Raw genomic sequence first — 43,826 nt, forward strand, 5'->3', positions numbered from 1 at the left:
GCCTCAACCCAACCTACCATATAATAACTTTTGAGCCTTAACCGAGCAGTATTGACTCCCCACCATATAGAGCAAAAAATTCCGTCGCGTTTTTTTAGCAGATGGAATTTTGCTATTACCAGGATTCGTTTCTTCCATATTTTTCGCGTTGCTTCCTTAGCGGTTAACAGTACTCATATCAGGGTAGCGATTCCTGCGGAGCGCTTCTCTCCGAGACGCTACGCGAACGTTATCGCCTGCCGCTACTCCTTTGGGTGCAACAATCTCCAGGCGATTCAATTCATCTGGTGTGAGAATAATCTCCACTGCGGCAATGTTTTCTTCTAAATAAGAGAACTCCACAAAAAAGATGATCCAATAACTATACTGGTTTAGTAAAATTTAGGTTTTCCGTGAGTTGAATGATAAATTTTGGACGCATCAGGTTGGCTGCACACTGAGATTATCTTCTCTCATTATAGGATCAATCATTCTGTGGAGTTCTCTAATGGCTGGTATTTTATTTCTCCGTCCCTTACTGAAAAATAAAATATAAACAGATAAGAGCGATCGCTCTTTGCTTTCGTTCATTTGTTAATTTTCACCTTCGTTGCTCAGAATTTCTATAGAATTCCTGGCTATCAACTGGCTGTAAGATATGGGTGTCTGTACCAAGACAAGCGTCCACAACGGAATTGTTTATAAATCTATTATCGTCAAATGCGATTAATTCTCTACAGTAAACCCGGTTGTCATCTCTGTGAAGGCTTACAAGAAAAGCTAGAACAAATCCAAACTCTCAGTTTAGAGTTAGAAATTCGGGATATTAGCACCCGTGAAGATTGGTTTGCGGCTTATCAGTATGAAGTACCAGTTTTATTTTTATCGAACCGCAGAGGCGCAGAGGACGCAGAGGTTACACAACCTTTACCCCGTCCCTCTCCCCGTGCAAGTGTCAAGCAATTGGAACAAATGCTTTTAAAATATATTCCCAATCCAGAAAAAAATAATGCAGAATAATTGCAAGATAAGGTTGTATTGAGGTTCACTTGATGAAAATACGGGAATTATTAGCGGTTCTTAATCACTTAGAATATACCAAAATTGCCGACGTGGAAGTTACAGGAATTAAAACTAACTCCCATGCTTGCACAAAAGGGGATTTATTCATCGGAATGCCAGGAACAAGAGTTGATGGGGGAGAGTTTTGGCAAAGTGCCATAAATGCCGGTGCAGTGGCAGCTTTGATATCTCCAGAAGCGGCGTTAAAACATCCTCCCAAGTCCTCTGATCCAGTAATTGTCATTGAAAACATCAATAGATTATGTGCTTTAGTTTCTACGGCATTTTATGGGTATCCTGGCCGCACATTAAAAATGGTTGGGGTGACGGGTACAAATGGCAAAACTACTACAACTCATTTAATTGAGTATTTTCTTAATCAAGCAAGTTTATCTACTGCTTTATTTGGTACACTTTACACTCGCTGGCCTGGTTTCTCCCAAGTGGCAGCTTATACTACTCCTTTCGCTGTAGATTTACAACAACGTTTATCAGAAGCGGTTAATGCTGGTTGTGAGTTTGGAGTGATGGAAGTAAGTTCTCACTCTTTAGCCCAGGATAGGGTTTTTGGTTGTGCTTTTGATGTGGCAGTATTTACTAATCTTACCCAAGATCATCTTGATTATCACAAAGATATGGAAGATTATTTTGAGGCTAAAGCATTATTATTTAGTTCTGATTATTTGCAAGAACGCGCTATTATTAATGCTGATGATAAATATGGACAAAGATTAATTGCTAGTTTCAATAAATTGCAATGTTGGACTTACAGCGTTAACGACAATAACGCCGATTTTTGGATGAGTGGTTTAAGTTATCAACCTCATGGTGTGAGTGGAATGTTGCATACACCAAAGGGTGATGTGGCTTTTAATTCGCCTTTAGTCGGTCAATATAATTTAGAAAATCTTTTGGCTGCGGTGGGTGCGGTTTTACATTTGGGGTTAGATTTGCAATTGGTAGCAAATGCCATTTCTGATTTCCCTGGTGTTCCTGGACGTATGGAACGGGTGCAAATTAGTGATAACCAAGATGTGAGTGTAATTGTCGATTATGCCCACACTCCCGATAGTTTGGAGAATTTGCTCAAAGCTGCACGGCCGTTTATCCCTGGTAAAATGATTTGTGTGTTTGGTTGTGGGGGAGATCGCGATCGCACTAAACGTCCTAAAATGGGAAAAATTGCCGCCCAGTTAGCTGATGTGGCTGTGGTGACTTCAGATAATCCTCGCACTGAAGACCCAGAAAAGATTCTCCAAGATGTGTTGGCAGGGATTCCTGATACTGTCCAACCAATGGTAATTTGCGATCGTGCGACAGCAATTCACACCGCTATTTTACAAGCTCAACCCGGTGATGGCATATTGTTGGCAGGTAAAGGCCACGAAGATTACCAAATTCTCGGTACTGAAAAAATCCACTTTGACGACCGAGAACAAGCACGGGAAGCTTTACAAGAGAGAGCAGGTGACAGGTGACGGGAAGAAGCAGGGAGCAGGGGGAGAATTTTCTATAGCTTCTTTCTTCCCAGTACCCAATCCCCAGTACCCAATCCCCAATCCCCAGTTCAATCTAATAATCGAGCGTCGGAAAGGTGAGAAGTTGCCATAAATCAGTTAAATTAACTATGGAGTTGCTGATTGTAAAATACCAGTCGCCGAGAATTAGTTCCTAAATCTGCTTTATTTGAGCCACCATAGAGGCCAATATGCCAAGAACACAGAAAAACGATAACTTTGTTGACAAATCCTTCACAGTCATGGCAGACCTGATCCTCAAACTGCTGCCAGCTAACAGAAAAGCTAAAGAAGCATTTGTTTATTACCGAGATGGAATGTCCGCTCAGGCAGAAGGGGAATATGCCGAAGCACTGGATTATTATGAGGAAGCTCTCACCCTAGAAGAAGACTCCAATGATCAGAGTTATATTCTCTACAATATGGGGCTGATTTACGCTAGTAATGGCGACCACACCAAGGCTTTAGAATATTATCACCAGGCTGTTGAGTTAAATCCTCGTCTACCCCAAGCTTTGAATAATATCGCGGTTATTTATCACTTCCAAGGTGAAAAAGCCAAAGAAGAAGGTGATAACGATGCTGGAGAAGCACTGTTTGACCAGGCCGCAGATTATTGGATTAGAGCAGTTCGCATGGCTCCTAATAACTACATTGAAGCCCAAAACTGGTTAAAGACCACAGGGCGATCGCAAATTGACGTATTCTTTTAGCTAAATTGGTAATAGGTAATTGGTAAGTTTTTATCCTACCTATTCCCTGTTCCCTATTCCTTATTCCCACTAACAATGATTGATCGTGAACAAGTTCGCAAAGTTGCTAATCTCGCTCGTTTAGAATTGACACCAGACGAAGAAGAGCAATTTACCACCCAACTGGGCAGCATTCTGGAGTATATCGAACAACTGAGTGAACTTGATGTCACCGATGTTCCCCCAACAACTAGAGCTATTGATGTCAGCAATGTGACGCGAGAAGATCGCCTACAGCCCTACCCTGACAGAGAAGCCATCCTCCGCAGCGCCCCTGAGCAGGAAGGTGACTTTTTCAGAGTACCAAAAATCCTGAATGCTGATTAGAACTGCCAGAGATTCTGTCGTAAAAAATCAAAAATGGGCATTTTGATCATCCCTTGGCTTGAGCCAGGGGATTATTTGTAAGCATTTTTAGAAAAATCTGGTGTCCTCTCAGCAATTTCCAATATTTCTCTTCATACTCTTGGTAAACTTCTTACTCTGCTTGATTGGTTGCCAACCAGTTAAACAAATCCTCAATAGCTGTAAAATCTAACAACGCTTCACCCAGTGCTTCCAACTGATTTAGAGAAAGAGTTTGGATTTGCTTCCTAATTTCTTCAGGTAATTCTCCAAAGCGTTTTTTTAGTAGTCGCACCACAAGATTTTGCTCACCTTCTGCTATTCCTCGCTCGTAGCCAATGCGCTCGCCTGTAGTAATGTAGGTCATAGTTCGCTCCTGTTCAAATTGTTTAAAATCTTGCCAAAACTCTTCTTCCAATGCTTTTGGTAACATCATAACCCAGTCGATAAAGCGGTAAAGATTACGAATATCTTTTTCTTGCAAACCTTGTTCATACAATCGTCGAATTAAGCTAAATTTCCAGGTTTTGCGTTCTTGTGGTTTTTTACTTGTTTGTTGGGTTTTTAAATGTGCCATTACCACCGTTGCAAAAGGATTATCGCTGGCTTCTAATTCTGCCCAACGGTTTTGGTAATCTAGTAGTTTGACTGTGCCAAATTCAAAATTTAACCTGGTATCAGGATAATTATAACTGTATTGGTGTGGTCGCCAGTTGGGATCTACATCGCATAAAATAGCCAGACTAATAGCAGGTTTGCCAAAATAGTCAAAAATTCGTAAGTTGTAGGAGAACATTCTTTTGGGGAAGAGTTCTTCTGGTTTTGCTTGAATTTCTATATGTATCAACAGCCAAATTTCTTGTCCTTGGTGTTGCCAAGCCTTGACTAATTTATCTGCATATCTTCTTCCTTGTTCAGCATCACGGGCGATTTTTTGAAATTCTTTATCGAGAAATTCGTGGGGACGTTCCCAGTTAATTAATGCGGCTGTTTGTGGGAAGAAAAATTGCATTGCTTGAGGAAAGTAGGCTTCTAATATTTCTTTCCACGGGCTGTCTTGGTCGGCTCTTTCGCGTTCTTTGGTCATGTGTTATTTGGTAGATGCTACAATTAGTTTATATTATCTGTGATGAGTTAATAAAGGCTGTTTACAGGGATTTTTAGGTAAATAAATTACATTTTTTATCTCACGCAAAGGCGCAAAGGCGCAAAGGAAGAGAGAAAAAAAGTGTGGTTGAAATAAATAAAAAATTCTGTCGCAAGTAAATTCACTATTCAAATCGCATTACTTCTTCAATATGAGCAGGTAATTTAGTATCTTGATCGATATTTGCTGATTCAATCTGGTGTAATTCTAGATTTTTAGCTTTAGAAAGGTCTACTTTTTGAAGGTTTGTTTGAAACAAGGTTGCTAAATGCAGGTTCGTTGAGTCTAAAGGAAATGAATCTTTTAGGGTTGCTTTATTAAATTTTGCCTGACACAATTTAGCTCCAGCAAAGTTCATTTTTTCCAAAACGGCTTCTGAAAAATTTACCCATTGGAGACTCGAATTCCAAAGAGATACATCTTGCAAACTAGCTTCTTGGAACGACGCACCGTCCAAGTTGCTGCAATAGATATCAATCCTCTTTAAGTTTTTTGCTCTATCAAGATTTGCGGCTCTGATATCAATAAAAGTTAAATCCAACCTCTGATTTTCCTTTTCATTCTCGCAATTACGTCGTCCTAAAAAAAGAAGATAGAAAAAACAGCCGCTAGAATTATCAACAAATTCTTGAAAGACGCTGTGTTTTGCTCGTACATAAAATAAATTGTTCTCCTCATATTTCAACAACAAGCATAGGTGTAAAGTAAAATAACATTTATTGTAGGTTGGGTTGAGAAACGAAACCCAACACCCCTTGCGATCCTACCGCTAATGTTGGGTTTCACTTTGTTCTACCCAACCTACAAAAATTAAATTCTTTACCATCAGGGGAACGCTAGAACCGATAAATCTAAATCCCCATATCTCAACAACAAGCATAAGTGTAAAGAACCTTGGAAAAATCTAACTGTTTAAGTGCAGAAGGCTGAATAAAAAAGTTACCAATTCCCACGTCTCCCCACATAATTGAATGCTCATCATCAGAGTCCATTTGCAATAACAGAAAATCGTAACCTTCCTCTCCCTCCACATTTTCTCGATCATCATTTTGGACAAATCCGGGATATCCTCCTAAACGGTGTCCTCCTAGTGATTCCTCATATTTCTCTTCATACTCATTGGTAAGATCATCTACGAGTTCTTCTAAAGAATTTTCCATTGCTTTAGTGAGATTACTTTGTTTAAAAATGGGAAAATGGCTTTTAACTAAGTTTCTAAACTGATAATCTGATGCACTCATAGGAGTTGATTTGATAGCGAAATTCAAAGACAGACAGTCTAATAATGGTAAACCTATACCTGGAGGTAAAAAATCAAAGTTATCTAGGAGATTATCAATATTTAAATCTGGTTCAGGAAAGTAAATAACTCGGAAAGTCGTTTGTGCTAATTGGGGATATTCTTCAAGACCATAGGCTGTTTCACCTGCGGCTTCAATATAAAATTGAAGTATCCCTTTTTCTGGTAAATCTTCTAATGTAGGAGTTTCAGAAAAATTGATTTGTGCTAAAAGATGCAGGGGAGTACCATCTGGAGCTTTGGGATAATCAAGATGTTTAGGAAAGTAAGGTAAACCACCAAATTTACTTTGCCATAAGGTAATTTCTGTTGTGGAAAATGGCGTAATTTCTATAGAAGGTTTGATAATTGTATTTGCAAATTTATCTACCTGATTTTTTAATTCTAAGAACATTCTATACAATTCATCTGGGGTAAAATCTTTGTTATTTTCGTCTACTGGGATAGATTCGATATCATACCAACCATGTATGAGTAATTCTTGAATACTTTGATTAAAAAAAGCTTCTGCTTCTGCTTCAGAAGAGAATTGATGAAGTTGTTGATAATGGGTAACATTGCAGCCGTCTAGATGAATTGATGTTCTGAGTGAACTTAATCTCAGTATTTTATTGGATTTCATGATAATTAATCTCCGCTATGGGTAGGAATAATAGAGATTTTAATCAAAAAAAATCGTAATTGATAATTCTAGAAATTAGGAATTACAAATTACGAATTCTTATGAATTATGCTGTGAGTTTCGCTAATACTTTTTCTACAGCGTGCAATGCTTGATTGATTTCTACCTCTGTGACAATGAGAGGAGGTACAAACCGCACCACTTTGGGTCCAGCGGGAACAAGTAATAAACCCTCTTCCATAGCAGCTTTGACTACTTCAATGGCAGTTAAGGGAATATCTGCTTTGATTTCCATGCCGTTGATTAAACCCCAACCGCGCACTTCTGAGATATGCTGAGGATATTTGAGTGCGATCGCTCTTAATCCCTCTCGCAAATGTGCGCCCTGTTCCTGCACATTCTGCAAAATATTCTCTTTTTCCAAAGTTTGGCAGACACTTAAAGCCACACCGCAGGCAAAAGGATTACCGCCAAATGTACTCGCGTGTTCCCCTGGTTGGAAAATATCGCAGAACTTCTTACTCATCATTGCACCGATAGGAATACCCCCACCTAGTCCCTTCGCACTGGTGAAAATATCAGGTTCTACACCCAGATGTTCATATCCCCATAACTTGCCACTGCGTCCCATACCCACTTGCACTTCATCGAACACTAATAAAATGCCGATTTCATCACAAATTTGACGCAACCGCTTGAAGTAGGCAACATCCCCAGGACGCACTCCACCTTCCCCCTGCAATGGTTCAATCAAAACCGCCGCCACGCGATAATTACCTTCATCTAACTCGGTAACGGCTGCTTCCACTGCTCTGATATCGTTGTAATCGACATAATGGAAACCGGGAACTAGAGGATCAAAGTGTTTTTGATACTTGGGCTGTCCGGTGGCAGTGACAGTGGCTAAAGTCCGTCCATGAAAACTGGCATTGGCAGTTAAAATGATCGGGTGAGAAATATCTAAAACTGTGTGGGCATATTTCCGCACTAGTTTAATTGCTGCTTCGTTGGCTTCTGCACCAGAGTTGCAGAAAAACACACTATCAGCACAGGAATGATCAACAATCCATTTGGCTAATTCACCTTGTTCGGGAATATAGTACAAATTAGAAACATGGTGCAGCTTCTGGATTTGGCGTGTTACCGCTTCTACCATTGCTGGGTGGGCGTGTCCCAAAGTACAAGTAGCTATGCCGGCAACAAAATCCAAATATTCCCTACCCTGGGTATCCCACACACGGCAGCCAGCGCCCCGTTCTAAAGCCAATGGAAACCGGGCATAAGTGGACATGACAGCCTCATTGAAGCTATCCGCATCGAAAGGTGTAGATGGCATAATACCTGACTCTGGGGGGATCGTGGCTGGTTCAACTAGAGTTTGGAAACTCACTACCGCTCCTCCTGAAAATCCTTTATCGTATACTCTACTAGTTTTTTATAAATAATTAAAAATTTCTGAAAATTTCTAATTATTTCGCGCAAATATCTCTTTCTCTTAGCTTAACGCTCAGATATCCTCAAACGAGTATCAGCAATAAAAAAATTTGTGTATTCTACCCCACATTCAGCAGGTAAAACCAGAAAAAAGGTATTTTAATCTAAGTGGACTGAAGGAAGAAGGAAGTGAAAGCAGAACTACAAGTAGATGTTAAAGACATTGACCATTTAGGGATAATCGCAGGAATTATATCTGTATGAAGAACTGGGATTATATTGTAGATCATCTAAATACGCAGATTGCAACTTAGTGAGGCGCAAATTATCGTAGGGTGAACGGCCGTTCTAACCGTACACTATGTAGTTAAATAAATCACCTTTAGGTTTCATTTACTGAAATTACAACTTATTCTAATCTTAGTTATTTCTTAACCAAGTGGGATTACAGTTTTATTCACAGGCATTTAAATGTCAAAAATGACCACTATAGCGACAATTGAAGTTACTCAACTATCAAAAAGTTTCAAAGGTAAATCAGCACTTAATCATCTATCTTGTACAATTCAAGCAGGTGAAATGGTGGTGCTTTTAGGTGCATCAGGTTCTGGTAAATCTACCCTATTGAGGCATCTCAATGGGTTGCAGAATGCAGATAAAGGCTCCGTTTCAATTTTTGGTAGCACTTTACAAGCAGACGGAAAATTACATTCCCAAATTCGGGCTTTGCGGTGTCAAATAGGCTGCATTTTTCAACAATTCAATCTGGTAAACCGATTGACAGTGATTGAAAATGTTCTTGTTGGTAACTTAGCAAAGTTATCTTTGGCACGTTCAGCATTACATTTATTTACAAAAGCTGAAAAAATTCGAGCATTATCTGCATTAGAAAGAGTAGGAATTCTAGAACAAGCTTACAAGCGAGCTTCAATGCTATCCGGTGGACAACAACAACGAGTTGCGATCGCACGTTGTCTGATGCAAGGAGCAAAAATCATCCTCGCAGATGAACCCATAGCATCCCTAGATCCTGAATCTGCACGTAAAGTTATGGAGTTGTTAGTTGAACTCAATCAACAAAATGGTATCACCATCGTAGCTTCATTGCACCAAATCCAAATTGTCCGCAATTACTTCCATCGTGTAATTGCTTTGAGAGATGGAGAAGTAATGTTTGATGGTGCAATCTCAGAAATAAATGACAACAAGCTCAATGAAATTTATGGTGCAGCTACAGAAGAACTTGTCATGAAAGGACATGGAGAACTTTTAGCATAATACATAATAAAAGTACCAACAAAAGTGCAATCTGAATTATCAGAAATTATGATTACAAAAATGTAAGAAGTCAGGAGTCAGGAGGAAGAAGGAAGAAGAATATTTTTCTCTTCTGTTCCCTGCTATATCAAATATTCTGTATCCTGAATCCTTACACAAAAATAAATATTTAAGTTGCGATTATTATCAACACACAATTAACTACAAAATACAGGAGCAAAAATGGACAGACGGTTATTTATTCAACAAACTTCTTTATTCACTCTAACTTTAGCTAGTACTAAAATTCTTTCAGCTTGTACTGCGGCTGATAATAATTTAGAGACTGCAACCAAAACTTCATCAACTAGCAAAGCTGAAATTAAAGAGATTAACTTTGGCATCCTTTCTACAGAGTCCCAAGCTAACCAAAAGCCACTTTGGGAACCGATGATTGCCGCAATGTCTAAAGAAATAGGCATTCCCATTAAACCTTTCTTTGTCACCCAATATGCAGCAGTTATAGAAGCCATGCGCTTTGGTAAAGTTCAAGCAGCTTGGTTAGGTGGTAAATCCTACATTGAAGCTACAAAAAATGCTAATGCTGAAGTATTTGCTCAAGTTGTTGCGGAAGATGGCACAAAAGGCTATTATTCTCATTTAATTACTAACAAAAATAATCCTATTCTTAAAGAAGCTAAAGCCGAAGGTGGGGATAAATACGTCATCAAAAATGCAAGTAAACTCACCTTTGCCTTTAACGATCCCAGTTCTACATCTGGATTTTTAGTACCTAGTTATTACATCTTTACTAAAAATAATATTGATCCTAAAAAAGCGTTCAAACGGCTAATTTTTGCAGGTAATCATGAAGCTTGTGCTATGGCTGTTGCTAATCAACAAATAGATGTGGCTACAGTTAGTGATGAAGCTTTAGCACGACTAGCATTAACCAATCCTCAAGCTAGAGAAAAAATTGAAATTATCTGGAAATCAACCATGATTCCTAGCGATCCTCTGGCATATCGCCAAGATTTATCAGCAGATATTAAGAAGAAGTTTCAAGATTTCTTCTATAATTATAAAGACAAAGAAGTTTTAGCAAAATTTAAAATTTCTGGCTTTGCTCCCGCTGAAGATAAAATGTGGAATCCAATTAGAGAACTTGATATCTCTAAGCAAATTCAAGAAACGAAATCTAAGGATAATCTTAGTGCGGAAGAGAAAAAGACGAAATTAGATGAATTAAATAAGCAACTCAAAGAAGTTCAATCTAACTAATTAAACATCTCCGACAAAAATGTAGAGATGTTCCATGAAACTTCTCTACAATGATTCTGGATCATGCATATTTAATTTTCACCAGATATCCATTCCATTCATTCGATGCAATTTAAGAATTCAGGAGTCAGGAGTCAGAAGAATATTTTTCTCTTCTGTTCCCTGCTATATCAAATATTTTGTATCCTGAATCCTTACGATGCAATTAACAATTGGCTATAATTTGGTTAATTATTAATAATTAATTAATTCCAATATTGACAATGGCAGAAATAGGAAACATCAGCAACAATCATCACCCTCTCACTACATCTCCAGCCGTAATAGAGATGTTAAACCAAGAAAAAAAACTAGTAACTAAAAGTAGAGTTTTTTTAGGAATAATTACTGTTATTGCTTTAATTTTTTCCTACATTCAGAGCGAAATTAATTTGACGGACTTACATGGAAGTGGTAGTAATATGGCAGAATATATTAGTGCCTATTTCCCCCCAGATTTTAGTGATTGGAAATATTATCTATCAGAGACTTTAGTGACAATATCAATGGGAATTTGGGGAACATTAATGGCAACTATTGTCGCTGTTCCTTTATCTATATTAGCATCAGAAAATATGTGTCCAGCTTGGATTGTCCAACCAATGCGACGTTTATTAGATGCTATGCGGGCAATCAATGAAATTGTCTTTGCACTCATCTTCGTTGTCGCCGTTGGATTAGGTCCATTTGCTGGAGTTTTAGCTTTATTTATTAATACCTTAGGTATTTTAGGCAAACTATTTTCTGAAGCAGTAGAAGCAATTGAACCGGGCCAAGTAGATGGAATTAAAGCCACAGGTGCTAACAAAATTCAAGAAGTTATATTTGGTGTGATTCCCCAAGTTATGCCTTTATGGACTTCATTTGCACTCTATAGATTTGAAGCCAATGTCCGTGCAGCTTCGGTATTAGGTATTGTTGGTGCGGGAGGAATTGGAGTTGCTTTATATCAAAGTTTTGGATCTTTTGAGTACCAAAAAATTTGTGCAATTCTCATTATTTTGGTTTCGGCTACTAGCATTATTGATGTACTATCAGCTAAGGTAAGAAATTGGTTAGTTTAGGAATGAATTATCGAAAATTTAGTTATGACAACCGTAACACAAAGACAGGAATGGATAGCAATATTAGCTAAAGCTGATTTAGAAAGTTTAGAAAAGCTTGTCAACGAATTAGGAACATTACCAAACTATAGCTTTTTACGATCGCCTGAAATTGGTTTAGCGATGGTGCGGGGACGCGCAGGAGGGACAGGGGAGGCATTTAATCTCGGAGAAATGACAATTACTCGCTGTGTAGTGCAGCTAGAAAGCCAAGGAAACGATACTGTGAGCGGATTTGGGTATGTTGGGGGGCGATCGCGCCGTCATGCTGAACTAGCAGCCCTCTGTGATGCCTTATTACAATGCCCCAATTGGTTTACTGATATTCACACTCAAGTAATTCAACCCCTACAAACAGAAATTCAACACCAACAAGAACTCAAACAGCGTCAAACAGCCGCCACTAAAGTTGACTTCTTCACCATGATGAGAGGGGAAGGATAGGAGACAGTATCCCATTGTTTGGAAGGCAGGGGCAGGGAGCAGGGGGCAGGGAGAGGAAAAAGTCGTTTTGATTCAGTGAAATTGGATAATTTATTTTGTGGAGTTCTCTAGATGAATAAAATCACACATTTACCAGGATTTCCAGACCAAATTCATGACTCACAAAGGACATTTAGGGCATTACTAGATGCTAATGCTAGACCAGGAACAGCATATTTAATAACGGCTAATTTGACCATTCCCCAAGGATTAAATTCGGGTTGTGCCGCAGCTTGTTTAACATTATTTGATTTGGATGTACAAGTTTGGCTTCAGCCTAATTTTGAGCCTCAAGTAAAAGCTTGGTTGTTATTTCATACAGGTTGCCGTTTTACAACACAACCAGAACAGGCAGATTTTGCAGTAATTCAAAATATGGATAAGTTTATAGAATTATCTAATTTCAATTCTGGTACACCAGAAAAACCAGAAACTTCAACAACGTTATTAATACAAATAAAAAGTTTGTCAGCAGGAGAAACAGTAGTATTAACAGCCCCAGGTATTTTAGAACAACAAATTATTACTCCCACAATTCCTCTCCATTTTTGGAAATTTTGGGCAAAAAATCATCAAATTTATCCATTAGGATTAGATGCCTTTTTATTCACAGAAAATTCTGTAATTGGTTTACCACGCACTACAAAATTAGGAAGCTTATAATAAATCGTCTCCATTAATTAATGTCATCTAAGAATCATATAAATCTCTGAAATCATCAAATTTTCTTAGGGAATAAAACAATATTTATGAACCTTAATATTCTTGCTGCCAATCGGGAAGATTTACCTCTATTAATTCAGCTTTATGCCGATATGGATAATGAAACACCTTTAGAAAAAGAAAAGGCTGAAGAAATCTGGGATGCTATGAATAAAACTCCCAATTATCAAATTTATCTTGCATTTCAAAACCAAGCACCTGTAGGTACTTTTAGCCTTGTTTATATTCCTACAATGCTGAATCGAGGATATCACAAATTTGCAGTCTTAGATGCAGTCACAGTTACATCTAAATTGCGAGGACAGGGAATTGGTAGCGAAATGATAAAAGCCGCAATTCAAATCTGTGCTGATGCAGGATGTTATAAAGTTATCCTGTCTTCTAATTTGCAACGAGAAAAGGCTCATCAATTCTATAAAAAATTAGGATTTGAACAGCATGGTTGGAGTTTTAAATGTGTAGTAGGGAAATAAAAAATTATGCCTTATGTTGCAGTTAAAGGCGGAGAAAAAGCAATTAAAAATGCCGAAGCTTTACTTCAAAGTAAACGCCGGGGTGATCCGACAATTCCCGAATTAACTATAGAACAAATTGAACAACAATTAACCCTAGCAGTAGATAGAGTTATCTGTGAAGGTAGCTTATATGATCGGGAATTAGCAGCCCTAGCAGTGAAACAATCTTGGGGTGATTTAGTAGAAGCAATTTTTTTAGTTAGAGCCTATCGAGCCACATTACCACGTTTTTACTATAGCCAACCAATAGACACTAGTAAAATGCAAATTCAGAGGCGAATATCTGCAATTTTCAAAGATGTCCCTGGAGGGCAAAATTTAGGTGCGACTTTTGACTATATCCATCGTCTTCTAGACTTTAAATTGATGGCTGAAGGAGAAGCCCCGACAACACCAGAAGCAGAAGCAATTACCGAACCGATACCTCGTGTAATTGACACATTGGATCAAGAAGGTTTAATGCAGTCAGAGGTTGCAGAAAAAACAGGAACAGAACCATTTGATTTAACACGTCAACCTTTAACTTTTCCTGCTGAAAGAGATGCAAGACTGCAAAATTTAGCCCGTGCAGATGAAGGATTCTTATTATCTTTAGCATATTCTACCCAACGAGGTTATGGCAGAAACCACCCTTTTGCGGGAGAAATTCGCATGGGAGAAGTAGAAGTAGTGATATTTCCAGAAGAATTAGGATTTGAAATTGCGATCGCTAATATCACTATAACCGAAGTCCAAATGGTCAATCAATTTAAAGGTAACAAAGAAATACCTGCTCAATTTACCCGTGGATATGGACTCACATTTGGTTACAACGAACGCAAAGCCATGTCCATGTCACTCGTAGATAGAGCAATGCGTGCTAAAGAATTAGACGAAACAGTAGAAAATCCCGCTCAAAATATCGAATTTGTCCTCTACCACTCCGACAACGTAGAAGCACAAGGATTTGTTCAACATCTCAAACTCCCCCACTACATCGACTTTCAAGCCGAATTAAACCTAGTCAGAAAAATGAGAAACCAATCAAAAGAATAATGTAAGAATTCAGGAGTCAGGAGTCAGGAGTCAGGAGGAAGAAGTTACAATATTTTTCTCTTCTGTTCCCTGCCATATCAAATATTCTGTATCCTGAATCCTTACAAAATAATAACTCATCCTCTCCGCGCAAAAATCCATATTCTCAAACAATCAGGTAAATCAGTGCTACCAACAACAAAACTAGCTATTCAAGCAGTCGATATCCTCACTCCAAACGGTTGGATTTCAGATGCAACCGTATTAATTGAAAATGGAAAATTTATCAAAATAGATCAGACAATTACTCCCCAGGGTTTTAATATCATAAATGCCAAAGGACTGCAAATGTTGCCGGGAATAATTGATTTACACGGTGATGCTTTTGAGAGAATGATTTGCCCCCGTCCAGGAGTGAACTTTCCATTACCAATCGCAATTGCTGACAATGATCGTAACCTAATCGCATCGGGAATTACCACCTTTTTCTGTTCAATTACAGATTCCTATGAACCAGGTTTAAGAAGTCGAGATTCTGCACGTTCCTTAATTGATTTCATTTTAGGAACAGGAAAACAGGTTTTAAGTTGTAATCATCAAATTCATATTCGACATGAAGAAGCTAATACTAAAAATCATGATGAATTATGTAATTGGCTAGAATCTGGACGAATAAATCTTATATCCATTAATGACCATTTACCACCCGCAGGAGATGAAGCTAAATTAAAACGACTTCTCAAGGGTTTGCGGCAAAGAATAGCCCTTTCTGAACCAGAAATAACCGAATTAATAACTCAAACAGAAAAAAATAGACATCAGGGATATGAACAAGTAGAAGAATTAATTGCAATTGCCCATAGTCATAAAATTCCCGTAGCTTCCCATGATGATGATTGTGAAGAAAAAGTAGCTTTAAGTCAACGTCGTCAAATTGCGATCGCAGAATTTCCTGCCAGTATCCCTTTAGCTGCACAATCCCGTGATTACGGTGCAGCAGTTCTCATGGGTGCGCCCAATTTAGTGCGTGGTGGTTCCCATGTCGGCTATATGAGTGTCGCAGAAGCCGCTAAACATGGGGTTTTAGATTGCCTTTGTTCAGACTATCATTACCCTTCCTTATTTCATGCTCCTTTTAAATTACAAGAATTAGGTTTAATGTCTTTTGCAGAAGCTTGGAAATTGGTTTCTAGTCATCCAGCAGCAGCAGCAGGAATTGGTAATCATAAAGGTCAAATTTCCCCCGGTTTAGATGCCGATTTTCTATTGATATCTCCTCATAACCCCCTACATTCGGCAATTTCTTCTGTTTATATAGGTGGTAAAGAAGTTGCTAAATATCAAATTATCTAATTTACCAGCATCACTCAACAAAAATTTTGACAATATTGAGTTTATTCTCATCAATTGGAAATATAGCACCATTTTAGAAAATTCAATAATGACAAACCCTCTGTCACCTAATTCCCATACTCCCAATACGGGCTTTAATTTTGCTTATTTAGATGAGCAAACTAAGCGTTCAATTCGGCGTGCTTTATTAAAAGCTGTGGCTATTCCTGGTCATCAAATTCCTTTTTCTTCTAGGGAAATGCCTATGTCTTATGGTTGGGGTACAGGAGGAATCCAAGTCACATCTGCTGTAATTGGTCAAAGTGATGTTTTAAAAGTAATTGACCAAGGTGCAGATGACACAACTAATGCTGTTAATATTCGGCGGTTTTTTAAAAAAGTTTGTGATGTCAAGACTACAGAAAGAACCGAGGAAGCAACAATAATTCAAACTCGTCACCGCATTCCCGAAACTCCATTGCAAGATGGACAAATTATGGTTTACCAAGTTCCTATTCCTGAACCTTTACGCTGGTTAGAATCATCAGCAACTGAAACTAGCAAAATGCACGCTTATCAGGAATATTCAGGTATGTATGTCAAGTTGTATGAGGATATTACTAAACATGGATATATCGCTACAGCTTACGATTATCCAGTTATGGTACATAATCACTATTTGATGAGTCCTAGTCCCATTCCGCGTTTTGATAATCCCAAATTGAACATGAGTCCGGCATTACAATTATTTGGTGCGGGAAGAGAAAAGCGAATTTATGCTATTCCACCTTATACAAAAGTGAAAAGTCTGGATTTTGAAGATCATCCTTTCAGTGTGGAAAAATGGGATAAAGCTTGTGAATTTTGTGGTTCTCAAGAAAGCTTTTTAGATGAAGTCGTAATTGATGATCAGGGTGGCAGGATGTGGATTTGTTCAGATACAGACTACTGCAATCATCAACAACAGCAGAAATGAGATGAAACCTATTTTACAAGTTCAACAACTAACTAAATCTTACGGTAATATCAAAGCGTGCGATCGCATCTCCTTTGATCTCTATCCCGGTCAAGTTCTCGGTATTGTGGGAGAATCGGGTTCGGGAAAGTCAACTTTACTGCAAGCAATTGCCCATAATCTCTCTATTGACGCAGGTAATGTAATTTACTTAACTCGCAGTGGAGAAGTCTTAGACATTACCCAAATCCCTGAACCTAAACGCCGTTGGTTAATGCGAACCGAATGGGGCTTTGTCCAACAAAATCCCCGTGATGGTTTACGTATGCAGGTGAGTGCTGGGGCGAATATCGGCGAACGTCTCCTAGATATTGGTGTCCGCAATTACAGTCATATTCGCCAAGAAGCTACCCATTGCTTACAACAAGTAGAAATCGATCCTCTGCGAATAGATGACCTACCAGTCACATTTTCAGGAGGTATGCAGCAACGTTTACAACTTGCCCGTGTATTAGTTACAAAACCCCAATTGATATTAATGGATGAACCAACGGGAGGATTAGATGTATCAGTGCAAGCAAAATTGTTAGACTTATTGCGATCGCTTGTGCGGAATTTTCACCTCAGCGTTATTTTAGTCACCCATGATATCGGTGTTGTCAGGCTTTTAGCACATCGTCTCCTCGTTATGCAACAAGGACAGGTAGTGGAATCAGGTTTAACCGACCAGGTACTTGATGATCCTCAACATCCCTATACCCAGTTATTAGTGAGTGCTGCTTTAACACCATGAATTTATTAATGACAACACCAACTAATATTTCTACAAACACCCTCCTCAAAGTTGAAAACTTGCAAAAAAGCTTTACTTTACATCAGCAAGGAGGTGTGAAATTACCTGTTTTAAACGCAGTATCACTAAATGTAAATGCCGGAGAATGTGTAGCCCTATCAGGAGAATCAGGTGCAGGTAAATCTACATTCATGCGTTGTTTATATGGCAACTATCGTGCTGATAGCGGTTCAATATGGGTAAAACATCAAGGAAATTGGCTTGATTTATGTCAACTTCCACCCCATGAATTGCTAATAGTGCGACAGAAAACCATCGGTTATGTCAGCCAATTTTTACGAGTCATTCCTAGAGTACCAGCCTTAGAAGTTGCCGCAGAACCACTGTTAGAACTAGGCGAAACCACAGCAACCGCTGCTGAAAAAGTACGCAACTTATTCCATCGTCTCAACCTACCAGAAAGATTATGGCATCTCTCCCCCACCACTTTTTCCGGAGGAGAAAAACAGAGAGTTAATATTGCCCGTACCTTAGCCGTTCACTATCCAATTTTGCTACTAGATGAACCAACCTCAGCCCTAGATACTAAAAATCGCCAAATAGTGATGGAACTCCTCAAAGAACATCAAGCTAGAGGTTCTGCCTTAATTGGTATTTTCCATGACGAAGAAGTGCGAAATCAACTATGTAACCGAGAGTTGATTTTTGCCTAAGTGATTCTCGTTCTGGTAATATTGATAATTAAATAATTGGACAGAATTAATTACACAATGTCATTGCGTATCCCTGACGGGAGGCGTTAGCCATATGGAACAATGCTTATTGAAAAACCGTGCTACATCAAGACTAAACTTTGTGATAAAACTAGTTAAATTTATACAAAATTTAATAATTCGCTGACAATTTAATAAATATGAAGAAGTTTAATTTTATCTGAAAGTTAAGCTAATTAGTTCTCACTGTATGAACAGTACTAATTTTGAGTCAATTAAAAATTTTTTTCTCCTCAAGTAAATAAAATTTAAGTAACAAATTTGCTATGCTGATCAGCAAATCTGGTAAAATAAAGTAATCTTTTGTCAATTTTCTCCAGCAAAAATCTCAAAAATACCGATAAATTGCGATTTGAGAAAATTTGAAATCAGCATTTGTACGGATAGTCTACAAATAAATAACCAGTAAAATGGAGCTTCAGTGGAAAACACATTTGAATCCCTAAGTATTGCTGTATAGCCAACCCATACTACATTCAAAAAATATCACCAGGAGGTAAATTAAAAAAATCATTCTATATCAACTCATTTTGAAATGATACTTTCAATCAAGGCTAACAACCGCGATATAGCAATAATATTAGGAACTTCATGGGTGCTATTCATATTGTTCATATCTCAGAAATTTTTGTCAATTTCCAAAATAACACTCATTTGGATGTGCTTAATACAAATTTGATAGAGGCTGACTTATTGATTATTAGGAACAAAATATGACTAACTCAGAACTCATGGAATCTCATAACTTACTCAATGAGTTTAAAACCTGTACTCAAGTCCAATACAATGGAAAATTAAATATCAAAAGTTCCAAAGGAAGACAATGGACTTTCTTCTATCGTCTAGGCAGAATAGTATGGGCTACAGGTGGCACTCATCCTTTTCGACGTTGGCGCAGATACATGAATCAATATTGTCCCCATATTGACTTAAATAAAATCCGTTGCCGAACTGAGGATATTGCTCTTGATTATTGGGACTACAACCTCTTAAACATTTTACACAAAAGACAAAAAATTCAACGAGAACAAGTTCAATCCATTGTCGAAAGCACAATTGCAGAACTATTTTTTGATCTAGCACAGGAAGTAGACTTTGCTTCTGTGAGTTGTGATCTGAGCCAGGAGGTAATATTAGAAATGCCAATGAGTTTTACAAGTGCAGATATGTCGATTAAGCATATGCAAGACTCGTGGGCAATTTGGTCAAAAGTCGGTTTAGCAAATATTTCTCCTAATTCATCACCAATATTGAGGAAAACCGAACAACTCCAGCAGATGGTTAGTCCATCTGTATACAAAAATTTTGTTAGTTTAATTAATGGCAAATACACTTTGCGGGAACTAGCAGTAAAAATGAAACAGGATGTCATGCCTGTTTCTCGTTCCTTACTTCCCTATATCCTCAAAGGTATTATTGAGTTAGTAGAAGTACCTGATTTGCCTTTACAAGTCAGTGAATCGGACAAATCTGCCTCCAGAAAACCAAAACCCCAAATTGATCGGAGAATGACACCACTTATAGCTTGTGTGGATGATAGTCCTCTGGTTTGTAAAATGTTAAGTGATATTATCACCACCAATGGCATGAGGTTTACTCAAGTTCAAGAGGCAGTGCAAGCTTTACCTATTCTGATTCAGGAGAAGCCAGACTTGATTTTCTTGGATTTGATCATGCCTGTAGCTAGTGGCTATGAAATCTGTACTCAATTACGACGCATTCCTGCCTTTGCTAATACACCGATAATTATCCTAACTGGCAACGATGGCCTCTTAGATCGGGTTCGTGCTAAGGTAGTTGGCTCGACAGATTTTATCTCTAAACCGATAGTGGCTGATCGAGTCATGGCTATGATCCGCAAATATTTACCTACACAGGTTAACTCAGTAGTTAAAAATACTGCTAATTCAAAAGTTTCTAATTAGGTTAACGTACCAAATTTAAGATTAGCCTATTCATCACAAAACACTTGTATTAAATTTGTTTTTTTGTTCGTAGTTAAAACCCACCTGAGGAAAGTTGTAAATAGAACATAAATCACCCATTTACATTTGTTAATTTATGTTGAATACGTAGATTGACGGATGAAAATATATATACAATGCTTGAAGATAGGATAACAATGCAGAGTAGTGTGTATTTTGTATAAAGTTTATTCTTTCTAATTGCACATCTAAGTCTTGGCTGTCAGGTTGAAATTAATTTAATAGGTAATTGCTATGAGTACTATTTTAGTAGTTGAAGATGGACTGACTGATATGGAAATTATCAGCCGTTACTTGCAACAAGCTGGCTATTCTGTAATCTCTGCCACCAGCAGTGAAGAAGCACAAAAAAAAATAGATGCCAATAAACCCGATGCCATATTACTAGATGTAATTTTACCGGGCAAAAGTGGTTATGAAATTTGTAGAGAACTACAAAACAACCCTAATACTAGCCAGATACCCGTAGTTTTTTGCTCTACCAAAAATAGTGAAGTTGATAAAATTTGGGGTAATATGTTGGGCGCTAAGGCTTACTTATCAAAACCAGTAGATAGAGAAGAATTAGAAATTACTTTGAAAAAATTGATCAACAAATAAATCAGATTGCATTGATGTTTTCATTGATTTGTTACTTAGTGCAGTAAAAAAAGGTTAAAAGGCTGATAAAAATTGTTTTCATCTCTCTTTTTCTGCCTCCTGTTTTCTTACACTAGTACAGGTTTGCATAAACAAACCATTCTCAATCGCTAAAAAACTTACTCCATATTACTTTTGATTTTTGACTTGATAATTGAGTTTTAATTACTGAATAGTGACTTTAAAATAGCTGATGATAAAGGAAAATCTATTTTGGACACCAAACAAAAATTTTTAAGCTTTCATTTGGGAGTAGAAGATCAAGCAATAATTTCGTTGCAGCACATCACAGAAGTATTACGAATTTCAGTGCCAGAAATATGTGGAGTTCCACAGATGCCTAATTGTGTATTGGGTATTTATAGCTGGCGTGGCGAAATGCTGTGGCTGGTTGATTTAGAAGAAATGTTAGGTTATCCACCTCTTGTACAAAGTACAAATTTACTCTCAAAAATGATGGCAATTGTGTTAGAAAATGAGGGTAAATACTTGGGTTTGTTAGTGCGCCAGTTAACGGATATTGAATCCATAGATACCCAGCAAATGAAAATCCCATCTCCTGACTTATTTTATCCAGCAATGTCACCTTTTCTGCATGGATACTTTACAAATGGTGCAGAGCAAATGATTTTTAGTTTAGATGCTCTAGCGATTATCCAATCGCCTATGTGGGGAAATCACAACTAAAAAATCTGCTTGTAGATAGTGATTAAACAAGTAATGTGCATTTTAATCATTTAACATTTTTTGGCTCTAAAGTTCAAGCTATTACTAACTAAAAAAATAGGATTGAAGGTAAACAAATGACAACTTTATATCAAAATAACGAAGATAGAGGAAATATCTTTGCTGAACCAGAAAAATTAGACAAACAAAATGGTAATACAGTCGTAAATGTTAGCCATAATGATACGTCTACAGCTAGTGCTATTACTCAGGAATTTAAAATCTGGCGACAAAGATTTCAATATATAACAACTCAGATGCGTCAAGTGCCAGATATGGATACTTTACTAAAAGTAACTGTGGCACAAGTTAGGGATAAAATTGGTGGCGATCGCGCCTTGATTTATCAATTTACTAATTCTGATTCTGGAACTGTTTTGGCAGAATCAAGAACTACAGGTTGGACACCATCTTTAGGTGAAAATCTGCCAGCTATTCTGTTTGGTTTATACACCGATCAAGATTACATTGAAGCTGTAGTAATTGACGACATTAATCAAATTCAAGTTACCCCCTATCAAAAACAACTACTTGATAAATTTCAAGTCAAAGCTAGTTTAAGTTTGCCTATTTTTGTTGATAGTAAAGTATGGGGCTTGTTAGTGGTTCATAGTTGTGGAGTAGATCGCCATTGGCAAGAGACAGAAACCACTCTTATATCTCAAATTAACACAGAAATTGCGTACAGATTGCAGAGCTTTAAATTACAAAAAGAATTGCAACAGTCTACCTTAGCCAAGCAATCAGTAGCTAAAGTTATTAGCAAAATTTTGCAGCAGCCAGATGTTGATAAGATTTTTCAAACCACCACTCAAGAAGTACGCCAATTGCTGAAGTGCGATCGCGTCGGTGTTTATCGCTTTAACCCAGACTGGAGTGGCCAATTTGTCTCCGAGGCTGTAGGTAATAACTGGACAAAAATCGTTACCCCAGATTTCAAAATGGTCTGGGAAGATACCCACCTCCAAGAAACCAAAGGTGGTAGATATGCCAAGGGTGAAACATTTATCGTTAATGACACCTACAAAATAGGTCTAGCTCAGTGCCACATTGAGATATTAGAACAGTTTGAAGCCAAAGCTTATATTATTGCTCCCATTTTCTCAGGGGAAAAATTGTGGGGTTTATTGGCAGCTTATCAAAATACCGGGGCGCGGGAATGGCAAGACTGGGAAGTGAGCTTTTTAACTCAGATTGGTTTGCAATTTGGTGTGGCTATCTCCCAAGGAGAATATCTGGAACAAGTGCGGAAACAGTCGGAACAACTAGCACAGATTGCTAAACAAGAGAAAGCCTTAACTAAGATAGTTAACCGGATTCGTCAATCATCAGAGTTAGATGATATCTTCAAAACCACCACTCAAGAGGCTCGTCAGGCTCTCAAATGCGATCGCATCGCCATATATCACTTCAACCCAGATTGGAGCGGCAATTTCGTCGCTGAATCAGTAGGATCTGGATGGGTAAAACTTGTTGGTGCTGATATCAATACCTTGGTGGAAGATACCTTCTTACAAGAAACTAAGGGAGCTAGGTTTAATAAAGGTGAGAGCTTGTGGGTAAATGACATCTATCAAGAAAATATTACCCCCTGTTATTTGGAACTATTAGAACAATTTGAGGCAAAAGCTTATATCAATGTCCCCATCTTTTTTGGTAATCAGTTGTGGGGATTATTAGCAGCTTATCAAAATACAGAGCCAAGGGAATGGCAAACCTCTGAAGTTAACTTTTTGAGTCAAATTGCTTTGCAGTTTAACCTAGCCAAATCACAGTTAGATTATCTAGAAACAGTGCGCTTAAAAAATGAAGAATTAGCGCAGATTGCCGAACAAGAAAAAACAATTAACAAAATAGTCAGCCGTATCCGCCAATCTTTAGATGTCGAAGAAATCTTCAAAACCACCACTCAAGAAATTCGCCAAGCTCTGAAATGCGATCGCGCCGCAGTCTATAAATTTAGCCCGGATTGGGGTGGTGAATTTGTACATGAATCAGTAGGTACTGGCTGGACAAAAGTAGTAGGGCCAGATATCAAAACCGTCGTGAATGATACTTATTTACAAGACACAAAAGGCGGTAGATATGCCAAAGGCGAAACCTTTGTTGTCAACGACACCTATAAAATCGGTCTTGCTCCTTGCCACATCGCCATCCTAGAACAGTTTGAAGCTAAATCTTATGTGATTGTGCCGATTTTCTTTGGTGAAATACTGTGGGGCTTATTGGCAGTTTATCAAAACACTGGACCCCGTGAATGGAAAGAGTCAGAAATCAGCTTTTTACAACAGATCGGACTGCAATTTAGTCTAGCCAAATCACAGTTAGATTATATAGAACAAGTAAAATTGCAATCTCAGGAAATCAGTCAACTGGCTGAACAAGAAAAAACAGTTAACAAAATAGTCAACCGTATCCGCCAATCTTTAGATTTAGAAGAAATCTTCAAAACATCCACTCAAGAAGTCCGTCAATCACTAAAATGCGATCGCGTCGCTGTTTATCGCTTCCACCCCAATTGGAGTGGACAATTTGTCGCCGAATCCGTAGGTGCTGGATGGATGAAAGTTGCTACTCCCGACTTTAAAATGGTTTGGGAAGATACCCATTTGCAAGAAACCCAAGGTGGTAGATATGCCAAGGGTGAAAGCTTCGTCGTCAATGACATCTATCAAACTGGTCATGCTCAATGTCATCTAGAGGTTTTAGAGCAGGTTGAAGCCAGAGCTTATATGATAGTCCCCATCTTCTATGGAGAAAAACTCTGGGGCTTACTGGCAGCTTATCAAAACTCAGGAACTCGTCAATGGCAATCTAGAGAAATCAACTTTTTAGAGCAGATAGGCTTGCAAATCAGCCTCGCTAAATCGCAGATAGACTATATAGAACAAGTACAGTCCAAATCGGAAAAACTCGCTCAAATAGCTGAACAAGAAAAAGCCATCAGCAAAATAGTCAACCGCATCCGTCAATCTTTAGATGTAGAAGAAATCTTCAAAACCACCACCCAAGAAGTTCGCCTACTCCTAAAATGCGATCGCGCAGCTGTCTATCAATTCACATCTGATTGGGGTGGCGAATTTGTCGCCGAATCTGTAGTTAGTGGGTGGGTGAAACTAGTCGGACCCGGTATCAAAACCATCCTCAACGACCCTTGCTTACAAAATAACGAAGGTGGGCGCTATAAAAAAGGTGACACTCTGATAGTCAACGACATTTATACAGCCACCCTTGATCCATGCTACATAGAAATCATCGAAAAATATGAAGCCAGAGCTTACATCATTACTCCCATCCTATTCGGAGAAAAACTCTGGGGCTTACTCGCAGCTTATCAAAACTCAGGAACTCGTGAGTGGGAAGAATCAGAAATTAACTTAGTATCTCGTATCAGCGACCAACTAGGACTAGCTTTACAACAAACTGAATACTTGCAACAACTACAAAATCAATCATCCAAACTAGCAGCAGCAGCCGATAGGGAAAAAGCCGCTAAAGAACTACTGCAACAACGTTCTATTCAACTGCTCAGAGCCATTGGTCCAGCACTCAGTGGTGATTTAACAGTCCGCGCCCCCATCACAGAAGACGAATTAGGCACAATTGCTGATGCCTACAATGGCACTCTGCAAGCATTAGAACAAATCGTTATCCAGGTACAAACCGCATCTCAGCAAGTTGCTCAAACCTCTATCAATAGCAATTCTTCACTAGTAGGATTAACGGATTTAGCCAAAGAACAATCCGACGAAATCACCCAAGCCTTAAACGATATTCAACAAATGGTAGATTCTACCCAAGCGGTAGTAGCCAATGCCCAATTAGTGCAAGTTGCGGTACAACAGGCAAACAAAACTGTAGATTCTGGTGATACAGCCATGAACCAAACAGTAAATGCCATTCAAGCCATTCGTGAAACTGTAGCCCAAACCAGTAAAAAGATTAAACGTCTGAGTGAATCATCACAAAAAATCTCGAAAGTAGTGAACTTAATCAGCAACTTTGCCACACAAACCAACGTACTCGCTTTGAATGCCGCCATTGAAGCTACTCGTGCCGGTGAATATGGTAAAGGCTTTGCAGTAGTAGCAGATGAAGTGCGTTCTTTATCACGTCAGTCAGCAGCAGCTACTATCGAAATTGAAAAATTAGTCCAAGAAATTCAATCAGAAACCGGAGAAGTTGCCGTGGCAATGGAAACTGGTATTAGGCAAGTAGTAGAAGGGACAAACTTAGTTAATGAAACCCGCCAAAACTTAAATGATATTGTTTCTGCAACTGCGGAGATTAGTCAACTAATTGAGCGAATTACTGAAGCAACTCAAAAACAAATGAGCCAATCAGTAACAGTAACAACATCAATGAATGATGTAGCGGCAATTGCTAACAAGACCTTTGTTGAATCTCAAGAAATTGCGATAGTGTTCCAAAATTTATCAGGAATGGCACAAGATTTATTAACAACTGCTAGTAAGTTCAAAGTCAAATAAAGGGTGAGTAATTGGTAATTGGTAATAAATTCTACTTTACCAATTACCAATCCAATTTTAAATCATTCCTAAATCTAAAATCAAAAATTATGATTACAGATAATGAAATTCGCCAACAAGGCTATACCTATTTTTTAGCTGAAGCTCCAGAATTATTACAGGCAATTGAACAAGATTTATTTAGTCTGTCAGAAGGTTATAGTATTACTAAAGTTCATAACTTAATGCGGGCTACTCATACAATTAAAGGGGGAGCAGCAACTGTTGGGCTAGATACAATCAAGATAATAGCCCATTCTTTAGAAGATATATTTAAGGCTCTATATAGCCCAGATGTACTTATCGATTCTGAATTGCAAACATTCCTACTAGACGCTTACGAATGTCTTCATCTAGCTGTCACAGCAGAATTAACATCAAGTAATATTAATAGCGAAGAACTTATCCAGAGAGCAACTTCTGTATTTGCACAACTACAAACAAAATTAGGTGATGCTTTTGGGGCTGAGGATCATATTCCTACTTCTGAAGAATTGGGATTTGATATTGTCCAGTCTATTTTTGAAGTGGGAGTCACACAAAGACTACAAAGCATTGCCGAAGCTATTAATAATTCACTAGATAATCAGGAATTAGCAGATTTTTTAAATTCTCAACTTGAGGTATTTTTAGGTTTAGCTGAATCTTTAAATTTACCTGGGTTGAAAGAACTATCTCAGACAATTATGGATGCACTAAAAGCTTATCCCCAGCAAGTGCGTCAAATAGCTGAAATTACCTTAACTGATTTGCAAGAGTCACAAAAAGCAGTTTTAGCAGGCGATCGCACTTCTGGTGGTTCACCTTCTTTAGCTTTGCAAACTTTGCTAAAAGTAAACAAAGATGATTCACCCACTACTAGTAGTTCATTAGCTACAGTTCCCAAGGTTGAGTCGTCTATCGTTCATACAAACAACTCTTTTGCTACCACATTTTTCAGAGTTACCACTGAATTTTATCAATTTTTAACTACAGTAGGCAATAGAAATAATGATACTTTAAAACCAGCAAATGCTAAGTTTTATTTAAAAGTAATTCGCTACATTTTTGGTTGGTTTAATCACTATAGAGAAATTCCAGAAACAGAACTGAGTTTAAGTTTGTTGATTTTTCCAAATGAACAAGAAAATTCAGAACATTATATTAAAAATTGGCTAAATCAATTTCTATATTTTATTGAAGATGAAGAAGATCAACAGAACCTTTGTCTTTATCGTCAAGGTGTTGTTTTGATAATTCTTCTAGCTATTGCCCAATTTCAATATTCAGTTAAAAAAGATGATCGTGCTATCTCAATTATCAGCACACTGAGAAAGCAAATCCGCAAATTAGGAAAAGAATATAAGAATTACCCTCCTATTACAGAACAGGCAAAAAAATGGCTAGACAGTCCTAAGTTACAAGAATTATTAGTTATTAAAGAAATATCTACTCTTGCATCTCCTCCCACTGACTATCATCTATTAGAGGAAATATGGGGAGGAGATACAATATCAGAAACAATCGAGCAAGCCGTCACAACTCATACCTTAGAAGATGTTAAAAATGATCCTTATTTAGGAAGTGTGACATCATCGGCTGTTATTGATCAAGTATTTACAAATATTCCTGAATCAGTCCTAGAAATTATTGCTGATGAACCCGTAATCAATAATACAGAAGTAGCAGATAAATCCCTGCCTGCCACTAATAATAATTCTCGGCAACCTTCATTTGTGCGTGTAAATGTAGAGGGATTGCAACACCTCAATTATTTAGCAGGAGAATTACTAATCTACCAAAAACGAAGTAGTTTATACGATGAACAAATCTTAGAACTAATTGAAAGACTAACTCAAAAACTGAGTCAACATCAATCAATTTTGCATCAATTACGTGATTTGTCTTTACAGGGAAATAATGTTTCCATAGAAACCATGCAAAAAGTTTCGGCTGTACAGTTTGATGCTTTAGAAATGGATGTATATACAGAATTTAATTTAACATTACATGAAGCATTAGAGGAAACACTACAACTACAAGAAACCTCTGAGTCTCTTGATTTACTTATGAGACAATCGGCTCAAATTAGTGATAAAAAATATAATTTAACTCTGAATATTATCGACAACTTGGTAGAAGCCAGGATGTTGCCTTTGGGAACTATTTTAAATCGCTTTCCGCAAATGGTGCATAAGCTAGGAAATGTTTATGCAAAACTTGTAGAATTAAAACTCATTGGTACACAAGTTCTCATAGATAAAGCCATCGCTGAAAAACTCTATGATCCATTATTACAATTAGTGCGTAATGCTTTTGATCATGGTATTGAAACTCCAGAAATTCGTCGTGGACTTGGAAAAGATGAAAAAGGTTTAATAGAAATCTGCGCTTATCATCAAGGCAGTCAAACTATTATCGAAGTCCGCGATGATGGTCAAGGTTTAAACTTAGAAAAAATTAGAGAAAAAGCGATCGCACTTAATCTGATACCAAATAATCATAATTTGACTGAATCTGAACTGATCGAATTCATGTTTTCACCTGGATTTTCCACTGCTGGTAAGGTAAATGAAATTTCTGGACGTGGGATGGGTTTAGATATTGTCCGTACTCAGTTACAAGGTCTTAATGGCTTGATTTCAGTACAGTCATCTCCCCATCAAGGAACAACATTCATACTCAAAATACCTTTCTCTATGACCACAGATAAACTAATGCTAGTTCAAGCAGGGGGGGTTGTTTATGCCTTATTGCTAGATAGTATCGAGAAAATCTTAATTCCCTCTGAGCAGCAAATCAAAGAGTTTGAAGGCAAACAAATTTTACATTGGCATTCGGGTGAGGATGAACTGATAGTCAACCTCTTAAAACTCTCAAAGTTGATGTATTATAATGGTTCATTTATTGGCAGTACTTATTTAAATAAAATACCCAGTAATCCTGATACGGAAATTATGAAAACCCCTGTGCTTTTGCTCAGACATAATCAAGGCATTTTGGGTTTAGAAGTTGACCAAATTATTGGTGAACAAGAATTAGTCATCAGACCTTTAGGAAGTGCCATTGCTCCACCCAAATACATCTATGGTTGTAGTAGTTTAGCTAATGGTAATCTTGTCTTAGTAATTGACGGAACTCTCCTGGTAGATTCTCAACAAATGCAGGCTACACTTGATGTAAGAGCGCTGCCAGCTAATTCTATATCTTCTGAACAAGCCTTGTTGATGTCGGAGGATGAGATTCAATCTATACCACTCTTGGCTGCATCTGCTCCCTTAAATACTATCAAACCACAACTAACTTCTTCTGTAGGGATAACTCATAAATTACCAAAAGTAGTTTTGGTTATAGATGATGCGATTAGTGTCAGACAAACTATTTCTCTAACTTTGCAAAAATGTGGCTATCAAGTAATACAAGCGCAAAATGGAGTAGAAGCTCTCGAACAATTGCAAGTACATCCAGAGATTGAGGTGATCATTTCTGATTTGGAAATGCCACGGATGAATGGATTTGAATTATTGAGTCATATTCGTCAAAATCCTGATTTTTCTCAAAAACCTGTGGTGATTCTCACTTCTCGTAGTTCTGAAAAACATCGTCAATTGGCTCAAGAATTAGGTGCGACGGCTTATTTAACTAAGCCTTATTTAGAACATGAGTTTCTATCTACTGTTGAGAGTTTATCGAACAAAGTTCAAAAGGTAGAAGCAACCCACGCTTAAAATAATAATCTTTGTATAGATGTTCCATGGAACGTCTATTTTTGTAAGGATTCAGGATACAGAATATTTGACATAGCAGGGAACAGAAAAGAAAAATATCCTTCTTCCTTCTGACTCCTGAATTCTTACCTATTTTTTCGGTCTGACTTCACCAAATTTAATCACAACCTTCGGAACGCTATGCGAACGGTAAGCTAACGCTAACGCAATACTTACAAATAAAATCAACGTCATACTCAATGCTTAACCAAAACCCCAATTTTGAATAGTTTATTCTCTTTCCCCCACATCTCGTAATACCGCATCAATTAGGGTAGGTTGGATATAAATTCCATTGGTGCGTAACTTGTCAATGTATAGCTTAATCTCAGCAATCAAGCCAGATTTTTTTGCCTTTCGCAAAATGCCAAGAGTGCCTATTCTGGGGATTCCTAAACGTTAACGGATTTAGTCATCACGTAACTCATCAGCAATTTGGTCATCATCGAGATTGATCACTGGGACTTGCAACCGTCCTAATTCATACATAAATTTTGGTTTATTCATGCTGCAAAAAGCGGCAGCTTGATCCAAAGACAATCTACGTAGTTCAAATAGTTTGACTGCAAGTAAAAATTTAAGTTCTGCTTCTAACGCTTGGGGTGATTTACCAGAAGTGATGAGTAAGTCATCAGGATATTCTAGAGATAAGGTGTGCATAATTCGCCTTTAGAGGATGTTTTAAAATTACCATAGAAAAAATTTCAGGATTTGGTCAAACATTTTTTCAGGTTTTCAATGATTCTAAAAACCTCCTCCTGACTTCTGTACAGATAAAGTGCAATGCTAAACCCCTACTACTCCCAAATTATTTTTTCGGTCTGACTTCACCGAATTTAATCACAAGTGCGATCGCAATACTCACAAACAAAATTAACGTCATACTCAACGCTGAACCAAATCCCCAATTTTGGGTAGCACCGAGAAACTGGTTATAAACTAACCGTGCTGCTGTCATGCTAGAAGCACCACCAAGTAATTCTGGATCGATAAAGTCCCCTAATGCGATAATAAATACCAGCAAAGAACCAGCAGCTATACCTGGTAAAACTTGGGGTACAGTAACGCGCAAAAAGGTTTGTCTTGGGTTTGCACCCAAATCGGCTGCGACTTCTAGCAACTCCTTGTCTAGCTTTTCCAAAGAGGCATACAACACTAAAACCATATAGGGTAGTAAGCTGTAACTCATGCCAATTAATACTGCTGAACTGCGATTGAGCAATTCTAATGCTGGTAAGCCGACACTGGTGAGTAAACTATTCAACAATCCAGTTGGACGCAGAATAGTAATCCAAGCATAAGAACGCAGCAATGAGGAAGTCCATAAAGGCAAAACAAACCCTAATAGCAACAAATTCCGCCAGCGCTTTGGTGCTATTTGAGCAATCCAATAAGCAACCGGAAAACCTAAAATTAAACAAATAATTGTCGTATTAATTGCCAAAAAAAGAGAATTAAATATTACTCGTAAGTAAAGTGGTTCGAGAATACGAATATAGTTTTGAAAGCCATTAGGATTGACAATATCACCTGGTCGAATATTGGTGACTAAACTCAATTCAAAAATTATTAATGTTGGTAGTAACAATAACAATAATAACCAAATCCCAGATGGTGCAAGTAATACCATAGGACCAAACCATTGGATTTGATAGCGATTCAATTGCGGCTTTTCTGCAATATCGCTGGGAGATTCTAGCGCCGAATTAGGAATTTTAATAGACACAGTCTGATACCAATCTTGGAATTATAGTAAGAATTCAGGAGTCAGGAGTCAGGAATCAGGAGTCAGGAGTCAGGAGTCAGGAGTCAGGAGTCAGGAGTTCAGAAGGAAGAAGGAAGAAGGAGGAAGAATATTTTTCTCTTCTGTTCCCTGCTATATCAAATATTCTGTATCCTGAATCCTTACGAATTATAGTAAATTTAAGCTAGTAATTGAGTCCAATATCGCTCATAAACTTCTTCAAATTTACCTATAGGAGTAGAGCGTTCACATTTTTCTAACAATGACTCTGGAGGAAATAAATTAGTATTTTCTTGAATTCGCTTTGGTAATTGCTCGAATCCGGCACGATTAGGAGTACTAATATTTAGTCTTTGACTGAGATTGGCGGCTACATCCGGTTGTAAAATCAAGTTAATCCAGGCATAAGCACCAGCCAAATTAGCGGCTGTTTTAGGAATGACAATAGTATCTGTCCATAGTGAAGAACCACTGCTAGGAATCACATATTTGAATTTGGGGTTTTCTTTCGATATATTGACTGCATCGGTAGAATAACACATAGCTAATAATAAATCTCCTGCGAGAAGTTGATTTTGCCAAGCATCAGTATCAAAAGAGGCAATTGCAGGTTTTAATATCTTCAACTTCTCATAAGCTTCTTTAACTTCTGTTTCATTTTGCGAATTGTAAGAATAACCGAGCATCTTTAATGTTGCACCCATTACCTCCCGCACATCATTGAGCAAAGTTATCCGCTTATAGAGTTTGTCTTGGTTTTGCCAAAGATATTCCCAATCTTCTGGTGGATTTTCCAGCTTTTCTGAGTTGTAAAGTAAACCCGTTGTTCCCCAATTGAAGGGAATGCTATAACGGTTGTCAGGATCATAGCTAGGATTCTTAAATTGGTTAAATAAATTGTCTAAACCAATTAAGCTTTCATGATTGATTTCTATTAATAAATTTTTCTCTACCATCTTCTGTACCATATAGTCAGATGGATAGATAATACTATACGTGCCAGCACCTCCAGCTTGTAATTTAGCCAACATCACATCGTTGGAATCATAAAAATCTGCAAAAACTTTTATCCCAGTTTGGGTAGTAAAAGTGGAAAGTAATTCTGAATCAGTATATTGAGTCCATGTATATATCTGTAGGTTGTCACTTTGACCAGAACTAGTATGGTTTGAACTCACATTAGCTAGTTTCCAGCCACAACTACTTAAAGACAAGCTAGAAACCGCTACCATGTTTTTTAGAAATTGCCTTCTGTTAGTCATTATGGATTTTTAAGCCTAGGTGCTTGACTAATAGCTAAACAGTCAGTTTCTGCCCACCAAATGTAGATTGGTGTGTCACGATCTGGTAAGCTACCAAAAGTATTGGGTTGTAAAATACTGATATTTATGCCGTTGGCTAATTCCACAACATAATTAACATGAGTACCCAAATACATAATATTAACTAACCTGCCTTCAAAGCAGTTCGTTGGTAGGTTTGGTTGATAAAGGGAAATTTGAATTTTTTCTGGACGGACACTTAATACAACTGCTTGCAATAATTCCGTTGGTGTATCGTCTGTACGTCCAGCAACGATTGAAAATCCAGTTTTGGTCAAAATTCTCACATACTCTGAATCTACATCTGTGATTTCACCGCTGAATAAATTTGTATCACCAATAAAATCAGCAACGAAGGCTGTTTGAGGATGTTCGTAAATTTCGCTAGGAGTACCGATTTGTTCAATTTTGCCTTGATTCATCACCGCAATCCGATCAGATAAGCATAGTGCTTCTTCTTGATCGTGTGTCACCATGACAAAGGTTAATCCTAAATTTTTATGGAGATTGCATAGTTCAACCTGCATTTCCTTACGCAGTTTTAAATCTAAGGCTCCTAAAGGTTCATCTAGGAGTAAGACTGCGGGACGATTAACTAAGGCTCTAGCTAAGGCTACTCGTTGCTGTTGACCACCAGAGAGTTGAGAAGGTAAGCGCGATCGCAAACTTTCCATCTTTACTAGCTTCAAAGCTTCCGTGACTCTGCTCTCCAGTTCTGATTTAGAGATTTTTTTTAACCGGAGTCCAAAAGCAATGTTATCCCACACATTCAGATGATGAAACAGAGCATAGCTTTGAAATACAGTATTGACAGGTCTACGATAAGGAGGAACATTAGTCATCGACTGTCCTTGAATCAGCAACTTGCCTGCGTCAACCCTTTCAAACCCAGCAATTAAGCGGAGTGTGGTTGTTTTACCACAACCAGAAGGGCCTAAAATACTAAAAAACTCTCCCTGTCTAACATCCAAGTCCACACCATGTACTGCTGGTTCTTGGTTGAAAAACTTGAAGACGTTACGCAGTTCAACATCAAGCGGCTGAAAAGTCGTTAAACTCTTCTGATTTTGCATCACAGTTTGAGCCATAGTCTTTAGTAGAATGCCATGATCTGACTAAACTTGGTTAAGCAATGTAGGCTATTAATATAGACTACGATTAACACTTTGGTTTATTGTATCTGGCAACAACACTCTGTTGAGAAATATACTTGCCATTGTTTTATCCCAAATGCCGGGCAGCAGCTGCAAAGCATTGATAATATTAATTTCATGCCTACTTTTAATTTTATGGCTATATTACCACCACTACTCAGTAATCAAAAAAATACACGTACCGTTGGACGTGGTTCCCAATCAGTATTTTTAATACTATTCACGTTATTGATGACATCTGGAATCGGCGCTCGTTTAGCTTATTTGCAGATTATTGAAGGGCCAAAACTCCGGCAAAGGGCAGAAGCTAACCGGATTCGGGTCATTCCTAAACAACCAGAACGGGGCAATATTTTTGATAGGAATGGCAAACTGTTAGCTACTACTCGCTATCCTCGCTCCGTGTATTTGTGGCCAATGGCACATACCAAACCCTCCTGGTCAGTTGTGGGGCCGCGTCTATCCAAGATCCTCGATATCCCTCAAGAGGAAATTGAAAAGAAACTAGAAGAAGCAGGGGCTAACTCCTCTTCTCTGATTCGCATCGCTCGTGACGTAAATGAAGCTCAAGTTACAGCCTTAAAAGAATATGAAACCGAACTGAAAGATGTAGAAATAAATACGGAAGCTGTGCGTTATTACCCACAAGGTATCAAATTAGCTCATCTACTTGGCTATACCCGCGAACTGACAGCCGAACAGCTAAAACAAAGAAAAACTGAAGGCTACCGTCTAGGAGATGTAATTGGCCAAATGGGCGTAGAAAAAGCCTATGAAAAAACCCTGCGTGGTGAATGGGGTGGACAGCAAGTAGAAGTAGATGGTGCAGGTAGACCGCTGCGGGTATTGGGAGAAAAAGAGGCAAAAGCCGGTAATGATTTACATTTGACAATAGATTTAGAACTGCAAAAAACAGCTACAAAAGCTTTAGGTAATCGTAAGGGGGCAATTGTGGCACTTAACCCCAACAATGGGGAAGTCTTAGCAATGGTATCTTATCCTACCTTTGACCCCAATATTTTTTCTAAACAAAAACTCTCTCAAAAAGATTGGGAAAGTGTCAAAGGTGAGGAGCATCCTTTGGTCAATCGTGCTTTAAGTGCCTTTCCACCGGCGAGTACCTTTAAAATTGTCACTACCACTGCTGGATTAGAATCAGGTAAATTTTCTCCCAACACAGTGCTACAAACCTATGGTTCTTTAACTATTGGTGGGACAAGGTTTGGTGAATGGAACCATGCGGGATTTGGCCCCTTGGGTTTTGTTGGTGCAATGCAGTGGAGTAGTGATACTTTCTTTTATCAAATTGGTAAGGGAGTAGGGGGTCCTAAATTGATTGAATGGACTCGCAAATATGGCTTTGGTGAAAAAACTGGCTTTGAGTTCTCCACAGAAGAAGCAAAAGGTTTGGTTCCTGATGAAAACTGGAAACGCAAAGTTTGGAAAATGCCGTGGACTGTAGGCGACTCTATTAATATGTCTATTGGTCAAGGTGCTTTACAGACATCACCTCTACAAGTCGCAGTGATGTTTGCTGTGCCGGCTAACGGTGGTTATCGAGTCAAGCCGCATTTGCTCAAAGACAACGGAGACGCGAAAAAATGGCGCGAATCTTTAAATATGAAGCCAAGTACTATCAACGTTTTACGTCAGGGATTGCGGAAGGTGATATCTGAAGGTACTGGTAAGGCTTTGAATAAACAAACTATTCCTCCAACGGCTGGTAAGAGTGGTACAGCTGAAGCTTGGAACCGTGGAGTGAAGGAGAATCATGCTTGGTTTGGCGCTTATGCACCTGCTGATAAACCAGAACTTTTGATTGTGGCTTTTGCTGAACATTCTGGCGGTGGTGGTGGTAGTGTGGCTGCACCAATGATTTTAGAAATCATGGAGGAATATTATTCTCGTAAGCATCCAGGGAAGAAGTAGGGGGCAGGGAGCAGGGGGCAGGGAGCAGGGGGAAGTTGACTAATTACCAATTACCAATTACCAATTACCAATTACCCAATCCCCAATCCCCAATCACTTCAACGGTTTGAGATTTCTAGCTTTGTAGAATGTTTCTAAACTATCGCGATCGCCTACAAAACGCCAATGCCACGGTTCATAACTCACTCCTTGGGAATTATCCTTGGGAAAAGACATCTCAAAGCTAAAACGAGCAGCATTAGCTTGTAGCCACCCAAAAGCTTTGGTATTTTCAAAATTGGCTTGGAGATTAGTCGCTGGTACTGCTCCATCCCCTATATCCACAGCATATCCTGTGTGATGCTCACTATGACCAGGAGGAGCGCTGAGAGCCGCTCTTTGGGCAGGTGTCTGATTGCGCTGGGCCCCTACATCGAAAAATAACTGCTCTTGGTCTTTGACTGAACGAAAGCCAGAAATTGGCGTTAAAATTACACCCGCACTTCTTGCCGCTTGTACCATTGCCAAAAACTTTTGGGCGGCTGCTTGCCGCATTTTAAGCCGCCCATCAGAGGTAATTGCTAATAGTTCTGACTCTGGGGCTTCAGGATATACCAAATGCCCCAAAACACTATCATTAGGGGTATTGGTCTGTGTCGGTACAGAATTAGCACCTACTGGTTGAGAATCTACTGTTTTTTTAGGGGGTGCTATGACAGAAAACAAGAAACCACTAATTACAGCCAGCAGCACAAATCCTGCTATTCCCCCAATAACTAAAACTAACGGTTGCAAGCGTAGCTTAGACCCTGTATCAGGAGTATCGCGTAAAGCCGCTGGAATATCATCCCCAGGGACAGCCGATGAGTTTTGCGGTTTTTCTGAAAAACCAGCCTTATTCAAGTCTCTGCTCCTGCTTGTGTTCAAATAATTAATTACTAAAAATTCTAGACGGGAAAAAATAGGCACAATAGCAATAGTAGGTATTATTTTACATCCCTATTTTTAATTAAAATTTTGATAAATCTTTTAGAACTATACGTCAAATTAGTGGGATTAGTCCTAGTAGGGGTTGTGTTGGGACATAAATTACCCCCCATATTTCCCAATCGTTTAGGTCAATTTTTGTTCTGGGTGGGAGTCCCCATCAGCATTGTGGCCTTTTTGCGGCAAACAGACCTATCAGGACAGATTTGGATTGCACCAGCGATAGCTCACTTAGCAATCTTACTAGGGGCATTTTTAGCTTGGTTAGGTATTAAAGGTCAAGCCTATTTCACAAATTCTCTTCCCCAATCATCAACCCAAGGTAGTTTTATTCTAGCGTCAATGGTGGGTAACACAGGTTATCTGGGTTTTCCCATCGCTTTAGCAATGGTAGGTAAAGAATACTTCGCCTGGGCATTATTCTACGATTTATTGGGATCACTCTTAGGATCTTATGGCTTGGGTGTCTTACTAGCAGCCCGTTTTGGCAACACAGTCCAAAATAATAGGCAGATGACTAAAGCAATTTTCATCAATCCTGCCCTCTGGAGTTTTGGATTTGGGTTGCTATTTCGTCAAGTATCAATTCCCCCAGTGATGGAATTTGCCTTAGATAAATTAGCTTGGAGTGGTGTTGCCTTATCCTTAATTTTAATTGGCATGAGACTTTCAAAACTAAATTCTTGGCACAAACTCAAACCAGCAGGAACCAGTCTGGTAATCAAAATGCTGGTAGTGCCTCTAATTTTAGGCAGCAGCTTACCGCTTTTTGGTATTACTGGTGATGCAGCACAGGTAATTGTCTTACAAATGGCCATGCCTCCAGCTTTTGCCACACTGGTAATAGCCGAAACCTTTGATTTAGATCGTGATTTGGCAGTAACCGCTTTAGCAATGGGGACTATGGTATTATTATTTACTCTCCCGGTTTGGTTGTGGCTGTTCTAATTTGAGATTTGAGATTTTGGATTGGTTAATTGTTATGCCACCAGTTCAGCAGGTTTAATAAGTTCATACTTTTCAAAAGGTTGATGAATCCAGGGGTTATCAGGTAGATAATCAGTATAGTAGTCTGGTGCAATGACTGAACAAGCTTTATACCAAATTACAGCAGTGCGAATTTCCTCAATTGGAAACTCACTATGTTCTTTTAACCAAGGAACTGTTTGCTGGATGGTAACTCCCGAATCGACTAAATCATCTACCAGGAGAATCCGGGAACCCAATTTATCACTAGTCATCGTCAAGTGACGAGAAACAATTAAACCACCTCTTTCTTGCTTACCAGCACCGCTATAAGATGATGTAGCTAAAATGGCCAGCGGTTGGTTGTATATTCTAGAGAGAATATCCCCCACTCGTAGTCCCCCTCTAGCAAGACAAACAATTTGGTTAAATTGCCAACCTGATTGATAAATCTTGACAGCCAACTGTTCAATTTTGTGATGATAATCTGACCAAGAAACATAAAGGTCTGACATAAAACGCAGGAAAGTGATTTTTAGTTAGTACTGAAAGTAAACCCCAACTATTTTAATATGAGCGCAAGTTATTATGAACGATTCTGCTGCTGATGGTGATTTTAAAAAAGATCCGACTAGTGAAAAATTAGATATTAAAACTAAACTGGCTTATGGTGCTGGTGATTTAGGCCCAGCAATTACTTCTAATATTGCGATATTTTTTCTACTTGTATTCTTTACTAACGTCGCCGGTATTCCCGCAGGTTTAGCAGGCAGCATTTTGATGATTGGCAAAATTTGGGATGCTGTCAACGATCCGGTGGTGGGATGGCTAACTGACAAAACTAAATCTCGTCGCTGGGGTCGTCGTTTGCCTTGGCTGCTATATGGTGCAGTTCCTTTCGGAATTTTCTTTTTCTTACAGTGGATTGTACCGCGATTTAGTGATGAACCAAGTAATAATATTTGGCCATTGTTTTGGTATTATGTAGCAATTGGAGTTGTATCTCAAGCATTTTTTACTGTTGTGAATTTGCCTTATACGGCAATGACTCCAGAACTATCTCAAGATTATGATGAACGTACTAGCCTGAATAGCTTTCGGTTTACCTTTTCGATTGGCGGCAGCATTTTATCGCTGATTTTAGCACAAATTGTTTTCTCTCAGATTGCAGATCCTCAACAACAATATCTAGTTTTAGCAGCTATTTGTACAGTTATTTCGGTTTTAGCCTTGTATTGGTGCGTTTTTGGAACACGCGATCGCATTATGGCTTTTGAAGCCAAACGTATTCAACTTGAGGAACCACCAGAAATTCCCTTCTTTGAACAGCTAAAAATTGTCTTTACGAATAAACCTTTTCTTTTTGTTATTGCTATCTATCTTTTTTCTTGGTTAGGCGTACAAATCACAGCCAGCATTATCCCCTACTTTGTCATCTACTGTATGGGATTAAAAAATTCAGAGGTTCCCACAGTTTTAATTGCTGTGCAAGCGACAGCTTTATTAATGCTATTTGTGTGGAGTAATTTAAGTAAGAAAATTGGTAAAAAACTTGTTTATTTCCTAGGAATGAGTGTATGGATTATCGCTGCTGCTGGGCTATTTTTCTTAAAATCTAATCAAGTTGGATTGATGTATGTTATGGCTATTATGGCAGGTGTTGGTGTTTCTACTGCTTATCTAATTCCTTGGTCGATGATTCCCGATGTCATTGAGTTAGATGAATTGCAAACTGGTCAAAGACGGGAAGGAATTTTCTATGGATTTATGGTTTTATTGCAAAAATTTGGTTTGGCTTTTGGGCTATTTATAGTCGGTAATGCTTTACAAGCATCTGGATTTAAGGAAGTTATAGCTGGACAAACTATATTACCTATACAACCTGATTCAGCACTATTAGCAATCCGTATTGCAGTTGGACCTATACCTACAATTTGTTTAATTATTGGCTTAATTTTAACTTTTTTCTATCCCATCACCCGCGAAATGCACGCAGAAATTATGTTGAAACTGCAAGAAAGAAGAGAGAATACTGGGGAATTAAGTGATTAAGCAGTTGATTTGTAAAACTCGCAATTATACTAAACACGGTTGGGAAATGGATTTTTGTAAGATTATGAAAAACCCAGATATGTGGAGGTTTAGTAGTGCTAAACCCCTACTTAGGAATCGAATAATTAAGTCGTTTTGAGTATAACGCTTAATTTGTTTTCACTGATTTTTATTTGTCAGTGACCAAAACTTTGTGAAACATCTTAATCTCCTTCATTGCAATGGAATTTCGGCATCCGCTGGCATTCCTGGTTTTGCTAACCTACCAGTTTGATCCAGGTTTAGTTTCACACCAAACACCTGTTGCACGCGATCGCTCTGAAAATAAACGTTCTCTGGGGTAAAGGAGGCTTTAGAATCTATAGCAGTAACGGTTGCTTTAAAAGACTTTTGGTGTTTGGGATCGTTATCTAAATAAACATTGGCAAGTTGTCCGACGCGAACTTGAGCAATTTGCCCACCGGGAATAAAGCCCCGCAGATAAACTTGACTCAAATCTACAACTCTCAGCAAGGGGCGCGATGGTAGAACCACTGTACCAGGTTCAACGCTGCGTGTCGTAACAATGCCATCAATCGGACTTTTCACTATCAAATTGTTCAAGCGACTCTGAATCAATTGTTGATTCGCTTGGGCAGTTTTCACGTCAGCTTGGGCGGCTGATATTGTGTTTTGTGCCTGTTGTGCTTGTGTCTGCAATCGACTGACATTAGTTTCTTGTCGCCCTGGATTCAGGGTTGTGGTTTGTGCTTGCGTCAATTTTCCCTGAGCAATGTTAACGGCTGTTTGTGCCGCTTCCACAGCGGCTAAACGGCTTTGCAAAGCAGCTTTGGCAGTATTGTGAATGGTTCGCGCCACTTCATAGCGTTGTTTGGTTTCAGCCCCTTCGATCGCCAGATGGGCGTAGCGATCGCTATCTACTCGCGCCTGTTCAACTAATGCCCGTGCCTCTAGAACTCGTGCTTGTTCTTGTTTGACAATAGCCTTTGCCGTTGATACAAGGGCTTTAGCTTCCGCAACTTTACCTTGGGTGTCACCTTGAGATTGCTGTAAATTCAGATTAGCATCTGCGAGTTGATCTGCGAGAATAGAGATTTGTAACCGGGCGTAAGCTTCTCGTTGTTTTGCCGCATTTACCTGGGCTGTGGCTGCGCTCAGTTCAGATTGTACTTCTTCATCACTAAGACGCACTAATAATTGTCCTTTTTTGACTGTATCTCCTTCTCGCACAGTAACTTCTTCCACCCGACCGATGCCCTTAGTACTGACATCAGTTTCGTAGCCTTCAATCCGTCCATTGAATTGAATGATGTTTGCAGGTTGGGGACGGAAAAACCCATACCAGACTCCGAAGCCGACAGATGCGATCGCCACAGTCCCCCCCAAAATCCACAACCAGCGCCGGGGTTTTTTCGGAGTGGGGATTTTTGACTCGTCAGACTTTGGCGGGGTTTTAATCGGTTTGGCAGAATTTATTGTCTGTGACATAAAATACACCCTGAATTAACTTAATTGACTACGATAGCGATTTGCACTCACCAGAACTGTCACGGTTGCAAACACAATCATGGCGATCGCATTTAAACCCCAAACTTCTAAACCTGCACCTTTAAGAAGAATGCTGCGAAGAATGATCAAGTAATGATAAAGCGGATTAATTTGGGCAATCCAGCGAAATATAAGCGGCATACTATTTACCGCCGTCACTGCACCGCCTAATAAAATAATGGGAATATTGAGAAATATCCCAATCAAAATTGTTTGCAATTTGTTCTCAGAAAATGTAGAAATTGCCAGTCCGATGGCAACACCAATCTGAATATAAAGAATAGAAAACAGCAGTAATAAAAATAAATTTCCGCGAAAAGGTAATGCAAAAACCCAGTGAGCAACGAGGAAACAAATCAGCAATGTACCTGTGAGTAAAGCAGATATCGGCACAATTTTAGAAATCAGAATATAAGTTGATGCAACTGGAGTCATCAACAACTGTTCTAGTGTTCCTTGATCCTTTTCTCGAACCGCTTCCACAGCCGCAGCGAGAATTGCACTCAACGTAATAATTGCCCCTAGCACACCAGGAACAAAGAACCAACTATCAAGCATTCCGGGATTGTAACGCAATGTCATGTCAGTTTGAACGGGGACTTCTAGCCCAGTTGACACAGGTTGATAGCGTTCTAATAAATCTAAGTTAAATCGAGTTGTAATTTGGCTGACATAGCCCTTTGCCAGTCCAGAACTGTAGGCGTTAATCCCATCAATTACAACCTGAACTTCTGATTTCTCAGTTTGCAGCAAATCACGAGCAAAACTAGGTGGAATGATTAATCCAGCATCGACTTCACCTCGCTCGACTTGTTGGGTGAGAGCTTGTTGACTGTTGGTGTGGCGAGATGCGAGAAACACACGATTGGCAGTAAACGCATCCACAAAATCTCGGCTGATTGTTACTTGATTTTGATCCAAAATACTTAGCCGTAAGTTCGTCACATTAGAATTCATCACATAGCCAAAAATCACCATTGAAATAATTGGCGCGATGGTGAGAAAAATTACCAGTTGGCGATTACGCAATAGTTCAGTGCTTTCTTTGATTAACAGAGCCAAGAGACGACGATTCAGCATTAGTATTCAGGAATTAGATATGTTTAAAAACCGGCGATACCACAAAGTGGTTGCCAAAGGCATCGCTAATACTCAAGCCGACCTAATACTAAATGAAATTCGTTCTACCTGAATCTACCCCAGGGATTGAATCGGCTCTCGGTGAGGATAAACACAAGCCAATAACAGATTGCTTTGCTTACCGAAGTCATACCCATCGCCTCTTAGAGTCTATTTTTATAGTACCTTATAGAAAAAGCAAGGTGAGAACTACGAACCGGCAGAGCGATCGCACTGATATAAGAAAATACTGATTTATGACAAGACAACCGCACGACCAACTAGCCAAAGAATATCTAGAAGAATTATTAAGACCTTTAGGAGAAGTTAAAACCAGTAAAGATGTAAAAAGCGAAGTTCAGGAAATAGATGTTTGGTTTGTTCCGACAACAACAGCTATAAATTCTGAATTAGGATTATTAGGAAAAATGGCGGTTACAAGCTTTGAATAGTAATGTCAACGATGAAGAAGTAAGGGAGTTAATTATGAGTTTATCACCAGCATATCTAAAACAACGGGAAGAATGGAAACAAGAGGGACTTGAAGAAGGACGACAAGAAGGACGACAAGAAGGACGACAATATGAACAGCGTTTGACGGTAGAGAGTTTGTTAGCAGTGCGTTTTGGTAATTTAGATGAGGAGTTATCTGCTATTGTGACTCCAATTATGGAACTTTCTCTCATAGAAAGAACCAAGTTGTTACTTAGCCTTTCTCGTGAGGAGTTATTAGCTAGGTTTAAAGTTGATTGAACTCAGGTTTTATTTGGAACTTCAATTAGTCAAAAATCTTAGGTTGGGTTAAGCGATCGCGCAACCCAACATTTTAATCTTCATCACTTCTACCATACTCTTGTACAAAAAAAAATCTGTCCGACTACTTTTATATTTTGCTTCATAACCCGCAACAAACGATTCTCGGCTCTTGCGTATCTTTTATGGAGAAAACTAAAATCAATAAAATTTAATGCCGAC

Annotated in this window: 38 protein-coding genes and 1 pseudogene; 24 read left to right on the top strand and 15 right to left on the bottom strand. The window is 38.6% G+C overall.

Going from position 1 to position 43,826, the window contains the following annotated elements:
* Nucleotides 1-156 precede the first annotated feature (156 nt).
* Both VB713_RS09430 and VB713_RS09435 read right to left on the bottom strand, forming a co-directional pair.
* Nucleotides 157-342, bottom strand: a complete 186-nt coding sequence (locus VB713_RS09430; protein WP_323311303.1) for a hypothetical protein — start codon at nucleotides 340-342, stop codon at nucleotides 157-159.
* A 78-nt stretch (nucleotides 343-420) separates the two neighbouring features.
* The gene (locus VB713_RS09435; protein ID WP_323311304.1) at nucleotides 421-570 is read right to left on the bottom strand and encodes a hypothetical protein; all 150 of its coding nucleotides are present in this window, start codon (nucleotides 568-570) and stop codon (nucleotides 421-423) included.
* Between the two features lie 129 nt (nucleotides 571-699).
* Here VB713_RS09435 and VB713_RS09440 point away from each other — a divergent pair, with 129 nt between their 5' ends.
* The 4 genes from VB713_RS09440 (at nucleotide 700) to gatC (ending at nucleotide 3,637) form a co-directional block, all read left to right on the top strand.
* Nucleotides 700-999, top strand: a complete 300-nt coding sequence (locus VB713_RS09440) for a glutaredoxin family protein (RefSeq protein ID WP_323311305.1) — start codon at nucleotides 700-702, stop codon at nucleotides 997-999.
* A 32-nt stretch (nucleotides 1,000-1,031) separates the two neighbouring features.
* The gene (locus VB713_RS09445; protein WP_323311306.1) at nucleotides 1,032-2,519 is read left to right on the top strand and encodes a UDP-N-acetylmuramoyl-L-alanyl-D-glutamate--2,6-diaminopimelate ligase; all 1,488 of its coding nucleotides are present in this window, start codon (nucleotides 1,032-1,034) and stop codon (nucleotides 2,517-2,519) included.
* A gap of 230 nt (nucleotides 2,520-2,749) precedes the next feature.
* Nucleotides 2,750-3,271, top strand: a complete 522-nt coding sequence (locus tag VB713_RS09450; protein ID WP_323311307.1) for a photosystem I assembly protein Ycf3 — start codon at nucleotides 2,750-2,752, stop codon at nucleotides 3,269-3,271.
* Between the two features lie 75 nt (nucleotides 3,272-3,346).
* On the top strand, nucleotides 3,347-3,637 hold the full coding sequence (gene gatC, locus VB713_RS09455; protein ID WP_323311308.1) for an Asp-tRNA(Asn)/Glu-tRNA(Gln) amidotransferase subunit GatC: 291 nt from the start codon (nucleotides 3,347-3,349) through the stop codon (nucleotides 3,635-3,637).
* Nucleotides 3,638-3,788: 151 nt separating this feature from the next.
* Here gatC and VB713_RS09460 read toward each other — a convergent pair whose 3' ends face one another.
* The 4 genes from VB713_RS09460 to VB713_RS09475 form a co-directional block, all read right to left on the bottom strand.
* Nucleotides 3,789-4,742: a DUF4351 domain-containing protein gene (locus VB713_RS09460; protein WP_323311309.1), complete on the bottom strand. Its 954-nt coding sequence runs from the start codon at nucleotides 4,740-4,742 to the stop codon at nucleotides 3,789-3,791.
* Between the two features lie 184 nt (nucleotides 4,743-4,926).
* Nucleotides 4,927-5,343: a pentapeptide repeat-containing protein gene (locus tag VB713_RS09465; RefSeq protein WP_323311310.1), complete on the bottom strand. Its 417-nt coding sequence runs from the start codon at nucleotides 5,341-5,343 to the stop codon at nucleotides 4,927-4,929.
* Between the two features lie 325 nt (nucleotides 5,344-5,668).
* On the bottom strand, nucleotides 5,669-6,724 hold the full coding sequence (locus tag VB713_RS09470; RefSeq protein WP_323311311.1) for a YwqG family protein: 1,056 nt from the start codon (nucleotides 6,722-6,724) through the stop codon (nucleotides 5,669-5,671).
* 106 nt (nucleotides 6,725-6,830) lie between these two features.
* Nucleotides 6,831-8,114: an aspartate aminotransferase family protein gene (locus VB713_RS09475; RefSeq protein ID WP_323311312.1), complete on the bottom strand. Its 1,284-nt coding sequence runs from the start codon at nucleotides 8,112-8,114 to the stop codon at nucleotides 6,831-6,833.
* 524 nt (nucleotides 8,115-8,638) lie between these two features.
* On the opposite strand from VB713_RS09475, the gene phnC reads away from it, so the two are divergent.
* The 16 genes from phnC to VB713_RS09555 all read left to right on the top strand — a co-directional run bounded on the left by phnC (nucleotide 8,639) and on the right by VB713_RS09555 (nucleotide 30,012).
* The gene (phnC, locus tag VB713_RS09480; protein ID WP_323311338.1) at nucleotides 8,639-9,436 is read left to right on the top strand and encodes a phosphonate ABC transporter ATP-binding protein; all 798 of its coding nucleotides are present in this window, start codon (nucleotides 8,639-8,641) and stop codon (nucleotides 9,434-9,436) included.
* Nucleotides 9,437-9,658: 222 nt separating this feature from the next.
* The gene (gene phnD / locus VB713_RS09485) at nucleotides 9,659-10,696 is read left to right on the top strand and encodes a phosphonate ABC transporter substrate-binding protein (RefSeq protein WP_323311313.1); all 1,038 of its coding nucleotides are present in this window, start codon (nucleotides 9,659-9,661) and stop codon (nucleotides 10,694-10,696) included.
* A 263-nt stretch (nucleotides 10,697-10,959) separates the two neighbouring features.
* Nucleotides 10,960-11,799, top strand: coding sequence for a phosphonate ABC transporter, permease protein PhnE (phnE, locus tag VB713_RS09490; RefSeq protein ID WP_323311314.1), 840 nt, complete (start codon nucleotides 10,960-10,962; stop codon nucleotides 11,797-11,799).
* 24 nt (nucleotides 11,800-11,823) lie between these two features.
* Nucleotides 11,824-12,282, top strand: a complete 459-nt coding sequence (gene phnG, locus VB713_RS09495; RefSeq protein WP_323311315.1) for a phosphonate C-P lyase system protein PhnG — start codon at nucleotides 11,824-11,826, stop codon at nucleotides 12,280-12,282.
* A 111-nt stretch (nucleotides 12,283-12,393) separates the two neighbouring features.
* On the top strand, nucleotides 12,394-12,984 hold the full coding sequence (gene phnH, locus VB713_RS09500; RefSeq protein WP_323311316.1) for a phosphonate C-P lyase system protein PhnH: 591 nt from the start codon (nucleotides 12,394-12,396) through the stop codon (nucleotides 12,982-12,984).
* Between the two features lie 86 nt (nucleotides 12,985-13,070).
* A complete protein-coding gene (locus VB713_RS09505; RefSeq protein ID WP_323311317.1) occupies nucleotides 13,071-13,517 on the top strand; it encodes a GNAT family N-acetyltransferase in 447 nt (148 codons plus the stop codon).
* 6 nt (nucleotides 13,518-13,523) lie between these two features.
* On the top strand, nucleotides 13,524-14,594 hold the full coding sequence (locus VB713_RS09510) for a carbon-phosphorus lyase complex subunit PhnI (RefSeq protein WP_323311318.1): 1,071 nt from the start codon (nucleotides 13,524-13,526) through the stop codon (nucleotides 14,592-14,594).
* 165 nt (nucleotides 14,595-14,759) lie between these two features.
* Complete coding sequence (locus VB713_RS09515) at nucleotides 14,760-15,926, top strand: alpha-D-ribose 1-methylphosphonate 5-triphosphate diphosphatase (RefSeq protein ID WP_323311319.1); 1,167 nt, start codon at nucleotides 14,760-14,762, stop codon at nucleotides 15,924-15,926.
* Nucleotides 15,927-16,014: 88 nt separating this feature from the next.
* Nucleotides 16,015-16,881, top strand: a complete 867-nt coding sequence (locus VB713_RS09520; RefSeq protein WP_323311320.1) for an alpha-D-ribose 1-methylphosphonate 5-phosphate C-P-lyase PhnJ — start codon at nucleotides 16,015-16,017, stop codon at nucleotides 16,879-16,881.
* A gap of 1 nt (nucleotide 16,882) precedes the next feature.
* Nucleotides 16,883-17,653: a phosphonate C-P lyase system protein PhnK gene (gene phnK / locus VB713_RS09525; protein WP_323311321.1), complete on the top strand. Its 771-nt coding sequence runs from the start codon at nucleotides 16,883-16,885 to the stop codon at nucleotides 17,651-17,653.
* Between the two features lie 8 nt (nucleotides 17,654-17,661).
* Nucleotides 17,662-18,366 (top strand): phosphonate C-P lyase system protein PhnL, encoded by a 705-nt coding sequence (phnL, locus tag VB713_RS09530; protein ID WP_323311322.1) that lies wholly within the window; start codon nucleotides 17,662-17,664, stop codon nucleotides 18,364-18,366.
* Between the two features lie 773 nt (nucleotides 18,367-19,139).
* Nucleotides 19,140-20,351 carry a response regulator gene (locus VB713_RS09535; protein WP_323311323.1) on the top strand — a complete coding sequence of 404 codons (1,212 nt, stop codon included), beginning with the start codon at nucleotides 19,140-19,142 and terminating at the stop codon, nucleotides 20,349-20,351.
* A 294-nt stretch (nucleotides 20,352-20,645) separates the two neighbouring features.
* A complete protein-coding gene (locus VB713_RS09540; RefSeq protein ID WP_323311324.1) occupies nucleotides 20,646-21,011 on the top strand; it encodes a response regulator in 366 nt (121 codons plus the stop codon).
* A 252-nt stretch (nucleotides 21,012-21,263) separates the two neighbouring features.
* Nucleotides 21,264-21,737, top strand: coding sequence for a chemotaxis protein CheW (locus VB713_RS09545; RefSeq protein ID WP_323311325.1), 474 nt, complete (start codon nucleotides 21,264-21,266; stop codon nucleotides 21,735-21,737).
* A gap of 116 nt (nucleotides 21,738-21,853) precedes the next feature.
* Nucleotides 21,854-26,266, top strand: coding sequence for a GAF domain-containing protein (locus tag VB713_RS09550; protein WP_323311326.1), 4,413 nt, complete (start codon nucleotides 21,854-21,856; stop codon nucleotides 26,264-26,266).
* Between the two features lie 89 nt (nucleotides 26,267-26,355).
* Nucleotides 26,356-30,012, top strand: a complete 3,657-nt coding sequence (locus tag VB713_RS09555) for a hybrid sensor histidine kinase/response regulator (protein WP_323311327.1) — start codon at nucleotides 26,356-26,358, stop codon at nucleotides 30,010-30,012.
* 270 nt (nucleotides 30,013-30,282) lie between these two features.
* On the opposite strand, the gene VB713_RS09560 is transcribed toward VB713_RS09555, so the two are convergent.
* From VB713_RS09560 to VB713_RS09580, 5 genes are all read right to left on the bottom strand, one after another.
* Complete coding sequence (locus VB713_RS09560) at nucleotides 30,283-30,441, bottom strand: DUF3368 domain-containing protein (protein ID WP_323311339.1); 159 nt, start codon at nucleotides 30,439-30,441, stop codon at nucleotides 30,283-30,285.
* Nucleotides 30,442-30,459: 18 nt separating this feature from the next.
* Nucleotides 30,460-30,711, bottom strand: a complete 252-nt coding sequence (locus VB713_RS09565; RefSeq protein ID WP_323311328.1) for a UPF0175 family protein — start codon at nucleotides 30,709-30,711, stop codon at nucleotides 30,460-30,462.
* Nucleotides 30,712-30,859: 148 nt separating this feature from the next.
* Entirely contained in the window at nucleotides 30,860-31,681 is an 822-nt protein-coding gene (locus tag VB713_RS09570; RefSeq protein WP_416242427.1) for an ABC transporter permease, read from the bottom strand.
* 293 nt (nucleotides 31,682-31,974) lie between these two features.
* On the bottom strand, nucleotides 31,975-33,057 hold the full coding sequence (locus tag VB713_RS09575) for a spermidine/putrescine ABC transporter substrate-binding protein (protein WP_323311330.1): 1,083 nt from the start codon (nucleotides 33,055-33,057) through the stop codon (nucleotides 31,975-31,977).
* A complete protein-coding gene (locus VB713_RS09580) occupies nucleotides 33,057-34,205 on the bottom strand; it encodes an ABC transporter ATP-binding protein (protein ID WP_323311331.1) in 1,149 nt (382 codons plus the stop codon). The genes VB713_RS09575 and VB713_RS09580 overlap by 1 nt, the downstream gene beginning before the upstream one ends.
* Before the next feature lie 201 nt (nucleotides 34,206-34,406).
* On the opposite strand from VB713_RS09580, the gene mrdA reads away from it, so the two are divergent.
* Entirely contained in the window at nucleotides 34,407-36,200 is a 1,794-nt protein-coding gene (gene mrdA / locus VB713_RS09585; RefSeq protein WP_323311340.1) for a penicillin-binding protein 2, read from the top strand.
* 93 nt (nucleotides 36,201-36,293) lie between these two features.
* Here mrdA and VB713_RS09590 read toward each other — a convergent pair whose 3' ends face one another.
* Nucleotides 36,294-37,082, bottom strand: coding sequence for a M15 family metallopeptidase (locus VB713_RS09590; RefSeq protein ID WP_323311332.1), 789 nt, complete (start codon nucleotides 37,080-37,082; stop codon nucleotides 36,294-36,296).
* 114 nt (nucleotides 37,083-37,196) lie between these two features.
* On the opposite strand from VB713_RS09590, the gene VB713_RS09595 reads away from it, so the two are divergent.
* Nucleotides 37,197-38,114: an AEC family transporter gene (locus VB713_RS09595; protein ID WP_323311333.1), complete on the top strand. Its 918-nt coding sequence runs from the start codon at nucleotides 37,197-37,199 to the stop codon at nucleotides 38,112-38,114.
* A 32-nt stretch (nucleotides 38,115-38,146) separates the two neighbouring features.
* Here the strand turns inward: VB713_RS09595 and VB713_RS09600 are convergent, their stop codons facing one another.
* Nucleotides 38,147-38,647 carry a phosphoribosyltransferase gene (locus tag VB713_RS09600; RefSeq protein ID WP_323311334.1) on the bottom strand — a complete coding sequence of 167 codons (501 nt, stop codon included), beginning with the start codon at nucleotides 38,645-38,647 and terminating at the stop codon, nucleotides 38,147-38,149.
* A 73-nt stretch (nucleotides 38,648-38,720) separates the two neighbouring features.
* On the opposite strand from VB713_RS09600, the gene VB713_RS09605 reads away from it, so the two are divergent.
* Nucleotides 38,721-40,184: an MFS transporter gene (locus VB713_RS09605; RefSeq protein WP_323311335.1), complete on the top strand. Its 1,464-nt coding sequence runs from the start codon at nucleotides 38,721-38,723 to the stop codon at nucleotides 40,182-40,184.
* A gap of 213 nt (nucleotides 40,185-40,397) precedes the next feature.
* Here VB713_RS09605 and VB713_RS09610 read toward each other — a convergent pair whose 3' ends face one another.
* Nucleotides 40,398-41,672, bottom strand: coding sequence for an HlyD family secretion protein (locus tag VB713_RS09610; protein ID WP_323311336.1), 1,275 nt, complete (start codon nucleotides 41,670-41,672; stop codon nucleotides 40,398-40,400).
* Nucleotides 41,673-41,687: 15 nt separating this feature from the next.
* A complete protein-coding gene (locus VB713_RS09615; protein WP_323311337.1) occupies nucleotides 41,688-42,812 on the bottom strand; it encodes an ABC transporter permease in 1,125 nt (374 codons plus the stop codon).
* A 296-nt stretch (nucleotides 42,813-43,108) separates the two neighbouring features.
* Here VB713_RS09615 and VB713_RS09620 point away from each other — a divergent pair.
* Nucleotides 43,109-43,604 (top strand): annotated as a pseudogene (locus VB713_RS09620) (hypothetical protein).
* Nucleotides 43,605-43,826 lie beyond the last annotated feature (222 nt).

This window comes from Anabaena cylindrica UHCC 0172, from assembly GCF_034931625.1.
Taxonomy (GTDB): Bacteria; Cyanobacteriota; Cyanobacteriia; order Cyanobacteriales; family Nostocaceae; genus Anabaena; species Anabaena cylindrica_A.

What these genes read in the sequence shown, in the direction of transcription:
- phnD (WP_323311313.1), top strand. Translation starts at nt 9,659, where the DNA reads ATGGACAGACGGTTATTTATTCAACAAACTTCTTTATTCACTCTAACT.
- gatC (WP_323311308.1), top strand. Translation starts at nt 3,347, where the DNA reads ATGATTGATCGTGAACAAGTTCGCAAAGTTGCTAATCTCGCTCGTTTA.
- VB713_RS09510 (WP_323311318.1), top strand. Translation starts at nt 13,524, where the DNA reads ATGCCTTATGTTGCAGTTAAAGGCGGAGAAAAAGCAATTAAAAATGCC.
- VB713_RS09605 (WP_323311335.1), top strand. Translation starts at nt 38,721, where the DNA reads ATGAACGATTCTGCTGCTGATGGTGATTTTAAAAAAGATCCGACTAGT.
- phnK (WP_323311321.1), top strand. Translation starts at nt 16,883, where the DNA reads ATGAAACCTATTTTACAAGTTCAACAACTAACTAAATCTTACGGTAAT.
- VB713_RS09555 (WP_323311327.1), top strand. Translation starts at nt 26,356, where the DNA reads ATGATTACAGATAATGAAATTCGCCAACAAGGCTATACCTATTTTTTA.
- VB713_RS09450 (WP_323311307.1), top strand. Translation starts at nt 2,750, where the DNA reads ATGCCAAGAACACAGAAAAACGATAACTTTGTTGACAAATCCTTCACA.
- VB713_RS09570 (WP_416242427.1), bottom strand. Translation starts at nt 31,681, where the DNA reads ATGGTATTACTTGCACCATCTGGGATTTGGTTATTATTGTTATTGTTA.
- VB713_RS09520 (WP_323311320.1), top strand. Translation starts at nt 16,015, where the DNA reads ATGACAAACCCTCTGTCACCTAATTCCCATACTCCCAATACGGGCTTT.
- VB713_RS09600 (WP_323311334.1), bottom strand. Translation starts at nt 38,647, where the DNA reads ATGTCAGACCTTTATGTTTCTTGGTCAGATTATCATCACAAAATTGAA.
- VB713_RS09550 (WP_323311326.1), top strand. Translation starts at nt 21,854, where the DNA reads ATGACAACTTTATATCAAAATAACGAAGATAGAGGAAATATCTTTGCT.
- VB713_RS09440 (WP_323311305.1), top strand. Translation starts at nt 700, where the DNA reads ATGCGATTAATTCTCTACAGTAAACCCGGTTGTCATCTCTGTGAAGGC.
- phnC (WP_323311338.1), top strand. Translation starts at nt 8,639, where the DNA reads ATGACCACTATAGCGACAATTGAAGTTACTCAACTATCAAAAAGTTTC.
- mrdA (WP_323311340.1), top strand. Translation starts at nt 34,407, where the DNA reads ATGGCTATATTACCACCACTACTCAGTAATCAAAAAAATACACGTACC.
- VB713_RS09460 (WP_323311309.1), bottom strand. Translation starts at nt 4,742, where the DNA reads ATGACCAAAGAACGCGAAAGAGCCGACCAAGACAGCCCGTGGAAAGAA.
- phnG (WP_323311315.1), top strand. Translation starts at nt 11,824, where the DNA reads ATGACAACCGTAACACAAAGACAGGAATGGATAGCAATATTAGCTAAA.
- VB713_RS09615 (WP_323311337.1), bottom strand. Translation starts at nt 42,812, where the DNA reads ATGCTGAATCGTCGTCTCTTGGCTCTGTTAATCAAAGAAAGCACTGAA.
- VB713_RS09575 (WP_323311330.1), bottom strand. Translation starts at nt 33,057, where the DNA reads ATGACTAACAGAAGGCAATTTCTAAAAAACATGGTAGCGGTTTCTAGC.
- VB713_RS09540 (WP_323311324.1), top strand. Translation starts at nt 20,646, where the DNA reads ATGAGTACTATTTTAGTAGTTGAAGATGGACTGACTGATATGGAAATT.
- VB713_RS09505 (WP_323311317.1), top strand. Translation starts at nt 13,071, where the DNA reads ATGAACCTTAATATTCTTGCTGCCAATCGGGAAGATTTACCTCTATTA.
- VB713_RS09445 (WP_323311306.1), top strand. Translation starts at nt 1,032, where the DNA reads ATGAAAATACGGGAATTATTAGCGGTTCTTAATCACTTAGAATATACC.
- VB713_RS09535 (WP_323311323.1), top strand. Translation starts at nt 19,140, where the DNA reads ATGACTAACTCAGAACTCATGGAATCTCATAACTTACTCAATGAGTTT.
- VB713_RS09565 (WP_323311328.1), bottom strand. Translation starts at nt 30,711, where the DNA reads ATGCACACCTTATCTCTAGAATATCCTGATGACTTACTCATCACTTCT.
- phnH (WP_323311316.1), top strand. Translation starts at nt 12,394, where the DNA reads ATGAATAAAATCACACATTTACCAGGATTTCCAGACCAAATTCATGAC.
- phnE (WP_323311314.1), top strand. Translation starts at nt 10,960, where the DNA reads ATGGCAGAAATAGGAAACATCAGCAACAATCATCACCCTCTCACTACA.
- VB713_RS09580 (WP_323311331.1), bottom strand. Translation starts at nt 34,205, where the DNA reads ATGGCTCAAACTGTGATGCAAAATCAGAAGAGTTTAACGACTTTTCAG.
- VB713_RS09435 (WP_323311304.1), bottom strand. Translation starts at nt 570, where the DNA reads ATGAACGAAAGCAAAGAGCGATCGCTCTTATCTGTTTATATTTTATTT.
- VB713_RS09610 (WP_323311336.1), bottom strand. Translation starts at nt 41,672, where the DNA reads ATGTCACAGACAATAAATTCTGCCAAACCGATTAAAACCCCGCCAAAG.
- VB713_RS09470 (WP_323311311.1), bottom strand. Translation starts at nt 6,724, where the DNA reads ATGAAATCCAATAAAATACTGAGATTAAGTTCACTCAGAACATCAATT.
- phnL (WP_323311322.1), top strand. Translation starts at nt 17,662, where the DNA reads ATGACAACACCAACTAATATTTCTACAAACACCCTCCTCAAAGTTGAA.